At 71.5% G+C, this 57,671-nt stretch carries 11 protein-coding genes (2 of these 11 running past the window's edge); 6 read left to right on the top strand and 5 right to left on the bottom strand.

Going from position 1 to position 57,671, the window contains the following annotated elements; translation table 11 throughout:
* Both A4R43_RS44330 and A4R43_RS44325 read right to left on the bottom strand, forming a co-directional pair.
* Positions 1–19,890 carry the 5' portion of a type I polyketide synthase gene (locus tag A4R43_RS44330; RefSeq protein ID WP_236808528.1) on the bottom strand. Its footprint begins 12,957 nt before the window's first position, so only the first 19,890 of its 32,847 coding nucleotides appear in the window; its start codon is at positions 19,888–19,890; its stop codon lies off the left edge, out of view.
* 36 nt (positions 19,891–19,926) lie between these two features.
* The gene (locus A4R43_RS44325; protein ID WP_113696685.1) at positions 19,927–27,675 is read right to left on the bottom strand and encodes a type I polyketide synthase; all 7,749 of its coding nucleotides are present in this window, start codon (positions 27,673–27,675) and stop codon (positions 19,927–19,929) included.
* 264 nt (positions 27,676–27,939) lie between these two features.
* Here A4R43_RS44325 and A4R43_RS39020 point away from each other — a divergent pair, with 264 nt between their 5' ends.
* The gene (locus tag A4R43_RS39020) at positions 27,940–29,094 is read left to right on the top strand and encodes a 3-deoxy-7-phosphoheptulonate synthase (RefSeq protein WP_205215159.1); all 1,155 of its coding nucleotides are present in this window, start codon (positions 27,940–27,942) and stop codon (positions 29,092–29,094) included.
* Between the two features lie 19 nt (positions 29,095–29,113).
* Complete coding sequence (mhpA, locus tag A4R43_RS39015; RefSeq protein ID WP_113696683.1) at positions 29,114–30,736, top strand: bifunctional 3-(3-hydroxy-phenyl)propionate/3-hydroxycinnamic acid hydroxylase MhpA; 1,623 nt, start codon at positions 29,114–29,116, stop codon at positions 30,734–30,736.
* Between the two features lie 210 nt (positions 30,737–30,946).
* On the opposite strand, the gene A4R43_RS39010 is transcribed toward mhpA, so the two are convergent.
* Positions 30,947–33,682 carry a helix-turn-helix transcriptional regulator gene (locus A4R43_RS39010; RefSeq protein ID WP_113696682.1) on the bottom strand — a complete coding sequence of 912 codons (2,736 nt, stop codon included), beginning with the start codon at positions 33,680–33,682 and terminating at the stop codon, positions 30,947–30,949.
* Between the two features lie 140 nt (positions 33,683–33,822).
* On the opposite strand from A4R43_RS39010, the gene A4R43_RS39005 reads away from it, so the two are divergent.
* Genes A4R43_RS39005 through A4R43_RS38990 form a run of 4 tightly spaced genes read left to right on the top strand, consistent with a single transcriptional unit; the run spans position 33,823 to position 38,666 of the window.
* On the top strand, positions 33,823–35,217 hold the full coding sequence (locus tag A4R43_RS39005; protein WP_113698175.1) for a glycosyltransferase: 1,395 nt from the start codon (positions 33,823–33,825) through the stop codon (positions 35,215–35,217).
* A 7-nt stretch (positions 35,218–35,224) separates the two neighbouring features.
* On the top strand, positions 35,225–36,283 hold the full coding sequence (locus A4R43_RS39000; protein WP_113696681.1) for a DegT/DnrJ/EryC1/StrS family aminotransferase: 1,059 nt from the start codon (positions 35,225–35,227) through the stop codon (positions 36,281–36,283).
* Between the two features lie 2 nt (positions 36,284–36,285).
* Positions 36,286–37,461 carry a cytochrome P450 gene (locus tag A4R43_RS38995; protein ID WP_113696680.1) on the top strand — a complete coding sequence of 392 codons (1,176 nt, stop codon included), beginning with the start codon at positions 36,286–36,288 and terminating at the stop codon, positions 37,459–37,461.
* Positions 37,462–37,472: 11 nt separating this feature from the next.
* Positions 37,473–38,666 (top strand): cytochrome P450, encoded by a 1,194-nt coding sequence (locus tag A4R43_RS38990; RefSeq protein ID WP_113696679.1) that lies wholly within the window; start codon positions 37,473–37,475, stop codon positions 38,664–38,666.
* 188 nt (positions 38,667–38,854) lie between these two features.
* Here A4R43_RS38990 and A4R43_RS38985 read toward each other — a convergent pair whose 3' ends face one another.
* Both A4R43_RS38985 and A4R43_RS44320 read right to left on the bottom strand, forming a co-directional pair.
* Entirely contained in the window at positions 38,855–44,029 is a 5,175-nt protein-coding gene (locus A4R43_RS38985) for an SDR family NAD(P)-dependent oxidoreductase (protein WP_113696678.1), read from the bottom strand.
* 19 nt (positions 44,030–44,048) lie between these two features.
* On the bottom strand, positions 44,049–57,671 hold the 3' portion of the coding sequence (locus tag A4R43_RS44320) for a type I polyketide synthase (RefSeq protein ID WP_113696677.1). Its footprint extends 8,151 nt past the window's final position; the window shows 13,623 of its 21,774 coding nt (coding positions 8,152–21,774); its start codon lies off the right edge, out of view — the gene reads right to left on this strand; its stop codon occupies positions 44,049–44,051.

Below are 57,671 nucleotides of genomic sequence, written 5' to 3'. Positions count from 1 at the left end.
GGACGAGCAGGCCGTGTCGACGGTGACCGCGGGGCCCTCGAAGCCGAAGGTGTAGGACACGCGCCCGGAAGCGACGCTCAGCGAACCGCCGGTCGCCTGGAAGCCTTCGGAGGTCTCGGCGTCCAGGATCGTCGCGTAGTCGCTGTACATCACGCCCGCGAACACGCCGGTCTGACTGCCGCGCAAGGACGCCGGGTCGATACCGGCGCGCTCCAGCGCCTCCCACGAACCCTCCAGCAGCAGGCGCTGCTGGGCGTCCGTGGCCAGCGCCTCACGCGGGCTCATGCCGAAGAACACCGGGTCGAACTCGCCGGCGTCGTGCAGGAACCCGCCGACGCGCGTGTACGAGGTGCCGGAGACTTCGGGGTTCGGGTTGTACAGCGCGTCGAGGTCCCAGCCGCGGTTGCCCGGGAAGCCGGTGATCGCGTCGCCGCCCTCGGACACCAGGCGCCACAGGTCCTCCGGCGAGCCGACGCCACCGGGGAAGCGGCAGGACATCCCCACGATCACAATCGGGTCGTCGGCCACCGCCCGGTTGATCTGCTGCGGGACGACAGTGTCGGCGTCGAACAGCTCGTCCCGCAGGTACGCAGCCAGCACCGCCGGGGTCGGGTAGTCGAAGACCAGGGTCGCGGGCAGCTTCAGCCCGGTCGCCGTGGTCAGGCGGTTGCGCAGCTGCACGGCGGTCAGCGAGTCGAAGCCCATGCTCTGGAAGGCCAGCATCGGGTCGACCGCCTCGGCACCGGAGTACCCCAGCACTACCGCGACCTGCGCGCGCACCAGGTCGGCGAGCGCGTCGGTGCGGGGGGCCTCGCTCAGCGACGCGAGCCGCTGCACCAGGGTCGTCGCGGTTTCCGCCCCGGCGACCGTGCGCCGCGAGCGGCTGCGGACGAGCCCGCGCAGCAGTGGCCGCACCTCGCCCTGCGCACGCAACCCGGGCAGGTCCAGCCGGATCGGCACCAGCGTGGGTTCGGCGGCGGCCATGGCGTCGTCGAACAACGCCAGGCCCTGCTCGACGGTCATCGGCGGCATTCCGGCCCGGCCGAGGCGGTCCGCCGCGTCCGAATCGGCCAGCATGCCGGTCTGGTCCCAGGCACCCCACGCGAGCGAGACCGCGGGCAGGCCCGCCGCGCGGCGGTGCTCGGCGAGCGCGTTCAGGAAGGCGTTCGCCGCGGCGTAGTTGCCCTGCCCGGCGGTGCCGAACACCCCGGCGGCCGAGGAGAACAGCACGAACGCGTCCAGGTCGCCGGTCAGCTCGTGCAGGTTCCACGCGGCATCGACCTTCGGCCGGAACACCGTGCCGAGCCGGTCCGCGTCGAGGGAACCGATCACGCCGTCGTCGAGCACCCCGGCGGTGTGGATGACGGCCTTGACGTCGTGCCGGGCCAGCAGCTCGGCCAGCGCCTCGCGGTCGGTCACATCGCAGGCCTCGACCTGCACGTTCGCGTCGATGTCCGACACATCGGCCTGGCCACTTCGGCTGACCAGCAGCAGATCCCGCACCCCGTGCTCAGCCACCAGATGCCGGGCGACCGCGAGACCGAGCCCGCCGGTGCCGCCGGTGATCAGCACCTGACCGGACCAGGTGAACTCGCCTTCCGGCTGCGTACGCGCCAGGCGCGGCACCAGCAGCTGACCGTCCTGGACCCTCACGTGTGGCTCGTCCACCGCGAAGGCCTCCGGCGGCACGTCACCGTCGGCCTCGATCAGCCCGAACCGCCCGGGGTTCTCCGCCTGCGCAACCCGGACCAGGCCGCCGACCGCAGCGGCGGCGAGCCCGCCGCGGGTCACGATCACCAGGCGCGCGTAGCGTTCCTCGGCCAGCCACCGCTGGAGCACCCCGAGCACCTCGGCCGCGGCCGCGTGGGTGGCCTCGACCACGTCACCACTGGTCTCGACCTCGTACACCTCGTACTCGTCCACAGTGGACTCGGCGGTGGCGGGCACCCAGTCGAGGCGGAACAGCGGCTCGCGCCGCGCCACCGGTTCGGCCACCACCCGCGTGACCAGCGACCGCACCGAGGCGACCGGCGCACCGACCGGATCGGCCACCGCGATGGCAAAGCCCTCACCGGTGGGGGTGAACCGGACACGCACCGCGGAAGCGGCCGTCGCGTGCAGCGACACGCCCTCCCACGAGAACGGCAACCCGCCGCCCCCGCCGTCGGCGATCCCGGCCAGCAGTGGCGCGTGCAGGCTCGCGTCGAGCAGTGCCGGGTGCAGGCCGAAGCCGTCCGGCGAAACGCCTTCGGGCAACGCGGCTTCGGCGAAGATCTCGTCACCGAGCCGCCAAGCCGCACGCAGGCCCTGGAACACCGAGCCGTATTCGAAACCGAGTTCGGCGAAGCGCTGGTAACAACCGTCCACTTCGATCGGTTCCGCGCCGGCGGGCGGCCAGGCCGTGTCGAACTCCGCGGTGTGCTCACCGACGGCGAGCACACCGGTGGCGTGCTCGGTCCACGGTTCGTCCACAGCATCCTCAGGGCGGCTGTGGATGGTGATGGTGCGCTGCTCGTTTTCGTCGGCCGCGCCGACGCGGACCTGGACGCGCACCGCGCGCTCGGTCAGCACCAGCGGAGCCGCGAGGGTCAGTTCCTCGACCCGGTCGCAGCCGACCTCATCACCCGCGCGCACGGCCAGCTCGACAAACGCGGTGCCCGGCAGCAAGGCCTGTCCGTTGACCGCGTGCTCCGCCAGCCACGGGTGCGAGCGCAGCGAAAGGCGGCTGGTGAGCACACCTTCGCCCTCGGCGAGTTCCACGGCCGCGCCGAGCAGCGGGTGCTCGACCGCACCCAGCCCGGCGGCACGCACATCACCCGCGCCGCCGGTGGCACTGGGCCAGTAGCGCTCGTGCTGGAAGGCGTAGGTGGGCAGGTCGACCCGCCGGGCGCCCTCGGGGAAGAACGCGGTCCAGTCCACCGGAACGCCCTGCACGTGGGCCTCGGCCACGGAGGTGGTGAACCGCAGCCAGTCACCGTCGTCACGCCGGAGCGTGCCGAGCACGATCCCGGCGACACCCGCGGCTTCCAGCGTCTGCTCCACGCCGACGGTCAGCACCGGGTGCGCGCTCGGCTCGACAAACACGCGGTAGCCGTCGTCGAGCAGCTTGCGGGTGGCGCGTTCGAACTCGACTGTCTGGCGCAGGTTGGTCACCCAGTACCCGGCGTCGAGGCGCGCGGTGTCGATCGGCTCACCGGAAACCGTGGAGTAGAACGGGATCTCGCCGGTGTGCGGGCTGATCGGCGCCAGGTCGGCGAGCACGCGCTCGCGAATGGTCTCCACCTGCGGGGTGTGCGAGGCGTAGTCCACCGAGATGCGGCGGGCGCGGATGCCGTCGGCTTCGCAGGCGGCCTTGAGTTCGTCGAGCGCGGCCGCCTCACCGGCGACCACGGTCGCGCCCGGCCCGTTGACCGCGGCGACCGAGATGCGCTGGCCCCACAGCTTCAGCCGCGGGCGCAGTTCGTCCACCGGCTGGGCCACCGACATCATGCCGCCGTGCCCGGCCAGCGACTCCGCCACGGCCTGGCTGCGCAGCGCGACCACGCGGGCCGCGTCCTCCAGGCTGAGCGCGCCGGCGACCACGGCCGCCGCGATCTCCCCCTGCGAGTGGCCGACCACCGCGTCGGCGGTGACCCCGGCCGAACGCCACAGCTCGGCCAGCGAAACCATCACGGCCCACAGCACCGGCTGCACCACATCGACTCGTTCGAGATCGACGTCACCACGCAGCGCGTCGAGCAGGTTCCAGTCGACAAAGGGATCCAGCGCCGCGGCGCATTCGGTGATCCGCTCGGCGAACACCGGTGAAGTCGCCAGCAGGTCCTGCCCCATGCCGAGCCACTGCGAACCCTGACCGGGGAACACAAAAACGGTCTTGCCGACCGGCCCGGCGACCCCGGTGATCACACCACCGTCGGGTTCGTCCAGGGAACGCAGCAGTTCCCGGTGGTTGTCACCGAGCACAACCGCGCGGTGTTCGAAGGCGGTTCGGGTGGTCGCCAGCGAGTAGCCCACGTCCACCGCGCCCTCGTCCACTTCGGACAGACGAATGGCCTGGTCCCGCAGCGCCGCCGCCGACTTGCCCGACAGCACCCAGGGCACCACCCCGGCCACCGGCTCGGCAGGCGCGGCCGGTGGCGGTTCGGGCGCCTGCTCCAGGATCAGGTGGGCGTTCGTGCCGCTGACGCCGAACGACGAGACCGCGGCCCGGCGAGTCCGCTCGACCTCTGGCCACGCGGTCGGCTCGGTCAGCAGCTCGACGGCACCGGCTTCCCAGTCCACATGCGACGATGGCGTCGAAGCGTGCAGGGTGCGCGGCAGCATGCCGTGCCGCAGCGCGAGCACCATCTTGATCACCCCGGCCACACCGGCGGCGGCCTGGGTGTGGCCCAGGTTCGACTTGACCGAGCCCAGCAGCAACGGCCGTTCGCGGTCCTGGCCGTAGGTGGCGAGCAGGGCCTGCGCCTCGATCGGGTCGCCCAGCGTGGTGCCGGTGCCGTGGCCTTCCACCGCGTCCACGTCCTCTGTGGACAGTCCGGCGCTCGCCAGCGCGGCCCGGATGACCCGCTGCTGTGCCGGGCCGTTGGGTGCGGTCAGCCCGTTCGACGCGCCGTCCTGGTTGACCGCGCTGCCCCGGACCACGGCGAGGATCTGGTGCCCGTTGCGCTTGGCGTCCGAAAGGCGTTCCAGCACCACCAGGCCGACACCCTCGGACCAGCCGACACCGTCCGCGCTGTCGGAGTAGGCCTTGCACCGGCCGTCCTCGGCGAGCCCTCGTTGGCGCGAGAAGGCGATGAAGGTGTTCGGAGTGGACATCACCGTGACACCACCGGCCAGCGCCAGCGAGCATTCACCGTTGCGCAGCGCCTGCATCGCCCAGTGCATCGCCACCAGCGACGAGGAGCACGCGGTGTCCACCGTGACCGCCGGGCCTTCGAGCCCGAGCGTGTAGGCGACCCGGCCGGAGGCGACGCTCGGTGAGGTGCTTGTCGCCTGGTAGTTCTCGAAGTCGTCGCCGTTCAGCAGGGACGCGTAGTCGCTGTACATGACGCCGGTGAACACGCCGGTCTGGCTGCCCTTGAGCGAAGCCGGGTCGATGCCCGCGCGCTCCAGCGCCTCCCAGGAACTCTCCAGCAGCAGGCGTTGCTGCGAGTCGGTGGCGAGGGCTTCACGCGGGCTCATGCCGAAGAAGGCCGGGTCGAACTGGGCGGCGTCCTGCAGGAAGCCGCCCTCGCGCGTGTAGGAGGTGCCGGGCCGCTCGGGGTCCGGATCGTAGAGCGAGTCCAGGTCCCAGCCGCGGTCGGCGGGGAACTCGGTGATCGCGTCGCCGCCCTCGGACACCAGGCGCCACAGGTCCTCGGGTGAGGCGACGCCACCGGGGAAGCGGCAGGACATCCCGACGATCACGATCGGGTCGTCAGCGCTATGAATGTGGCTTTCATTGCGGCCGGCACCGCTAAGAATGTGGCTTTCATTGCGGCCGAACAGCTCGTCGGCCAGGTGCGCGGCCAGCACCGCCGGGGTCGGATGGTCGAAGACCAGGGTCGCGGGCAGCTTCAGCCCGGTCGCCGTGGTCAGCCGGTTGCGCAGCTCGACCGCGGTCAGCGAGTCGAAGCCGAGGTCGGAGAACTGCCTGCCCGGGTCGATCTCGGCGGCGTCGGTGTGCCCGAGCACCCCGGCCACCTGCGTGCGCACCAGGTCGAGCAGCGCGCCGAGCCGGTCGGCCTCGGTGCGGCCGCTCAGCCGCTGGACCAGGCCCGCCGCGGTTTCCGACCCGGCGATGGAGCGACGGGTCCGCGTCCGGACCAGGCCGCGCAGCAGCGACGGAAGCTCGTCCCGCGTCCGCAGCACGGGCAGGTCGAGGCGCACGGGCACCACCAGCGGGCCGCCCGCCAGCGCGGCGTCGAACAGGCGAAGGCCCTGCTCGGTGGGCAGCGGCGGCATACCAGCGCGTTCCAGCCGCCGCGTGTCCGCTTCGGACAGTGTTCCGGCCATGCCGGTTTCCCAGGCACCCCAGGCCATCGACACCGCGGGAAGGCCCTGTGCCCACCGGTGGGCGGCCAGCGCGTCGGCGAAGGAGTTGGCGGCGGCGTAGTTGCCCTGTCCCGCGCCGCCGAGCACCCCGGCGATGGACGAGAACACCACGAACGTGTCCACATCGGCCAGTTCGTGCAGGTTCCAGAGCGCGTCCACCTTCGGCCGCAGGACGGCGTCGATGCGCTCGGGGGTCAGCGAGCCGATCACGCCGTCGTCGAGCACACCCGCCGCGTGGATGACGGCCTTGACGTTGTGCCGGGCCAGCAACTCGGCCAATGCCTCACGGTCGGCGACGTCGCAGGCTTCTACCTGCACATTCGCGTCGATGTCCGACACGTCCGCGCGGCCACTGCGGCTGACCAGCAGCAGATCCCGCACCCCGTGCTCGCGCACCAGATGCCGGGCGATCTCCAGGCCCAGACCACCGGTGCCACCGGTGATCAGCACCTGCCCAGTCCAGGTGATCGGCTCCTGCGGGATGGCGCGCACCAGGCGCGGCACCAGCAGCTGACCGTCCTGGACCCTCACGTGCGGCTCGTCCACCGCGAAGGCCTCCGGCGGCACCTCACCATCGGCCTCGATCAGGCCGAACCGGCCCGGGTGCTCGGCCTGCGCCGACCGCACCAGCCCGCCGACCGCGGCACCGACGAGGTCGGTACCGGTGACCACGACCAGTCGCGCCGACTGTTCGCTGGTCAGCCAGTCCTGCAACGCCGCCAGCACCTGGGCGGTCGCCGTGTGCACGGCAGGCACCACGTCACCGCTGGTGTCCACCCGGAACACCACGGGTTCGTCGCCGGAAGCCGCGGGAGCGGTGACCGCACGCCATTCCAGCTCGAACAGATCGGCCGCCTCGGTGGTCCGCCCGGCCGTGACCGGGCGCGTGACCAGCGATTCAACCGAGGCGACCGGTTCGCCGGCGGGGTCGGCCAGCGCGATCGACACCGTGTCGCCGTCCTGGACCAGCCGGGCGCGCACGGTCTTCGCGCCGACCGCGTGCAGGGACACGCCGGTCCACGAGAACGGCATGCCGGGGGTGCCTTCCCCGGCGGCCAGCAGCGCGTGCAGGCTCGCGTCCAGCAGCGCGGGATGGATGCCGAAACCGTCGGGCGAGACGTCTTCGGGCAGCGCGACCTCGGCGTAGATCGCGTCGTCGGTCCGCCAGGCAGCGCGCAGGCCCTGGAACGCGGGGCCGTAGGTGAAGCCGTGGTCGGCGAACCGGTCGTAGTCCACTTCGGCCGGTCGCGCGCCCGCGGGCGGCCACGCGGTGGCGTCGAAGTCGGCACGGAATTCGCCGGTGGTCAGCGTGCCGGTGGCGTGCTGGGTCCACGGCAGGTCGTCCGCGTTTTCGGGCCGCGAGTACACCGCGAACGAACCCGCCTCATCGACGGTGACCTGCACCTGAACCGCGCGGTCCAGCACGAGCGGCTCGGCGAGGGTGAGTTCGCTGACCTGGTTGTGGCCGAGTTCGTCCCCGGCACGCAGGGCCAGTTCGGCGAAGGCGGCGCCGGGCAGGATGACCCGGCCGCCGACCGCGTGGTCGGCGAGCCAGGGCTGCGTGCTGGTGGACAGGCGGCTGGTGAACAACGCGCCGGTGCGCTCGGCGAGGTCCACCGAGGCGCCGAGGAGCGGGTGTTCGACCGCGGTCAGCCCGAGCCCGGAGGCGTCGCCGGTGCGGTGCCTGGTCGGCCAGAACCGGCGCCGCTGGAAGGCATAGGTCGGGAGATCGACGCGGTGGGCGCCCGCGTAGAAGGGTGACCAGTCGACGGACACGCCATTCACGTGGAGCCGCGCGAGAGCGGTCAGGGCGGAGGCCTCTTCTGGCTGGTCCTTGCGCAACATCGGGACCGCGAGCGCGTCCTCGGCCACCATCGCCGCCAGTACGCCACCGGGCCCAATCTCCAGGAAGTGCGCATCCCCGATCGCCGTCACGTTGTCGGCAAACCGCACGGTATCCCGCACGTGCCGCACCCAATAGTCCACAGTGGTCACATCACCAGTCGTGGACAACGGGATGCGCGGCTCGTGGAAGGTCAAGCCCTCGATCGCCGCACGGAAGTCGTCAAGCATCGGCTCCATCAGCGGCGAATGGAACGCGTGGCTCACCTTGAGGCGCGAAGTCTTGGCGAATCCGGCCGCGATCTCCAGGACGGTGGCTTCCTCACCAGCGATCACCACCGAATCCGGCCCATTGATCGCCGCGATCGAAACACCCTCACGCAGGGGAATCTCAGCCTCGGTGGCCTGAATCGCCACCATCGCCCCACCGGACGGCAACGCCTGCATCAACCGCGCACGCGCACCAATCAACACACACGCATCTTCCAGACTGAACACTCCAGCGACGTGCGCAGCCGCCACCTCACCAATCGAATGACCAGCCAGCACATCCGGCTTCAGACCCCACGACTCAGCCAGACGGAACAACGCCACCTCAATGGCGAACAAAGCGGGCTGAGCATTCCCCGTCTGATTCAGCGCCTCGGCATCCTCACCCCACATCACCTCACGCACATCAAGGTGAACCAACACCTCATCCAGAGCTTCCGCGAACACCGGGAAACGGGCATACAGCTCGCGGCCCATACCGATCCGCTGAGAACCCTGACCGGAGAACAACATCGCCAACGGCCGGGAAACGGCCGTACCGCGCGCGACCTCGACACCATCCAGCAACACCGCACGCTGCTCGAACAGCGACCGTGAGGTCAGCAGCGAATGCCCGACGTCCACCGGGGACGCGTCCAGCGCCCGGAGGCGGTCGATCTGCTCGTCCAACGCGGCCTCGGTCCGCGCGGACACCACCCACGGCACCATTCCGTCCGCCTCGGCGGGCGGCGTCACGACCTCCTGCGCCTGCTCCAGAATGAGGTGCGCGTTCGTGCCGCTGACGCCGAACGACGACACGCCAGCCCGGCGCATCCGGTCCACCGACGGCCACTCGACCGACGAAGTCAGCAGCTCGACCGAACCCGACTCCCAGTCCACATGCGACGAAGGCGTCTCGGCGTGCAGCGTGCGCGGCAGCACCCCGTGCCGCAGCGCCATCACCATCTTCATCACCCCGGCGACGCCCGCCGCCGCCTGGGTGTGGCCCAGGTTCGACTTGATCGAACCCAGCAGCAACGGCCGCTCACGATCCTGCCCATACGTCGCCAGTAGCGCCTGCGCCTCGATCGGGTCACCCAGCGTCGTCCCGGTGCCGTGGCCTTCCACCACATCCACGTCCTGAGTGGACAGTCCAGCCGAAGCCAGCGCCTGCCGGATCACGCGCTGCTGCGATGGACCATTCGGCGCGGTCAACCCATTCGAAGCACCATCCTGGTTCACCGCACTACCACGAACCACCGCCAGCACCTGGTGCCCATTGCGCTGCGCATCCGAGAGCCGTTCCAACACCACCAAGCCGACGCCTTCGGACCAGCCCACGCCGTCCGCGTCATCGGAGTACGCCTTGCACCGGCCGTCCTCCGAAAGCCCGCGCTGCCGTGAGAACGAGACGAACGTGCTCGGCGTGGACATCACCGTCACACCACCGGCCAACGCCAGCGAGCACTCGCCACTCCGCAGCGCCTGCATCGCCCAATGCATCGCCACCAGCGACGACGAACACGCGGTGTCCACGGTGACCGCCGGGCCCTCGAGCCCGAGCGTGTAGGCAACCCGGCCGGACGCCACGCTGGGTGACGTGCTGGTGCCCTCGTAACCCTCGTCGCCTTCGACGAGCGAGCCGTAGTCGTTGTACATCACCCCGGCAAAGACGCCGGTTTGACTGCCACGCAAGGAAACCGGGTCGATACCGGCCCGTTCGATCGCCTCCCACGAGGTCTCCAGCAGGAGGCGCTGCTGCGTGTCGGTGGCGAGGGCTTCCCGCGGGCTCATCCCGAAGAACGCCGGGTCGAACTCGGCCGCGTTGTGCAGGAAACCGCCGTGCCGGGTGTACGAGGTGCCGGGGTGGTCGGGGTCCGGGTGGTACAGCCGCTCCAGGTCCCAGCCTCGGTCGGCCGGGAAGCCGGACACCGCGTCGGTCCCGTCCATCGCCAGGCGCCACAGGTCCTCCGGCGATTCGACGCCACCGGGGAAGCGGCACGCCATGCCGACGATCACGATCGGGTCGTCGGCGCTATGAATGTGGCTTTCATTGCGTCCGGCACCGCTAAGAATGTGGCTTTCATTGCGGCCGAACAACTCGTCACCCAGGTACGCGGCCAGGACGGCTGGCGTCGGATAGTCGAAGATCAGCGTCGCGGGCAGCCGCAGGCCGCTGGCCTCACCCAGCCGGTTGCGCAGCTCGATCGCGGTCAGCGAATCGAAGCCGAGGTCCTTGAACGGCCGCGTCGGCTCCACGCGGCTGGTGGTGCCGTGCCCGAGCACCGCCGCGACCTGCCCGCGCACCAGGTCGACCAGCACCTCGCGGCGCTCGTCCTCCCCCAGCGCGCTCAGGCGGCGGACCAGCGAGTCGGCGGCTTCGGCGCCGACCGCGGACCGGCGCGTCCGCGTCCGGATCAGGCCACGCAGCAGCGGACGCACGTCGCCGCTCGCCCGCAGCGCGGCCAGGTCCAGGTGGACGGGGAGCACGAGCGGTTCCCCGGCCAGCGCGGCGTCGAACAGCCGGACGCCCTCCTCCGGCGACACCGCACGCATGCCCGCGCGGGCCATGCGTTCGGCGTCCGAACCCGCCATCATGCCGGTGTCCGCCCAAGCACCCCACGCCAGCGAAACGCCGGGCAGGCCCTGGGCCCGCCGGTGGGCGGCGAGCGCGTCGAGGAACGAGTTGGCGGCGGCGTAGTTGCCCTGCCCGGCGGTGCCGAACACCCCGGCGACCGAGGAGAACACCACAAACGCGTCCAGGTCGCCGGTCAGCTCGTGCAGGTTCCAAGCGCCGTCGACCTTGGGGCGCAGCACCTGGTCCAGGCTCTCCTCGGAGAGCGAGTCGAGCAGGCCGTCGTCGAGCACGCCGGCCGTGTGGATGACGGCCTTGACGTTGTGCCGGGCCAGCAGCTCGGCCAGCGCCTCGCGGTCGGCGACGTCGCAGGCCTCGACCTGCACATTCGCGTCGATGTCCGACACGTCGGCCTCACCGCTGCGGCTGACCAGCAGCAGGTCCCGCACCCCGTGCTCGCGCACCAGATGCCGGGCGATCTCCAGGCCGAGCCCGCCGGTGCCACCGGTGATCAGCACCTGGCCAGTCCAGGTGATCGGCTCCTGCGGGGTCGTGCGCACCAGGCGCGGCACGAGGATCTCGCCATCGCGAATGGCGATGTGCGGCTCGTCCACCGCGAAGGCCTCCGGCGGCACGTCGCCGTCGGTCTCGATCAGGCCGAACCGGCCGGGGTGCTCGGCCTGCGCCGACCGCACCAGCCCGCCGACCGCTGCGGCCGCCGGGTCGTTGCCGGTGACAACAACCAGCCGCGCCGACCGCTCGCTGGTCAGCCAGTCCTGCATTGCTTCCAGCACGCATGCGGTCGCCGTGTGGGCAGCCGACACCACGTCACCGCTGGTGTCCACCCGGAACACTTCGGGCTCGGCGCCGGACTGCTCGGGGGCGGTGACCGGCACCCAGTCCAGGCCGAACAGGGCGTCGGCCCGGACCGCCGAGGCGCGCTCCAGCGGGCGGGTGGCGAGCGCGCCGACGGTGGCTACCAGCTGCCCGGACGGATCCGCGACGGCCACCTCACCGGAGGCGGACAGCCGCACCCGCACCGAGGTCGCGCCCGTCGCGTGCAGGGAAACGCCCTGCCAGGAGAACGGCACCCGCGTCTCACCGTCGGCAAAGGCCGCGGCGTGCAGGCACGCGTCCAGCAACGCCGGGTGCAGGCCGAAGGCGCCGACTTCGGTGCCTTCGGGCAGGGAGACCTCGGCGAACAGGTCGTCACCGCGACGCCAGGCCGCACGCAGCCCTTGGAACAGGGGCCCGTATTCGATGCCGAGTTCGGCGAAGCGCTCGTAGCAACCGTCCACATCGAACGGTTCGGCGTCGGCGGGTGGCCAGGTCGCGGTGTCGAAAGTGGACCGTTCTACGCCGGTGGCGAGCAGGCCGGTGGCGTGCTCCACCCACGGCGTGCCGTCCTCGGTGCGGCTGCGGATGGTGACGGCTTGGCCGGTGACGCGGACCTGGAGCTGCACGGCTCCCTGTTCGGGCAGGACCAAGGGCGCGGCGAGGGTCAGTTCCTCGATGCTGTCGTAGCCGACCTCGTCGGCGGCACGCAGGGCGAGTTCGACAAACGCGGTGCCGGGAAGCAGGAGCTGGCCGTCGACACGGTGGTCGGCGAGCCACGAGTGGGTCCAGCGGGACAGCCTGCTGGTGAACAGGAACTCGTTCTCGTCGAGTTCGACGGAGTCACCCAGGAGCGGGTGGTCGGCCGTCGGCCAGAAGCGCTGGTGCTGGAACGCGTAGGTCGGCAGGTCGACGCGGTGGGCGCCCGCGTAGAAAGGCGACCAGTCGACGGACACCCCGTTCACGTGCAGCCGCGCGAGAGCGGTCAGGACGGAGGCCTCTTCTGGCTGGTCCTTGCGCAGCATCGGGACCGCGAGCGCGTCCTCGGCCACCATCGCCGCCAGTACGCCACCGGGCCCGATCTCCAGGAAGTGCGCGTCGCCGATGGCAGCCACGTTGTCGGCAAACCGGACGGTATCCCGCACATGACGCACCCAATAGTCCACAGTGGTCACATCACCAGTCGTGGACAACGGAATGTGCGGCTCATGGAAGGTCAAGCCCTCGATCGCCGCGCGGAAGTCGTCGAGCATCGGGTCCATCAGCGGCGAGTGGAAGGCGTGGCTGACCTTGAGGCGGGAGGTCTTGGCGAAGCCCGCCGCAATCTCCAGAACGGCGGCTTCCTCACCGGCGATCACCACCGAATCCGGCCCATTGATCGCCGCAATCGAGACACCCTCGGTGAGGGAGATCTCGTCCTCGGTGGCCTGAATCGCCACCATCGCCCCACCGGACGGCAACGCCTGCATCAACCGCGCACGCGCACCAATCAACGCACACGCATCTTCCAGACTGAACACCCCAGCGACGTGCGCCGCCGCCACCTCACCAATCGAATGACCCGCCAGCACATCAGGCTTCAGACCCCACGACTCAGCCAGACGGTAGAGAGCTACCTCGATGGCGAACAGAGCGGGCTGAGCATTCCCCGTCTGATTCAGCGCCTCGGCGTCCTCGCCCCACATCACCTCGCGCACATCGAGGTGAGCCAGCACCTCATCCAGAGCTTCCGCGAACACCGGGAACCGCTCGTACAGTTCGCGGCCCATGCCGATCCGCTGACTGCCCTGACCGGAGAACAACATCGCCAACGGCCGGGAAACGGCCGTACCGCGCGCGACCTCCGCGCCATCCAGCAGCACCGCACGGTGCTCGAAAGTCGAGCGCAACGAGAGGGAATAACCGATGTCCGCGGGCGAATCAGTGAGCGACCGGATGCGTTCGATCTGGTCATCCAGCGCGGCTTCGCTCTTTGCCGACACCACCAGCGGCACCGCGTGCTCAACAGCAGTCGGTTCGGCCGGGGCCGTGGTCGCCTGCTCCAGGATCACGTGTGCGTTCGTGCCGCTGACCCCGAAAGACGACACGCCAGCCCGGCGCATCCGATCCACCGACGGCCACTCGACCGACGAAGTCAGCAGCTCGACCGAACCCGACTCCCAGTCCACATGCGACGAAGGCGCGTCCACGTGCAGCGTCTCCGGCAGCACCCCGTGCTGCATGGCCATGACCATCTTGATCACGCCGGCGACGCCCGCCGCCGCCTGGGTGTGGCCGAGGTTCGACTTGATCGAACCCAGCAGCAACGGCCGCTCACGGTCCTGGCCGTAGGTGGCGAGCAGTGCCTGCGCCTCGATCGGGTCACCCAGCGTCGTCCCGGTCCCGTGCGCCTCCACCGCGTCCACATCCGAAGTGGACAGTTCGGCCGAAGCCAGCGCCTGCCGGATCACCCGCTGCTGCGAAGGACCATTCGGCGCAGTCAACCCATTCGAAGCACCATCCTGGTTCACCGCACTGCCACGCACCACCGCCAGCACCTGATGCCCGTTACGCTGCGCATCCGAAAGCCGCTCCAGCACCAGGAGGCCGACGCCCTCGGAGAACCCGGCACCATCGGCCGCGTCGGCGAACGCCTTGCACCGGCCGTCTTCCGACAGACCCCGCTGCCGCGAAAACGTCACATACGTGCTCGGGGTGGACATCACCGTCACACCACCGGCCAGCGCCAGCGAGCATTCACCCGACCGCAGCGCCTGCGCCGCCAGGTGCAGTGCGACCAGCGAAGACGAGCACGCGGTGTCCACGGTGACCGCCGGGCCTTCGAAGCCGAAGGTGTACGACAGGCGTCCGGAAGCGACGCTCAGCTGCGCGCCCGTGCCCTGGTACCCCTCGTCGTCCTCGATCAGGGAGCCGTAGTCGTTGTACATCACCCCGGCGAACACGCCGGTTTGACTGCCCCGCAAGGAAACCGGGTCGATACCGGCGCGCTCGAGCGCCTCCCACGAGGTCTCCAGGAGCAGGCGCTGCTGCGAGTCGGTGGCCAGCGCTTCCCGCGGGCTCATCCCGAAGAAGTCCGGATCGAAGTCGGCCGCGTTGTGCAGGAAACCGCCGGTGCGCGCGTACGACGTGCCCGGGTGGTCGGGGTCCGGGTGGTAGAGCGCGTCGAGGTCCCAGCCGCGGTCAGCCGGGAAGCCGGTGATCGCGTCGGTGCCGTTGAGCACCAGGTCCCACAGTTCCTCCGGCGAGTTCACGCCACCGGGGAAGCGGCAGGACATCCCCACGATCACGATCGGGTCGTCGGCGCTATGAATGTGGCTTTCATTGCGTCCAGCGCTAAGAATGTGGCTTTCATTGCGCCCGAACAGCTCGTCCCGCAGGTACGCAGCCAGCACGGCCGGCGTCGGGTAGTCGAAGACCATGGTCGCGGGCAGGCGCAGCCCGGTCGCCGCGCTCAGGCGGTTGCGCAGTTCGACCGCGGTCAGCGAGTCGAACCCGAGGTGCTGGAAGGTCCGCGCCGGGTCGACCGCCGCCGGGCCCGCGTACCCGAGCACCACGGCGACCAGCCCGCGGATCGCCTCCACCAGCGACTCCACGCGCTCGGCGTCGCTCTGCCCGGCGAGCCGCCGCGCCAGCGTGCCCGCGGTTTCCTCACCGGCCGCCGCGCGCCGGGCGCGGGTGCGCACCAGGCCACGCAGCAGGGGCGGGACGTCGTCGCGACCACGCAGCGCCGCCAGGTCCACGTTCATCGGCAGGATCACCGGCTCACCGGTGGCCAGCGCGGCGTCGAACAACGCGACGCCCTGCTCCGCCGACAGCGGCGGCATCCCGTCCTGGGCCAGTCGCCGCAGGTCGGCGTCGGTGACGCTGCCGGTGAGGCCGATCGTCCGGTCCCACGCGCCCCACACCAGCGAAACCCCGGGCAGCCCGGCGGCGTGGCGCTCCCGGATCAGCGCGTCGAGCGCGGCGTTCGCGGCCGCGTAGTTGCCCTGACCAGCACCGCCGAACACCCCGGCACCAGCCGAATAGACCACGAACGCCGACAGGTCGCCGGTGAGTTCGTGCAGGTTGCGGGCCGCGTCGAGCTTCGGCCGGAGCACGCTGTCCAGCCGCTCCGGGGTCAGCGAGCCGATCACACCGTCGTCGAGCACACCCGCCGCGTGGACCACGGCCTTGACGTCGTACCGCGCCAGCAACGCCGAGAGCGCGTCACGGTCGGCCACATCACAAGCTGCGACCTGCACGTTCGCGTCGATGTCCGACACGTCGGCGGCACCACTGCGGCTGACCAGCAGCAGGTTCCGCACACCGTGCTCGCGCACCAGGTGCCGGGCGAGGACCCCGCCCAGACCACCGGTGCCGCCGGTGATCAACACCAGTTCGTCGGGATTCCAGGTGAACCGCTCGGCAGGCGCGGGCACCCGCGCGAGGCGCGGCACCAGGATCTCACCGCCGCGAATGGCGAGCTGGGGCTCGCCGGTGGCGACGGCCGCCGGGACCAGGGCCAGATCCTCGGCCTCCACCAGGACAAACCGGCCCGGGTTCTCCGACTGCGCCGAGCGGACCAGCCCCCACACGGCCGCGGTCGCGGGCGTGTCGCCCCGGGTGACCAGCACCAGCCGCGAGTCGGCGAACCGGTCGTCGGCCAGCCAGCGTTGCAGCAGGTCGAGGGCGTGCGCGGTGAGCTCACGCACCGAGCCGGTCTCCGGCAGCGGCAGCACCACCACCTCCGGAACGTCCTCAATGGACTCCAACGTCTCGTGCACGGCGAACACCGGCTCGGCCGCAGCGGCGGGCGCGGGCACCCAGTCGACGCGGAACAGGCCGTCGCGGGCGGGGTCGCCGACCTGGTCGGCCGCCACCTCGCGGAGCACCAGCGAGTCGATCGAGGCGACCGGTCCCCCGGCCGCGTCCGCGACCTCGACCGAAAGCCCGCTGCCCTCGGCACGCAGGCGAACCCGCGCGGTGGCCGCGCCGACCGCGTGCAGGGAAACGCCTTCCCACGAGAACGGCAGCGCACCCCCGCTCAACACGCCCAGCTCCGCCAGTCCGGCGGCGTGCAGGGCGGCGTCCAGCAACGCCGGGTGCAGGCCGAATCCGTCCGGCGAAACCCCTTCGGGCAGAGCGACCTCGGCAAAGACCTCGTCACCGTGCTGCCAGGCCGCCCGCAGCCCTTGGAACACCGGGCCGTAGGCAAAACCGTCGTCGGCGAAGCGCTGGTAGCAGCCGTCCACGCCGATCGGCTCGGCGCCGGACGGCGGCCAGGTCACGCTGTCGAAAGTGGACGGACGGGTACCGGTGCCCAGGAACCCGCTGGCGTGCTCGGTCCACGGCAGATCGACCGCGTCCTCCGGGCGGCTGTGCACCACGATCGCGCGCCGCCCCTGGTCGTCGGGCAGCCCGACGCGCAACTGGAGCTGGACCGCGCCCTGTTCGGGCAGGACCAGCGGGGCCGCGAGCGTGAGTTCGTCCACCCGGTCGCAGCCGAGTTCGTCCCCGGCCCGCACGGCCAGTTCGACAAACGCCGTACCGGGCAGCAGCGCCTTGCCGTGCACCACGTGATCGGCCAGCCACGGGTGCGACCGCAGCGAAAGGCGGCTGGTGAAAACGTGCTCGCCCTCGGCCAGTTCGACCGCCGCGCCGAGCAGCGGGTGTCCGACCGAGCCCAGCCCGGCCGCCCGCACGTCACCGGCACCATTGGCGGCCGACGGCCAGTAACGCTGCCGCTGGAAGGCGTAGGTGGGCAGGTCGACGCGCTGGGCGTCGCCGAAGAACACCGGCCAGTCCACCGCGACCCCGGCCACGTGCGCCTCGGCGACCGAGGTCAGGAACCGCAGCGCACCACCGTCGTCCCGGCGCAGGGACCCGAGCACGACGCCCGGCACCCCGGCCGACTCCAGCGTCTGCTCGACGCCGACGGTGAGCACCGGGTGCGCGCTCGGCTCGATGAACACGTCGAATCCGTCGTCGAGCAGGCGGCGTGTGGTGCGCTCGAATTCGACGGTCTGGCGCAGGTTCATGTACCAGTACTCGGCGTCCAGGCCCGCGGTGTCGATGGGCTCGCCGGTGACCGTGGAGTAGAAGGGAATTTCGCTGGTGCGCGGGCTGATCGAAGCGAGACCGGCGAGCACGCGCTCGCGGATTTCCTCCACCTGAACCGAATGCGACGCGTAGTCCACAGTGATGCGACGCGCCCGAATGCCATCGGCTTCACAGGTGGCCAGCAGCTCGTTGAGCGCGGCCACTTCGCCGGACACCACGGTCGCACCGGGCCCGTTGATCGCGGCGACGGACAGCCGGTCACCCCAGCGGCCGAGGTCCAGTTCGGCGGCCGGGAGCGCGACCGACACCATGCCGCCGTGCCCAGCCAGCACTTCGGCCACCGCGATGCTGCGCAGCGCGACCACCCGTGCCGCGTCGTCCAGGCTCAGCGCGCCCGAGACGGCAGCCGCCGCGATCTCGCCCTGCGAATGCCCGATGACGGCTTCCGGCTCGACACCCACCGAACGCCACAGCTCGGCGAGCGAAACCATGACCGCCCAGAGCGCCGGCTGCACCACGTCGACCCGATCGAGGTTGCCGTCACCACGCAGCACGTCCACAAGGGACCAGTCGACAAACGGTTCCAGCGCGGCAGCGCATTCATCGATCCGGCGGGCGAACACCGGCGACGCGTCCAGCAGCTCCCGGCCCATGCCGACCCACTGCGAACCCTGACCCGGAAACACAAAGGCGGCTCGGCCGACGGCGTTCGCCACGCCCGAGACCACCCCGGCGGTGGCTTCTCCGGCGGTGAACGCACCCAAGGCGTCACGATCGAGCACCACCGCGCGGTGGTCGAGTGCCGCGCGGGTGGTGGCCAGCGAGAAGCCGATGTCCTCAATGGACCCTTCGGCTTCCTGGATCCTGGCAGCCTGAGCGGTCAGCGCGGCCTCGGTCCTGGCCGAAAGCAACCACGGCACCACACCGGTCAGCGGCGACTCGCGAACGGCCTCCGGTTCGACCGGCTCCGGTTCCGGCGCCCGCTCGAGCACAACGTGCGCGTTGGTACCGCTCACCCCGAACGAGGACACCCCGGCCCGGCGCTCCGGCCGCGGCCACGGCACCGGCTCGGTCAGCAGCTCGACCGCTCCCGACGACCAGTCGATGTGCGACGACGGCCGGTCGGCGTGCAGGGTTTTCGGCAGCGTGCCGTGCCGCATCGCCAGCACCATCTTGATCACGCCCGCCACGCCGGCCGCGGCCTGCGCGTGGCCCAGGTTCGACTTGATCGAGCCCAGTTTCAGCGGGTGCTCACGGTCCTGGCCGTACGCGGCCATCAACGCGTGTGCCTCGATCGGGTCGCCCAGGGCGGTGCCGGTGCCGTGTGCCTCCACAGCGTCCACATCGGACGGCTGCAGTCCGGCGTTCGCCAGCGCTGCCCGGATCACCCGCTGCTGCGACGGCCCGTTCGGCGCGGTCAGCCCGTTCGAAGCACCGTCCTGGTTGACGGCCGTGCCGCGGATGACGGCGAGAATGGTGCGCCCGTTGCGCTGCGCGTCGGACAGCCGCTCCAGCACCAGTTGCCCGGCGCCCTCGGACCAGCCCATGCCGTCCGCGCGATCAGAAAAGGCCTTGCTCCGGCCGTCCGCGGCGAGCGCGCCCTGCTTGGTGAACTCGGTGAACGCGCCGGGGGTGGACATCACCGCGACACCACCGGCCAGCGCGAGCGAGCATTCCCCCGCCCGCAGCGCCTGGACCGCGAGGTGCAGCGCGACCAGCGAAGACGAGCAAGCCGTGTCGACCGACACCGCCGGGCCTTCGAAGCCGAAGGTGTAGGAAACCCGGCCGGAGATGACGCTGGCGATGACCCCGGTGGTGGCCTCCCCGGCGAGCAGGTTGGCGTAGTCCTGGCCGTTCGTGCCGGTGAACACGCCGGTCTGGCTGCCGCGCAGCGAATCCGGGTCGATGCCCGCGCGCTCCAGTGCCTCCCACGAGGTCTCCAGCAGGAGCCGCTGCTGCGGGTCCATGCCCAGCGCCTCACGCGGGGAGATGCCGAAGAAGCCCGCGTCGAAGTCGGCCGCGTCGTGCACGAAACCGCCCTCGGTGGCGCGGCTGGCGCCGGTGCGGAACAGCGTGTCGAGGTCCCAGCCGCGGTCACCGGGGAACTCGCCGATCACGTCGCGGCCGTCGGCGAGCAGCTCCCACAGCTGCTCCGGCGAGCGCACCCCGCCGGGGTAGCGGCAGGCCATGCCGACGATGGCGATCGGCTCGGTGTGCTTGCGCTCCAGCTCGTGCACCCGCTCGCGGGCCCGGCGCAGGTCGACAGTGACTCGCCTCAGGTATTCGACAACCTTGTCCTGCTGCTCATCCTGCTGCACTGGTCCATCCTCTTTCTGCTGACTAGCCAGGAGGCATCACGAGAGGTCGGAGAGTTCCCCGTCGATGATGTCGAGTAGCCGGTCCACCGGGACCGAGTTGATGTCCTCTTCGGACGGACGTGCCGCGGCGCTCCCGCGCAGCCGCTGGAGGATCGCCTCCAGCCGCTCGCCGATGACCTGGGTGTCGGTGTCCTCCGCCGACAACGCCGCTTCGAACCGGTCCAGCTCGCTGAGCGCCGAACCGCGGGGCCGCGCGGGCGCCAGGTTCTCGCCGAGGTAGGCGGCCACCGCGCGTGGTGTCGGGTAGTCGAACACCAGCGCGGCGGGCAGCGCGATGCCGGACTTGGCACGCAGCCGCTCCCGCATCTCGACCGCGGTCACCGAGTCGAATCCCTGCTCGCGGAACACCTTGTCGGCGGGGATCGCTTGTGGACGGTCGTGCCCGAGCACCGCCGCCGCTTCCGCCCGCACCACGTCGAGCAGCACGCGCGCGCGGTCGGCTTCGGGCAGGTCCGCGAGCCGCTGCCGCAGTTCGGGTTCGCCGCCGGTGTCCGGTTCGCCGGCCAGTGCCGCGGTGACCTCGGGCAGGTCGGACAGCAGCGGGCTCGGCCGGGTCGCGGTGAAGCTGGGCGCGAACCGCTTCCAGTCGGTGTTGGTCACCGTGAGCAGGGTTTCGCCGTCCTCCAGGGCCTGCTGCAACGCGGTGATGGCCAGCTTCGGCTCCATCGGCAGCACGCCGACGCGGCGCATGTGCTCGGACAGTTCCGGGTTGTCGGCGCCGAGCCCGGCGTCGGCCCACGAGCCCCAGGCGATCGAGGTCGCGGGCAGGCCCAGCCCACGGCGGTGCAGGGCCAGCGCGTCCAGGTAGGCGTTGCCCGCGGCGTACCCGGGCTGGCCGCCGCTGCCCCAGCTGCCCGCGCCCGAGGAGAACAACACAAACGCGTCCAGGTCGCCGGTCAGCTCGTGCAGGTTCCAGGCCGCGGTCAGCTTCGAGCGCAGGAGCCCGTCGAGTTGCCCGGCGGTCACCGACCCGATCGGCGCGTCCCCGACCCCGACTCCGGCGGCGTGCACCACGGAAGTCACGTCGAGCCCGGCCAGGACCTCGCGCAGGGCTTCGCGGTCGGCCGCGTCGCAGGCCACCACGGTCACCCGCGTGCCATCGGCCTCGAGTTCGGCTTTCAGTTCGGCGGCTCCCGGTGCGTCCGGACCGCGACGGCTGGTCAGCACCACGTGCTCGGCTCCGCTGGCGACCGCCCACCGCGCGACCTGGCCGCCGAGCCCGCCGGTGCCGCCGGTGATCAGGACCGTGCCACGCAGGCTCCAGTGCTCGGGCCGTGCCCCGGACGCCGGAGCGTGCACCAGCCGACGGCCGAACACGCCGTCGGACCGCACGGCGACCTGGTCTTCTCCGCTGGTCAGCACGGCGGCGAACCGCTGCGCGGCCCGGTCGTCGAAGTGCTCGGGCAGGTCGGCGAGGCCACCCCAGCGGCGGGGCAGCTCCAGCGCGGCCGACCGGCCGAGGCCCCACAACGCGCCCAGCTCGGGCCGCGTCACCTCGGTGGGTTCCGCGACCGCCACCGCACCACGGGTGACCAGCCAGAGCGGCGCCTCGATCCCGGCGTCACCCAGCGCCTGCACCACCTCGACGGAGTAGAGCAACCCGGCGGGTACCGCGCCGTGCGGCGGGGCGTCGCTCAGCCCGGCCAGCGAAACGACCCCGGCGAACTCCTGTCCCGCGAGGTCCTCGAACTTCGCGGTCATGGCCTTGCGGTCGGAGACCTCGACGCGGACGACGTCGGTGCCGAGCGCGGCGAGCACGGCGGTGGTCCACTCGTCCTCGCGGTCCAGCACCGCCAGCCACGGCCGACCGGCCGCGGCGGCCTGCTCGGGCAGCCGCGCCCACGATTCGCGGTACCGCCAGGAGTCCACAACGGACTGCGCGCGCCGCCGGTTCCGCCAGGTCGCCAGCGCGGGCACCACGGTGGCGGCGGTGTCGGGGTCCACCTCCAGCGCGGCGGCCACGGTGTCCAGGTCACCGTCGTCGACCAGGTTCCAGAACGCGGCGTCCACCGGGTCGGCAGCGGCCGGCGCGGCCGGTTCCGCCCAGAACCGCTGCCGCTGGAAGGCGTAGGTCGGCAGGTCCACCCGCTGCGCGCCGGTGCCGTCGAAGATCGCGCGCCAGTTCACCGGCACGCCGCTGACGTGCAGTTTTGCCAGTGCGGTGAGCGCGCTGGTTTCTTCGGGCCGGTTCTTGCGCAGGAGCGGCACGAGCGTCGCGCCGGGCGCCGAGTCGGCGGCCATGCCGGACAGCACACCGTCGGGGCCCAGTTCCAGGAAAACATCCGCCCCCGCTTCGGCCAGCGCGCGCACGCCGTCGGCGAAGCGCACGGTGTCGCGCACGTGCCGGACCCAGTAGTCCGGCGCGCACAGCTCGGCGCCGGTGGCGACTCCCCCGGTCAGGTTCGACACCACCGGCACCCGCGGCGCGGTGAACGACAGCCCCGACACCACCGCCCGGAAGTCATCCAGCATCGAGTTCATCAAGGGTGAGTGGAACGCATGGCTGACCGGCAAACGCCTAGACTTCCGCCCGCGCTCGGCAAAACCCGCCGCGATCTCCGTCGCGACCTGGGCGTTTCCGGAGATCACCAGTGAGCCGGGGCCGTTGATCGCGGCGATCGACACGTCCTCGGTGAGCAGCGGCGCGACCTCGTCCTCGGTGGCCTCGATCGCCACCATCGCGCCGTCCGCGGGCAGCGCCTGCATCAGCTTCGCGCGGGCGGTGACCAGCGTGCACGCGTCTTCGAGGTTCAGGACCCCGGCGACATGGGCGGCGACGATCTCGCCGATGGAATGCCCGGCCAGGAAGTCGGGCCTGATGCCCCACGACTCGATCAGCCGGTACAGCGCGACTTCGACCGCGAACAAGGCGGGTTGCGTGGCGCCAGTCTCGTTCAAGGCGGCTTCGTCCGTGCCCCACATGACGTCGCGAACGTCCAGGTGGTCGAGCACGGTGTCCAGGGCGGCCGCGAAGACGGGGAAGCGCGCGTACAGCTCGCGGCCCATGCCGAGTCGCTGGCTGCCCTGGCCGGAGAACAACACCGCCAGCGTCCGGTCGCCCGCCTCACCGCGTGCCAGCTCGGTGAGCCCGTCGTCCGAGGACAGCAGCACCGCGCGGTGCTCGAACACCGACCGCGAGATCACCGTGGAGTAGCCGATGTCCAGCGGGTCGCCGCCGAGCGCGCGCAGCCGGTCGGCCTGGGCGTCGAGCGCGGCCGCCGAGCGGCCGGACACCAGCCACGGCACCACCGACGGCGTGACCTCGGCGGGTGCCACCACCGGCGCCACCGCGGGTGCCTGCTCGATGATCACGTGGGCGTTGGTGCCGCTGATGCCGAAGGACGACACCCCGGCCCGTGCCGGTCGGTCCCGCACCGGCCACTCCGCCGGTTCGGTCAGCAGCTCGACCGACCCCGTCGTCCAGTCCACATAGGACGACGGCTGGTCCACGTGCAGGGTCTTCGGCAGCACGCCGTGCCGCAGGGCCTGCACCATCTTGATCACCCCGGCGACGCCCGCCGCCGCCTGCGTGTGGCCCAGGTTCGACTTCACCGAGCCGAGCAGCAGCGGCCGTTCGCGTTCTTGGCCGTACGTGGCCAGCAAAGCCTGTGCCTCGATCGGATCACCCAGCGTGGTACCGGTGCCGTGTGCCTCCATGGCGTCCACATCGGACGGTTTCAGCCCGGCGTTCGCCAGTGCCTGGAGGATCACCCGCTGCTGCGACGGTCCGTTCGGTGCGGTCAGCCCGTTCGACGCGCCGTCCTGGTTGACCGCACTGCCGCGCAGCACGGCGAGAATGGTGTGCCCGTTGCGCTTGGCGTCGGAAAGCCGTTCCAGCACCACAAAACCGACGCCCTCGGACCAGCCGGTGCCGTCGGCCGCGTCGGCGAAGGACTTGCACCGGCCGTCCGGGGCGAGCCCGCCCTGGAGCGAGAATTCCACGAAGGTCTGCGGTGTCGACATCACCGCGACCCCGCCCGCCAGCGCCAGGTCGCATTCGCCGTCACGCAGCGACTGCCCGGCCCAGTGCATCGCGACCAGCGAAGACGAGCACGCCGTGTCCACGGTGACCGCCGGGCCTTCGAGTCCCAGCGCGTAGGCGACCCGGCCGGAGACCACGCTGCCCGCGTTGCCGATGCCCCAGTACGCCTCCGAGCCCTCCGGTGGATCGGGCAGCCCCCAGCCGTAGTCGTGGTACATCACCCCGGCGAACATGCCGGTTTTGCTGCCACGCAGGGAAAGCGGATCGATCCCGGAGCGTTCCACCGCCTCCCAGGAGGTTTCCAGCACCAGCCGCTGCTGCGGGTCCATCGCCAGCGCCTCACGCGGTGAGATGCCGAAGAACCCAGCGTCGAACTCCGGTGCGTCGTAGAGGAAACCGCCCTGCTGGCAGTAGGTGGCCCCGGCTTCGGAGCCGAACAACCGGGCCAGGTCCCAGCCACGGTCGGCGGGGAAGTCCGAGACCACCTCGGCGCCCTCGGTGACCAGGCGCCACAGGTCCTCCGGCGACCGCACGCCACCGGGGTAGCGGCAGGCCATGCCGACGATGGCGATCGGCTCGTCCGGCCCGGTGACCGGCTCGTCCACCTTGATGGGCGCGGGCTTTTCCCCGAGCAGCACGGCCCGCAGGTGCCGGGCCAGCGCCACCGGGGTCGGGTAGTCGAAGGCGACCGTCGCGGTCAGGTCCAGTCCGGTCGCCGCGGCGAGGCGGTTGCGCAGTTCGACCGCGCTGACCGAGGTGAAGCCCAGTTCGCGGAAGGTCTTGCCCGCGCCCGCTCGTTCGCCACCGCTGATGCCGGGAATGGCGGCCACCTCGGTGCGGATCAGACCGACCAGGAACGGCTCCCGCTCGTCGGCAGGCATCGCGGCGACCCGCTCGGCCAGCGAAGCCGAATCCGTGGCCGGTGCCGCGTCGACCAGGCCGCGCAGCAACGCGGGCACGGCCCGCGAACCGGTCTGCTCGCCGACCCGCATCACCACCGCGTGCGGCAGGTCCATCGCGGTGACCGCGTCGAACATGGCCAGGCATTCCTGAGTGGACAGTTCACCCGACGGCGCGGCGGTGCCGAGTGCCACGCACACCGCGGGCAGTCCCCGCGCACGGCGGTGTTGCGCGAGCGCGGTCAGGAAGGCGTTGGCCGCGGCCTGGTCACCGCGCCCGGCCGCGCCGAGCGCCCCGGCGACCGAGCCCAGCAGCACAAACGCGGTCAGCTCGGCGCCGGCGGTCAGCTCGTGCAGGTTGACCGCACCGTCCACAATGGCGCGGAAGGCCAGGCGGCGGTCACCCGGCGGCGCGGCCGGGCTCTCCACCTCACCGTCGCAGTGCAGCACGGCGGTGACCGGTCGCTTCAGCCCGCCGAGCACCCGTGCCAACGCCTCGCGGTCGCCGAGGTCGCAGGTGGCCGTGCTGACCCGTGCGCCGAGCTTGGTCAGCTCGTTCTCCAGCTCACCGTCGGCCGGGTTGAGCAGCAGCAGGTTCCTGGCGCCGTGCGCGGCCACCAGGTGCCGGGTCAGCGCGACGCCCATCGGGCCGGTGGCACCGGTGACCACCACCGTCCTCTTCGGATCGAGGTGCATCGGCTGGCCGTCGGTGCTCGCGGTGACCCGCATCAGCCGCGGGCGGAACGCGATGCCACCGCGGATCGCCAGCTGCGGCTCGTCCGAGCCCACCGCGAACGGGAGCACCGGCGACGCGTCCTCGTCCACGTCCACCAGGATGAACCGGTTCGGGTACTCGGCCTGGAGCGAGCGCAGCAGACCCCACAGCGAGGCGTGCACCAGGTCGCCGACGTCCTCGCCCGCGCCGGTCGCCAGCGCACCCCTGGTCACCACCACCAGGCGGCAGCTCGCCAGCCAGTCGTCGTGCGCCCACGACCACAGCAGGTCGGACAGCTCGCGCAGCACCTCGTGCGCGGCGTCGGTGCCGGTGCGGCCGGGAGCACAGCACAGCACGGCGACCTCCGGCACCGGCTCGCCCAGCGACGCGGCCACGTGCAACGCGGCGGTGTCCTCATGCGACTCCACCGACATCCCGGCCGTCACCAGGCCCGCGGCCAGTCCGAAGTGGTCGGTGCCGAGCACGGCCCAGTTCCTCGGCAGCGGCGCGGTGCTGGTGCGGACCGAGGGCAGCGGCACCCAGTCGGTCCGCAGCAGAGACTCGTGCCTGCCGCCGCTGGCCGCGCGCAGCCGCGCGGGCCGGTTGAGCAGCACGTGACGGGTGATCTTGCCCGACGGCGTCCGCGGCACCTCGTCGATCTCGTACAGTTCCTCGGGCACCTTGAAGTTGGACAGCTGCTCGCGGCAGGTGTCGAACAGCAGCTCGGGATCGAGGCCGGGCCCGGGCACCACGAAGGCGATCGGCACCTCACCGAGCACGTCGTGCGGTCGCCCGACCACCGCCGCGTCGGCCACGCCGGGCACCTTGCGGAGCACTTCCTCCACCTCACCGGGGTGGATGTTCTCGCCGTTGCGGATGATGAGTTCCTTGATCCGCCCGGTGATGGTCAGGTAACCGGCTTCGTCGGCGCGGGCGAGGTCACCGGTGCGGTACCAGCCGTTGACCATCGCCTCGGCGGTCGCCTCCGGCTGGTTGTGGTAGCCCACCATGACGTTCGGGCCGCGGACCCACAGCTCACCCTCGTCGCCGGACGGCACGTCGAGGCCGGTGTCCGGATCGACCAGGCGCACCGACACCCCGGGGATCGGCAGCCCGCACGAACCGTCCACCCTGGTCCCGTGGATGCCGTTGACCACAAAGGACCCGCAGCCCTCGGTGCTGCCGTAGCAGTCGAGCAGCGGCACGCCGAAGGTCCGTTCGAACGAGTGCCGCAGCGCGGCCGGGCACACCGTGCCGCCGGTCAGGCAGGCCCGCAGGTGAGGCGCGCGGACCTCGGTGTCCTTCGCCGCTTCGAGCAGGTAGTGGTAGAGCGCGGGCACCCCGGCGAGAAAGGTGTAGGCGTCTTCGGCGAGGGTGCGCAGCACGTCCTCGGCGGCGAAGCCGTCCATCAGGTGCGCGGTGGCGCCGACCGCGGTCACACCCAGCACGGTGAAGATGTGCGCGAGGCTGTGGTGCAGCGGCAGCGGCCACAGCACCAGGTCCTCTTCGGACAGTCCGATGACCGGCGCGTAGCAGGCCGCCACCGACCACAGGCAGCTGCGCTGGGTGGACAGCACGCCCTTGGGCTTGCCGGTGGTGCCGGAGGTGTAGAGCATCCAGGCGACGTCGTCGAGTTCCTGGTCGTCCCGCGCGGGCAGGTCCGGCGGCGTGGTCATCAGGTCTACATAGGACACCACGGCGGCGTGCTCGGGTACCGGCTCGTCGCCGGTGACCACCACGCGCAGGTACGGCCGCCCCGCCAGCAACGCGAGCACCTGCGGCAGGTGCGCGGGATCGGTGATCACCACGCTGGCACCGCTGTCGTCGACCACGTGCGCCAGCTCGGCCGCCGCGGAATGCGGGTTGAACGGCACGCCGACACCGCTGGCCCTGGCGATGGACAGGTAGCTCTCGATCACCTCGACCGAATTGCCCAGGTAGATCAGCGCCCGGTCACCCGGCTGCAGGCGCAGCCCGGCCAGGTGCCCCGCCAGCCTGCCGGTGCGCCGGTACAGCTCCTCGTAGGTGACCGCACGCCGGTGGTCGCGGAAGGCCACCTTGGCCGGTCGCCGCTCAGCGTGCGCGGCCAGCAGTTCGGGCAGGGGCCGGATCAGCTCGGTACGCAACATCGGCGGAACTCCCGGGGTCGGCGGTGCAGTTCACCCGGCCGATGTTGCGCGCCGCACAACGGTTATTTCCCTGCATCACCCCCCTGTGACCCCCCTATCTTCACCCTCGGTGCAGTCATTTCCCTAGTGTGTGCGCGAGTGCGGCGGTCCGCGGTCGCGGTGCTGGTAGCGTCCGGTTTTGTGCACATTTTCCACCGTTGACAGTTTTCTCGTGCCAGAGCAGGTCACCGCCAACGCAGGAGATGTCGCCGAATGCAGCCCACCATGCGCCGGAGCGGAAGCGACTGGGACCTGCTCCCCGCCGCCGAGCAGCCGAACTGGCGGAACCACCCCCACTACGAGCGCACGCAGGAGCGGCTTTCGGCGGCCGCACCGCTGGTCACCGAGCCGGAACTGACCGAGGTGCGTGGCGCGCTGGCGGCGGTCGCCGAAGGATCGGCGCGCGTGCTGCAAGCGGGCGACTGCGCCGAAAGCTTCGGTGACGCCACGCTTTCCCGCACGGCCGCGAAGGTCACCGTCCTCAACGAACTCGGCGACCTGCTGGCCAAGAAGGTTTCCCGGCCGGTGGTCCGCTTCGGGCGGATGGCCGGGCAGTACGCGAAACCGCGGTCGAACGCGTTCGAGGTGGTCAACGGGGTCGAGGTGCCGGTGTTCCGCGGGCACCTGGTCAATTCGTTCGAACCGGACCACGCCGGCAGGCAGCACGATCCGCGCCGCATGCTGTGGGCCTACCAGGCCAGCGCCGACGTGCTCGGCGCGCTGCGCACGCACTGGGAATCCGGCCGCAGCGGCCCGTGGACCAGCCACGAGGCACTGGTGCTCGACTACGAACGCCCACTGGTCCGCGCCGGGATCGACGGCGACTACCTCGGCTCCACGCACTTCCCGTGGGTCGGCGAGCGCACGCGGCAGCTCGACCACGCACACGTCCGCCTGCTCGCGTCGGTGACCAATCCGGTCGGCTGCAAGGTCGGCCCGAGCACCGACCCGGAAACCGCGGTACGGCTGTGCGAGCTGCTCGACCCCGGCCGCACGCCCGGCAGGCTGACGCTGATCGTGCGCATGGGCCGGGCGATCGAAACGGCGCTGCCGCCGGTGGTGCGGGCGGTGCGCCGCGCCGGGCATCCCGTGGTGTGGCTGAGCGACCCGATGCACGGCAACACCGTGCGTGCCGAAACTGGGCAGAAGACCAGGTACCTGGCGGACATCATCAACGAGGCCACCGCCTTCGCGCGGATCCTCGATGCGGCCGGCGCGCACCCCGGCGGGCTGCACCTGGAGGTGGCGGCCGAGGACGTGACCGAGTGCGTCGGCGGGCCGGTGGCCGGGGAACGGCAGCTGACCACGCGGTACGAGTCGCTGTGCGACCCCCGGCTGAACCCGGAACAGGCTTTCGAACTGATCGACACCGTTTTCTAGAGCGCGAGCGGGATGGAACATGTCAGAGGAGATCGAACGCGCGGGCACCGACGCCGACGTGGTGATCGTCGGCAACGGCCCGGCAGGCCAGACCCTGTCCATGCTGCTCGCCCAGCGCGGGTGGCGGGTGATCGTGCTGGAGCGGTGGCCGGAGCCGTACCCGTTCCCGCGGGTCAAGGGCTTCGACGGCGAGACCGCGCGCAACTTCGCCGCCGCGGGCATCGGCGACGCACTGCCGGAGATCTACGAGCGGCTCGGCGAGTACGAGTTCCTCAACGCCGACGGGCAGCGGCTGATGCGCTTCGACGTGCCGTTCGAGACCGGGCGTGACGGCTGGCCACCTGCGGTGGTCATCCACCACCCGACGCTGGAGGCGGCGCTGTCCGAGCAGGCCGCGAAGCTGCCCACGCTGAAGGTGCTCACCGGGCACACGGCGATCGGGCTCGCCGACCACGGCGACCACGTGGAGGTCGAGGCGCCGGGCCCGCACGAGGGTTACGACCGGATCACCGCGTCCTGGGTGGTCGGCTGCGACGGGGCGAACAGCTTCGTGCGCGAGCACATCGGGTCGACGAACACCGATCTCGGCTTCAAGCAGGACTGGCTGCTGTGCGACGTGCTGTTCCACGAGCCGCGCGAATTCCACCCGAACGACCGGCAGATCTGCGACCCGCTGCGGCCGACCACCATGGTGGCCAGCGGGCGCGGGCACCGGCGGTGGGAGTTCCGGCGGCTGCCGGGTGAGACGGTGGAGCGGATGAACCGGCCGGAGAACGTGTGGCGGCTGCTCAAGCGGTTCGACGCGACGCCGGAGAACGCGACGCTGTGCCGGCACACCATGTACACCTTCCAGGCGCGGATCGCGGACAAGTGGCGGGAGGGCCGGGTGCTGATCGCCGGGGACGCGGCACACCTGATGCCGCCGTTCGCCGGGCAGGGCATGTGCTCCGGGGTGCGGGACGCGGCGAACCTGGCCTGGAAGCTGGACCTGGTGCTGCGCGGCGTGGCCGGGGACGCGCTGCTCGACGAGTACCCGGCGGAGCGCGATCCCCAGGTGCGGCACGCGATCAACGTGTCGGTGGAGATGGGCAAGATCATCTCGGAACTGGACACGGTCGCCGCGGCGGCGCGGGACGCGCATCTGCTCGGCATGCAGGCGGCGCCTTCGGCGGACGGCTCGTCCTCTGAGGACTCGTCTTCGTTCTACTCGCTGGAGACGGGCGTGGTGCGCCGGAACTCGGCTGGGGAGCCGCTTTCGCCCGCCGGTGAGCTGAGCCCGCAGGGCCGGGTGGCGCGGGGTTCGGCCGCGGGCCTGTTCGACGACGTGGTGGGGCGGGGTTTTGTGCTGATCTCCACGTTCGACCCGTTCTCCGTGCTGGACAGCGACGACCTGGAGTTCCTGGACGACATCGGCGCCCATTTGGTGCGTGTCCTGCCGTCGGACACCTCGCCCTCGGAGGTGAAGCCGCACGAGGTGGTGGACACGGACGACGTGTACCTGCCATGGCTGGCCGGTTCGAAGCAGGTCGGCGCCTTGGTACGGCCGGACTTCTACCTGTTCGGCGGCGCGGTGGACCGGGCGGACCTGTCGGCACTGGTGCGGGAGCTGCGGGCCCACCTGACCGCCCGAGTCCCCGCCTGACCCGTCGAGTCGCCGGCGGCCGCAGCCGCGCTATGAATGTGGCTTTCATTGCGCCAGACGCTATGAAAGCCACATTCATAGCGTCCGGCGACCCCGAGCCGGGCGGTCCGGGGCGGCGGCTCGCTCGTGTCACGAATGTGGCTTTCGGGACGCCAAACGTCTCGAAAGCCACATTCGTGACATCGGCGGGTGCTCGGGAGGCGCCGAGGGTCAGGCGGTGCCGGCGAGGTCCGTGAGCAGGTCGGCTGGTAGGTCCTTCCGGTACTTCACGTTCAGTTTCCGGTACACCCGCGTCAGGTGCTGCTCGATCGTGCTCGGCGTGATGAACAGCTTGCTCGCGATCTCCCGGTTCGTGTACCCCACCGCCGCCAGGGCGGCGACCCGGCGTTCGGCGTCGGTCAGGGCGTCGATGCCCTTGGCCGCCGGGGTCCGCCGCCGCGCGACCTCGGGCTTCGACCGGCTCGGCAGCAGTTCCTCACACAGCTCCACCGCGTCGCAAGCGTTTGCGACGTGCCACGCCCGCCGCGCGACGGTCCACGCGCGACGGTGTTCCCGCAGCGCCTGGTGCGTCCGGCTCAGGTCGGCCAGCGCGAGCGCCAGCTCGTACTGGTCCCCGTGTTCCTCCAAAATGGACACCGCGTCGGCGAGCAGCTGCGGCCGCGTGTGCGGCTGGCTCGTCGCGGCCAGCAGCCGCAGCGCGGTGCCGCGGGTCCGCGAGCCGCCGGGGCCCAGTTTCGCCAGCTGCTCGTTGACCAGCCGACGCGCCTCGTCGCGGTTGCCGTGCCGCAGCCACGCCTCGGCCGCGCTCGTCCGCCACGGCACCAGGCCCGGCACGTCCAGCCCCCAGCTGGTCATCAGCTCCCCGCACGCCAGGAAATCGGCGAGCGCCGCGTAGTGCCGCGAGGTCGCCAGGTAGTGGGTCCCGCGCGCGGCCAGGTAGTGCAGTCCGTGCCGGCTCTGGAACATCGCCTCCGGCACCGGCTGCTCCAGCCGCTTCGCCGCGTCCGCGTGCCTGCCCATCCGGGTCAGCGCGGTGACCAGCGCACCGAGCGGCAGGCCCGCGCCGACGCCCCACCCCGTCGGCGGCAGCAGGTCCAGCGCGGCCTGCGCCTGCTCGACCGCCACCGGCAGCTCACCACGCCGCACCGCGATCTCCGCGCGCGCCGCCGCGTACAACGCCCGGCTGACCGGCGTCCTGGCCTCCGGCAGCAACCGTTCGCAGGCCGTCTGCGCGACCTCCAGCCGGTCCGCGTACACCAGCGCCAGCAACGCGGACATCGCCGTCTCCGGCCCCCACGACACGCTGTCGCTCGGCCGCGCGCCCTCCAGCACCTGCTCCGCGTCGGTGACCGCCTGCTCCCCGGGCCCGGACGCCAGCACCCCGGCCAGCGCCGCGGTCGCCTTCAGCGCGGGCCCGGTGGTCAGGTCGAGCGAGCGCCTGGCCGTGTCGACCGGCACCGGCCCCCGCGACGCCAGCGCCGGGTGCGAGCAGGCCAGCCACAGTTCCATCGCCCGAGCGTCCTCGCCGGCCCGCGAGACCGGGCGATCCGCCTTCTCCACGGCTTCCAGCGCCCGCTTGGCCTCGGTGAACTGGCCGTCCCACAGCAACTGCCGCACCAGCGCCAGCGCGTCCGGCTCGGCGAGCCGGTCTGCCGACGCGGCCAGCGGCGGCAGGCGCCGCGCCGCCGCCGACGGGTTGACCCGCCATTCGGCTCGGGCGAGGCGCGCGGCGATGGCCGCGCGTTCACCGCGCCCCGGGCAGACGCGGTGAGCGAGGTCGAGCAGGCGGACGGCCTCCTCGATCCGCTCGTCCCGCAGCGCGTGGTCGGCTGCCTCGACCAGCACGGGCACGGTCCACGGGCTGTGCGCGTCCTCGGCGTCGAGCAGGTAGGGAGCGACCTCGCCGGCGGACGCACCCTGGTCGTGCCGCAGGCGCGCGGCCGCGAGGCTGCGGGCCCGGCGGTCGTCGGCGGACATGTCGGCCAGCACCGCCGCCCGCGCTTCCGGATGCCGGAACTGACCGTGTTCGAGCAGTTCGGCGGCGTTGAGCAGGTCGATCGCCGAGTCCACCGCCGACACCGGCAACCCGCCCAGCTCAGCGATCATCAGCGTCGTCGACGGCGTCGCGGTGTCCCCCAGCACGGCCAGTGACCGGGCGACGGCCAGCACCTCCGGCTCACACCGGTGCAGGCTGCTCAGCAGGCCCTCGCGGTAACACGGCCCCGGCACCACCTCACCCGGCTGCTCGGGCAGGTCGGCCAGCACCGCGCGGACCAGCAGCGGACTGCCGCCGGTGACCGGGTACAGCTTCGGCGCGAGCCGCCGCGCCCGCCGCCCGCCGAGCTGCTCCGCGGCGAGCGCGGCCACCCCGTCCTCGGTCAGCGGCGGCAGCTCGAGGTGCACGCAACCCTGGCGTGCCAGTTCGTCGTGCAGCGGGGAATGCCCGGACCGCGGACTGTCCACTTCGGTCAGCACCAGCAGGACGTCGGCGGTGTTCAGCCGTCGCAGCAGGTAACCCAGCCAGTGCAGCGATTCGGCGTCGGCGTGCTGCACGTCGTCGACGGTGACCAGGACCGGCGCCCGGTCGAGCAGGATCCGGCACAGCGTATGCCGCACCCTGGCCAGTTCCCGCGCACTGACCTCACCCGCCCCGATTTCCAGGACGCGGCGGAGGCGGTCGGCGGTGTCCGGCGGCAGGTCCAGGCCGCGGAACAACTGGTGCACCACACCGAACGGCAGCGCGCTTTCCTCGCGCGTGCACGACGCCCCGCAGTGCGGCCGCCCGGCCGCGGCGGCCAGCGCGGTCAGCAGCTCCGTCTTGCCGGTGGCGACCGGCCCGGTGAGCCGCACCACGTGCCCGCCCGCGCCGAGCAGTCCGGTCAGGCGCGCCCACTGGGCTTCGCGCTCGACCAGCCCAGCGGGGAGTCCGGCGCCGCAGTCGGCCATACCGCGCACTCCTCGTGTCAGTACTCCGCCAACTGCACTGAATCATGTATTCTCCCTGCACACCCCCGGTACTAGGGGTTTTCCTCGAGTTGCCGTGAGCCCCAGGACAACGGCTCCGGCGGTGCGTCATGCTCCCGGTCATGGCGTCCGAGAAGCCAAGTCAGCGCCCCATCCTGTTTGTCAGCTACTCCGAAAGCGGACTGCTGAACCCGATGCTCGTGCTGGCCGAGGAGCTTTCCCGGCGCGGCGTCCCGAACCTCTGGTTCGCCACCGACGAGAACCGCCGGTCGGCCGTCGAGGGCCTGAACGCGGGCTCTCCGGTCGAATTCTTCTCGCTCGGCGACCCGATCCCCGAACTGTCCTCGACCACCTGGGACGACGAGACCTACCGCCTGGTCACCCAGAAGTCGAAGTTCAAGGCGCGCCGCGCGGTCATCGAGCAGACCGACAAGCCGCGGCTGCGCGTGCCGAAGTACCGCAAGCTCGAAGAGGCCGTGGAGAAGATCGACCCGGCGCTGCTGGTGGTCGAGAGCATGTGCCGCTTCGGCATCGAACTGGCCATCACCAAGCGGATCCCGTACGTGCTGAGCGTGCCGTTCGTGCCGAGCAACGTGCTCACCTCGTACGTGCCGATCGGGAAGTCCTACACCCCCAAGGGCTTCCCGATCCCGCATTCCGGCCTGCCGTTCAACGGCACGTTCGCGCAGCGCGTGCGGAACAAGCTGTTCGGCTGGCGCACGCTGACCATGGCGATGTCGAAAGACATGAAGGCACGCCAAGCCGAAGACGCCAAGGTCCGCGAAGAACTCGGCATCGCGCCGGAGGCGTTCGGCCAGTTCGCCCGCGTGGAGAAGTCGGAACTGGTGCTGTGCAACACCATTCCCGAACTGGACTACCCGTTCGAGCTGCCGGAGAAGGTGCGCGCGGTCGGCGCGATGGTGCCACCGCTGCCGGAATCCGACGACACCGAGCTGGCGGACTGGTTGTCGGCCCAGGATTCGGTGATCTACATGGGCTTCGGCACCATCACCCGGCTCACCGCCGAGCAGGTCGGTGCCCTGGTCGAGGTGGCGAGACGGCTCGACGGCCGGCACCAGGTGCTCTGGAAACTACCCGCGGAGCAGCAGAAGTGGCTGCCGCCCGCCGACCAGTTGCCCGGCAACCTGCGGATCGAGAACTGGGTACCGTCGCAGCTCGACGTGCTCGCGCACCCGAACGTGAAGCTGTTCTTCTCACACGGCGGCGGCAACGCCTACAACGAAGGTGTCTACTTCGGAAAGCCGCAGGTGATGCGGCCGCTGTGGGTGGACTGCTACGACCAGGCCGTGCGCGGCGAGTCCTTCGGCATCAGCCTGACCCTGGACCGGCCGCGGGACATGGACGTCGGCGACGTGGTGGACAAGCTGACGAGGGTGCTGGGCGACAGCTCCTTCCGCACGCGCGCCGAGCGGCTTTCCCGGTTGCAGCGCGAAGCGGGCGGCCGCGAGAAGGCCGCCGACCTGATCCTCGGCCTCCCGGCGATGGCGAAGGACTGAACCGACGATGGGCTACAAGTACCCGGTTTCCCAGCCCTGGCTGGAAGGTCGTGAGCTGGAGTACGTGACCAAGGCGGTCACCGGCAACTGGATCTCCTCGCAGGGCCCGTACGTCCGGCAGTTCGAAGAGGCGTTCGCCGCCTACAACGGGGTCGCCCGCGGGGTGGCCTGCTCGTCCGGCACCACCGCGCTGACGCTCGCGCTGCGCGCGCTCGGGGTCGGCCCCGGCGACGAGGTGCTGGTGCCGGAGTTCACCATGATCGCCAGCGCGTGGGCGGTCACCTATCTGGGCGCCACCCCGGTTTTTGTCGACTGCGGTGACGACCTGAACATGGACCCGGCGCTGATCGAAGCCAAGGTCACCCCGCGCACCAAGGTGATCATGCCGGTGCACGTCTACGGCAGGCGCTGCGACATGGACGCGATCATGGCCATCGCGTTCGAGTACGGCCTGCGGGTGGTCGAGGACTCCGCCGAGGCACACGGCGTGAAGCCGGTCGGTGACATCGCCTGCTACTCGCTGTTCGCGAACAAGATCATCACCTCCGGTGAGGGCGGCATCTGCCTGACCGGTGACCACCGGCTGGCCGACCAGATCGCGCACCTGCGCGGCATGGCGTTCAGCAAGGAGCACAACTTCCTGCACAAGAAGCTGGCCTACAACTTCCGCCTCACCAATCTCCAGGCCGCCGTCGCGCTGGCGCAGGTGGAGCGGCTGGACGAGATCCTCGAACGGCGCGCCGCGATCGACAAGCACTACACCGCCGGGCTGGAGGGCATCAGCGGCATCACGCTGATGCCGCCGCGTGACGTGCTGTGGATGTACGACCTGCTGGCGGACCGGCGCGACGAGCTGATGGCGTACCTCGCCGAAGAGGGCATCGAGACGCGGTACTTCTTCAAGCCGATGAGCCGCCAGCCGGGTTATCTCGCCGACGGCTGGGAGAAGCTGAACGCCAACCGCTTCGCCGAGACCGGCCTGTACCTGCCGACCTACACCCAACTGACCGAGCCGGACCAGGACTTCATCATCGGGAAGATCCGCGGGTTCTACGGGGAAGAGTGACCATGTCGAGTGTCGAACAGCCGCTGGTCCCGTTCATGCTGCGGCGGCCGGGGCAGCCGTTCCCGCCCAACGAGTACGCGCAGTTCCGGAAGCTGGACGGGCTGGTCAAGGCCTCGCTGCCGACCGGTGGCTCGGTCTGGCTGGTGACCAGGCACGAGGACGTGCGCAAGGTCCTGACCGAGCCGAAGATCAGCTCCAACCCGTCGCGCGAGGGCTTTCCCCGGCCCGGCCGGACCGGCGGCGCGCCGTCGGCGCACGAAGTGCCCGGCTGGTTCGTCTCGCTCGACCCGCCGGAGCACACCCGGTTCCGCAAGGCGCTGATCCCGGAGTTCACCGTGCGCCGCATCAAGGAGATGCGCGAGGCGGTTGAGTCCATTGTCGACGGTGTGCTGGACCGCATGCTGGCCAAGGGGAACTCGGCCGACCTGGTGGCCGACTTCGCGCTGCCGGTGCCGTCGCTGGTGATCTCGTCGCTGCTCGGGGTGCCCAAAGTGGACCGCGACTTCTTCGAGTCGAAGACGCAGATCCTGGTCACCATCAGCTCCAGCGACGAAGAGCGCGACGACGCCAGCCAGCAGATCCTGCGTTACCTCAACCGGCTCATTTCGCTGCGGACGAAGCGCCCCGGCGACGACCTGATCAGCAGGCTGGTCTCGGCGGGCACGCTCGACCCGGCGGAGATCTCCGGGGTCGCGATGCTGCTGCTGATCGCCGGGCACGAAACCACCGCGAACAACATCGCGCTCGGCGCGATGACGCTGATCGACAATCCACAGTGGATCGGCGACGAGCGGGTGGTCGAGGAACTGCTGCGCTACTACTCGGTGGCCGACATGGTGGCGCTGCGCGTGGCGGTGGAGGACGTGGAGATCGGTGGTCAGCTGATCAGGGCCGGTGAGGGCATCGTGCCGCTGGTCGCCGGGGCCAACCACGACGAGACGATGTTCGAGCGGCCGGGCGAGTTCGACCCCGGCCGGTCGGCGCAGCACCACGTGGCCTTCGGTTACGGGGTGCACCAGTGCCTTGGCCAGAACCTGGTCCGGGTGGAGATGGACGTGGCCTACCGCAAGCTGTTCGAGCGCGTGCCGGCGCTCAAGGTGGCCGAGGCTCCCGAAGGCCTGCCCTACAAATACGACGGTGTGCTGTTCGGGCTGCATGCCCTGCCCGTTTGCTGGTAGGAGACTGGGGAATGACAACTTCGCAGGACGAGCTGCCGTCGCTGGCGACGGAGCGGGAAGGCCTGCTGCGGCTGCGGCCGAGCACCCTGCTTCAGGAATTGCAGGAGCAGGCGCCGATCTGCCGCGTGCGCACGCCCGCCGGGGACGAGGCGTGGCTGGTGACGCGTTACGCCGAGGTCAAGCAGCTGCTGATGGACGAGCGCATCGGGCGTTCGCACCTGGACCCGGCGTCGGCGCCGCGGTACGTGGACAACCCGTTGCTGGACATGCTGATCATCCCGGACCACGAAGCGGCGCGTGACGCGCACAAGCAGGCGCGGGCGTGGCTGGCACCCAACTTCACCGCCCGCCGCGTGCTCAACCTGAAGCCGCGGGTCGAAGAGATCGCGGCGTCCACATTGGATTCTTTTGTCGAGTCGGGCCCACCGGCGGACCTGCACGGGGGATTTTCCTTCCCGTTCGCGCTGCTGGTGCTGTGCGAGCTGATCGGCGTGCCGCTGGAGGAACGCGACCGGATCCTGGAGCCGCTGCAGCAGATGGGCGGCGTGGACGACCGGGACGGCGCCGAGGGCGGGATGGGCGCGATCTTCGCCTATGCCGCGGAACTCGGCGCGCGCAAGCGGGAGAATCCCGGTGAGGACGTCATTTCGCGGATGGTGCAGAACGGCGCCACCGACGAGCAGGTGGGCCCGATCGCGGCGAACCTTTTGTTCGCCGGGCTGGAGAGCGTCGCGTCGCACATCGACCTCGGGGTCGCGCTGCTGTCGGCGAACCCGGACCAGCGCGACGCGGCGCTGTCCGACCAGGGCAAGCTGGCCACCGCCGTCGAAGAGGTCCTGCGCGCGGCGAAGGCCGGTGGCTCGGCGCTGCCGCGGTATGCCAGCGAGGACATCGAGGTCGGCGGGGTCACCATCCGCGCCGGCGACCTGGTGCTGATCGACTTCACCCTGGCGAACTTCGACAGCCAGGCCTTCGACGACCCGTCACGCTTCGACGTGACACGCACGCCGAACGCGCACCTGACCTTCGCGCACGGCATCTGGCACTGCATCGGCGCGCCGCTGGCGCGGGTGCAGCTGCAGGTGGCCTACTCGGCGCTGTTCACGCGCCTGCCCGGACTGCGGCTGGCGGTCCCGGTCGAAGAACTGCAAATGCGCGGGGGCGGCCTGGCGGACGGCCTCGGCGGCCTCCCCGTCACCTGGTAATCGCCGCACCAGGCAAGTGTCACGAATGTGGCTTTCGAGACGTTTGGCTTCTCGAAAGCCACATTCGTGACATCGGGGCCGCCGCGGCCGGGGGTGGCGCAAGTCGGTTCGGTGCGACCCACCACCGAGAACACGAATGTGGCTTTCGGGGCGAAATCCGCTCCGAAAGCCACATTCGTGTCCAGACCCTACAAGGTCGCCAGCCAGTCTTCGATGACGTCGGCGGTCAGGTGGGACGACTCCTTCACCATGGCCATGTGGTCCGCCTCGATCATGCGGACCTCGGTCGTCGGGATCGGCACCTCCGTCATCGCCGTCTCCAGTTCGGTGCCGTCGACCTCCACCGCGCATCGGATGAGCAGTTTCGGCGCCTCCGGGTGCAGCCCGATGTCGGTCATCTTCATGAACCAGTGCGCCATCGCCGACAGCCGGGCGCTGTTCATCTTCACCGCCGGCGAATCCATGGTGTTGAAGTAGTTGTTCGACACCGCGTCGAAGTTGATGCCCTCGTTGCTGTCGTAGCGCAGGCTGAGCGTGTCCAGCAGGATCACCGACTCCGGGCTCACGCCCCAGGTCTGCTCCAGCACCGCCGCCGCGAAGTAGGCCAGCGTGCCCCCGGTCGAGTGCCCGACCAGCACGAACGGTTCACCGTCGCTGGCCTCCAGCACGCTCTCCGCGACCACGCGCGCCGCGGCTTCGGTGGTCGCGGGCAGGCTCTCCCCCGGCGCGAAACCGACCAGCGGCAGCGCCGAGACGTGCCGCTTGCCCCGCAGGTGCGCGGCGATCCGCGCGTACATGTGCACCCCGGCGCTCGCGCCCGGCGCGCTGATGCAGATCAGCCGCGGGTTCGACGAGCCTTCCGCCAGCGTCACCGCGGCAGGCAGTTCCTCCAGCTCGGCCGGGGTGTCGAAGGTCGGCCGCAGCTGCGCCACGTACTTCAGCATCCGCAGCCCTTCGACCGCCTTGCCCTCGTTCACCGCCTTCATGAACAGGCCCTGCACGGTGTCGTTCGGGTCCACCAGCTGCTGCGCGCCACCCGAAACCGCCGAGGAACGCTCGGCGGGCAGCTCGGTTTGCAGCCACTCCGCCAGTTTCGACGGCGTCTTGTTGTCGAACACCACCGAACTCGGCAGCTTCATGCCCAGCAGCTCGGACAGCTGGTTCCGCAGTTCCACCGCGATCAGCGAGTCGAAGCCCAGCTCGAGGAAGTCGCGTTCCGGGTCGACCTCACCGGCGTCGCTGTGCCCCAGCAGCACCGCCGAGGTCTGCACCACCAGCTCCTGCAGCGCGTCCCGCTGCCCGGCCGGGTCCATGCCGCGCAACCGGTCGAGCACGGTGACCGACGCCTTCTCCGCCGCCGCGGGCACCGGGTCCCCGAGCAGGCCGCGGAACAGCGGGGCCGCGCCGCCCTGCGAGCGCTGGCCTTCCTCGTTGAAGTGCATCGGCACGACAAACGCGTCGTCACGCGCGATCGCCGCCTCGAACAGTGCCATGCCCTGGTCCGGCGTCAGCGGCGGCATGCCGGAGCGCATGATCCGCTCCATCGCGGCCTGGCTCAGCCCGCTGGTCATCCCGCTTTCCTGCGCCCACGGACCCCACGCGAGCGAGGTCGCGGCCAGGCCGAGGCCGCGCCGGTGCTCGGCCAGCGCGTCCAGGAAGGCGTTCGCGGCGGCGTAGTTGCCCTGCCCGACCGCGCCGGTCACCGACGAGACCGACGAATACAGCGCGAACACCGGCAGGTCCATCGAGCGCGTTGCCTCGTGCAGGTTCCAGGCGGCGTCCACCTTCGGCCGCAGCACGGCGTCGAGCCGCTCCTGGGTGAGCGAGCCGACCAGGCCGTCGTCGAGCACACCGGCCGCGTGGATCACCGCGGTCAGCGGGTGCTCGGCCGGGATCGACTCCAGCGTTTCCGCCAAGGCCGCCGCATCCGCGACATCGCAGGCGGCCACCGTCACCGACGCGCCCAGCTCGGACAGCTCCGCCTTCAGCTCGGCCGCACCCGGCGACTGCGGGCCGCCCCGCGAAGCCAGCACCAGGTGCCGCACCCCGCGCTCGGCGACCAGGTGCCGCGCGAGCACCTTGCCCAGTCCGCCGGTGCCACCGGTCAGCAGCACCGTGCCCTCGGGGTCGAGTGCACGCGGCGCCGGGCTCTCCTCCGCCAGCCTGGCCAGCCGCGCCACGCGGATGCTTCCCTTGCGCAGCACCACCTGCGGCTCGTCCCAGGACAGCAGCGCGGGCAGCACCGCCGGTGAGGTTTCGGTGTCGTCGAGGTCGACCAGCAGGAAGCGCCCGGGGTTTTCCGACTGCGCCGACCGCACCAGCCCGCAGGCCGCGGCCGCGCCGACGTCGGTCACCTGCTCACCGGGCAGCGCGACCGCGCCACTGGTGACAAACACCAGCTTCGAGTTCGCGAACCGCTGGTCCGCCAGGCTTTCCTGGATCAGGTTCAGCACGCGCCCGGTCAGCTCGTGCACCGACGCCGGTCCGTCCGCCTCCAGCCGCCCGGCCACCGACACCAGGAACACGTCCGGCACCAGACCGCCGTCGACCAGCGTGCCGGTCAGCGTCTCCCCGTAGGCGGTGATCGTCTCGCCCGCGCCGTACATCTTGTGCGCCATGTCGAACTCGTCCGCGCCGATCACCGCCCACCGCGCACCACCGGCCGGGGTCAGCTCGGCCGAGGCCGGGGTCCAGTCCAGGTGGAACAGTTCCGGGCGGCCGCTGGGCAGCTGCGCCGGGCCGGTCTCCGGGCGGGCGCCGCCGGTCGGCCAGAAGCGCTGGTGTTGGAAGGCGTACGTCGGCAGGTCGATCCGCTTCGCGCCCATGCCGGTGAAATAGGCGGGCCAGTCGAGCCGGACCCCGCTCACGTGCAGGCGGGCCAGCGCGGTCAGCAGCGACTTCTCCTCGGGCCGGTCCTTGCGCAGGGCCGGGACCACCGCCACCGGCCGGGGCGCGTCCTCCAGGCTTTCCTGCGCCAGCGCGGAAAGCACGCCGTCGGGACCGAGTTCGAGGAACGCGCCGACGCCGTTCGAGACCAGGGTGCCCACCGCGTCGGCGAAGCGCACGGCGTCACGGACGTGCTGCACCCAGTACTCCGGCGAGGCTACGTCACCGCTGGTCACCACCGGGATTTCCGGTTCGGCGAAGGAAAGCCCGGAGACCACCGCGCGGAAGTCGTCCAGCATCGGGTCCATCAGCGGTGAGTGGAAGGCGTGCGAGACGTGGAGCTTGCTCGTCTTGCGGCCCTCGCCTTCGAACTTCGACGCGATGGCGGCGAGGGCATCTTCGTCACCGGACACCACCACCGAGGACGGCCCATTCACCGCGGCGAGCGACACGGTGTCGGTCAGCAGCGGGGTGACTTCTTCCTCGGTGGCCTTGATCGCCACCATGGCACCGCCGGTCGGCAGAGCCTGCATCAGGCGGGCGCGGGCGCTGACCAGCGTGCACGCGTCCTCCAGGCTGAGCACCCCGGCCACGTGCGCGGCGGCGATCTCACCGATCGAATGCCCGGCCAGGTAGTCCGGCTTGACGCCCCACGACTCCACCAGCCGGAACAACGCCACCTCGACGGCGAACAACGCGGGCTGCGCGTTCCCCGTCTGGTTCAGCGCATCGGCATCCTCGCCCCACATGACCTCGCGGACATCGAGGTGCGCCAGCACTTCGTCCAAAGCAGACGCGAAGACCGGGAACCGGTCGTACAGCTCCCGGCCCATGCCCAGCCGTTGCGCGCCCTGGCCGGTGAACAACACGGCCAGCGAGCGGTGTGAAGCCGTGCCCCTGGCGAGTTCGGTGTCACCGACCAGCACCGCCCGGTGCTCGAACTGCGAGCGCGTGGTGGCCAGCGAGTAACCGACGTCAACCGCGGAGAAGTCCGAAAGTTCCCGGATGCGCGAGATCTGGGCGTCCAGCGCGGCCTCGGACTTGCCGGAGATCAGCAGTGGCACCAGGTCCGTGCGCACGGTCGCCGGTTCGGTGGTCACCTCGGCGGGCGGCGCCTGCTCCAGGATCACGTGGGCGTTCGTGCCGCTGACCCCGAACGACGACACCCCCGCACGCCGCACGCGACCAGCCTCCGGCCACGGCGTCGGCTCGTCGAGCAGCCGAACTTTCCCCGCCGACCAGTCCACATGGGACGAAGGCGCGGTGACGTGCAGGGTTTTCGGCAGCGTGTCGTGCCGCAGCGCCTGCACCATCTTGATCACGCCGGCGACACCCGCCGCCGCCTGCGTGTGGCCCAGGTTCGACTTCACCGCGCCCAGCAGCAGCGGGCGCTCGCGGTCCTGGCCGTAGGTGGCCAGCAGGGCCTGCGCCTCGATCGGGTCACCGAGCGTGGTCCCGGTGCCGTGCGCCTCGACAGCGTCCACATCGGACGAAGACAGCCCGGCGCTGGCGAGCGCGGCCCGGATCACCGCACGCTGGGACGGCCCGTTCGGCGCGGACAGCCCGTTGGAGGCGCCGTCCTGGTTCACCGCCGAACCGCGGACCACGGCCAGCACGGGATGCCCGTTGCGCTGCGCGTCGGACAGCTTTTCCAGCAGCAGCACGCCGATGCCCTCGGACCAGCCGGTCCCGTCGGCGCTGTCCGAAAAGGCCTTGCAGCGCCCGTCCGGCGCGAGCCCGCCCTGGCGGGTGAACCCGGCGAAGTTCGACGACGTGGTCATCACGGTGACGCCACCGGCCAGCGCCAGCGAGCATTCCCCGCTGCGCAGCGCGTGCCCGGCCAGGTGCATCGCCACCAGCGAGGACGAGCACGCGGTGTCCACGGTGACCGCCGGGCCCTCGAGCCCGAAGGTGTAGGACAGCCGCCCGGAGATCACGCTGGCCGAGGTGCCCATGCCGGCGTGGCCCTCGACGTCCTCCTGCGACGCGATCAGCACGTGCCCGTAGTCCTGGCCGTTCGTGCCGGCGAACACGCCGGTCCGGCTGCCGCGCAGCGAAACGGGGTCGATGCCCGCGCGCTCGATCGCCTCCCACGAGACCTCCAGCAGGAGCCGCTGCTGCGGGTCCATCGCCAGCGCCTCACGCGGTGAGATGCCGAAGAAGCCGGGATCGAACTCGGCGGCGTCGTAGAGGAAACCGCCCTGCAGCGTGGCGCTCTGGCCCTGGCCGTCCCCGGCGAGCACGCTGAGGTCCCAGCCGCGGTCGGTCGGGAAGCCGCCGATCGCGTCGGTGCCCTCGCTCAGCAGCGCCCACAGGTCCTCCGGCGAGGACACCCCGCCGGGGAAGCGGCAGGCCATGCCGATCACCGCGATCGGTTCGTGCCTGCCGGCCTCCGCCTCCTCGAGGCGCCGCCGGGTCTCGTGCAGATCGGCGGTGACCCACTTCAGGTATTCAACGAGCTTCTCTTCGTCGGGCATCGTCGGAAAACCTCTCCTATCAGCGGTCAGCCGAGCCGCGGCCTAGTTCGTTGTCGATGAAGGCCAGCACCTCGTCGGTGCTCGCCGCGTGGATCCGCTCCGCCACCGGGGCCGCCTCTTCGGCCTTGCCGGCGCCGCCGACCTGCGCGAGCAGGTTCCGCAGCCGCGCGGCCACCCCGGCCCTGGCCAGTTCGTCCGCGTCGCTGGCGGACAACGCGCTCTCCAGCCGGTCCAGTTCGGCGAGCAGCGACGGACCTTCGTCCGGCGCGGTGCCGAGCAGTTCGGCGACCAGGAATTCGGCGAGCGCGGTGGGTGTCGGGTAGTCGAAGACCAGCGTGGCGGGCAGTACCGCGCCGGTCGCCGCGGCGAGGCTGTTGCGCAGCTCCACCGCGGTCAGCGAGTCGAAGCCGAGCTGGCGGAACTCGCGGTCCGGTTCGATGGCGTCGGCCGACGCGTGCCCGAGCACCACCGCCGCGTGCGTGCGCACCAGGTCCATCACGAACCGGACGCGCTCGTTCTCCCGCATCCCGCTCAGGCGCTGGACCAGCCCGGCACCACCGGCCCGGCCACCGGCGGTCCGGCGGCCGGTGCGCACCAGGCCACGCAGGATCGGCGCGATCGGCGCGTCCGACCTGGCGTTGCCGGTCCGCACCCGCAGCGGCACCAGCACGGCGTCGTCGCGGGCGGTCGCCGCGTCGAACAGGGCCAGGCCCTGCGCCAGCGACAGCGGCGGGGTGATCGACCGTTCCATGCGCTCGACCGCGCCCGCGTCCAGGCCGCTGGTCATGCCGCCGTCCTGCGTCCACGGCCCCCACGCCAGCGAGGTGGCCGGCAGGCCGAGCGACCGGCGGTGGCGGGCCAGCGAGTCGAGGAACACGTTGGCGGCGGCGTAGTTGCCCTGGCCCGCGCTGCCGAGCACCCCGGAAACCGAGGAGTACAGCACAAAAGCGGCCAGCCCGAGGTCCTTGGTGGCCTCGTGCAGGTGCCAGGCGCCGTCCACCTTCGGCCGCATGACCGTGTCCAGCCGTTCCGGGTTGAGCGAGCCGACCACACCGTCGTCGAGCACACCGGCGGTGTGCACCACCGCGGTCAGCTCACCGGGAATGGCGGCGAGCAGTTCGTCCACCGCGGCCCGGTCGGCCACGTCGCAGGCGACCACGTCCACGTTCGCGCCGTGCGCGGTCAGCTCGGCCCGCAGTTCGAGCGCGCCGGGCGCGTCCGGGCCACGCCGCGAGGTGAGCACCAGGTGCTTCACGCCGCGGGTGCCGACCAGGTGCCGGGCCAGTTCCGCGCCGAGGCCGCCGGTGCCACCGGTGACCAGCACGGTGCCCTCGGGATCCCACTCGGGTGCCGGAGCACCTTCCGCGGCCCGCGCCAGCCTGCCGACCTTCGGCACGCCGTTGCGCACGACCACCTGCGACTCCCCGGAGGCCAGCAATGCGGGCAGCATGGGCAGCAGGTCCAGCGAGTGGTCCTCGCCGTCCACGTCCACCAGCAGGAAGCTGCCGGGGTTCTCCGACTGCGCGGTCCGGACCAGGCCCCAGCTCGGCGCGGCGGTCAGGTCACCACCACCGCGGGTCACGAAGAGCACACGGGACCGCGCGAACCGGCTGTCCGCCAGGTAGTCCTGGATGACGCCGAGCACCCGCCCGGTGGTTTCGCGGACCAGCTGCGGCACGTCACCTTCGGCACCACCGGTCACCGGCACGAGCACCAGGTCGGGCACGCCGTCCGACTCCGCGATGGTGTCCACAAGGGACTGCGCGGAGGCGGAGACGTCGAACCCGGCGGACTTGACCGCCGCGCCGACGCCGAGTTCGTCGGCACCGAGCACGGCCCAGCGGCTGCCTTCGGGCACCGGCCCCAGTTCGGCGGGCACCGGCACCCAGTCCACCGTCAGCAGCGCTTCCTGCCGGGTGCTTTCGGTGCTTGCCTCGGTGGTGACCAGCGTGCGCATGACCAGCGATTCGAGCGAGAACACCGGGGCGCCCTCACCGTCGGCCGCGGCCAGCGAGACCGAATCGCGGCCGGTCCGCTTGACCTTGACCCGCAGCACCGTGGCGCCCGACGCGTGCAGCGACAGCCCGGCCCACACCGCGGGTGACAACCCCGCGTCCAGACCGTCCACATCGGCCAGATCGACCGCCTGCACGGCGGTGGCCAGCAGGGCCGGGTGCAGCCCGAAGTAGGCCGCATCCGCCAGGTCCTCCGGCAGTTCGACTTCGGCGTACACCTCGTCGCCGGACAGCCACGCGGCGTGCAGGCCGCGGAAGGTCTCGCCGAACTCCGAGTCGGCGTACCAGTCGTCGAGCGCCACCGGTTCGGCACCGGCGGGCGGCCATTCGGCGGGGAACTCGGCGACCCGCTCGCCACTGCTCAGCACCCCGGTGGCGTGCGTGGTCCAGGTGTCGAGCGAGGTGCTGGGCCGCGAGTAGATCTCGATCGCCCGGTTGCCGTGCTCGTCGGCGGCCCTGACCCAGACCTGCAACGCGACCGCGTCGCGTTCGCCCAGCACCAGCGGCGTGGTCACGGTCAGCTCCTCGACCCGGTCGCAGCCGACCTGGTCGGCGGCGCGGATGGCAACCTCGGCGAACCCGGTTTCGGGGAAGGTGGCCGCCCCGTTCACCACGTGCTCGGAGATCCACGGCAGCGCCGCCGGCGCGATCCGGCTGGTGAACACCACCCCGTCGGACCCGGCCACCGGCATCGCCGCGCCGAGCAGCGGGTGCTCGGCGGCGACCAGCCCGATGTCCCCGACGTCACCGCGTCGTGCCCCGGCGGTGGTCGGCCAGTAGTCCTCGTGCTGGAAGGCGTACGAAGGCAGGTCGACCCGGCGCGCACCGGTGCCGGCGAACACCGGCCGCCAGTCCACGCCGACCCCGTTGACGTGCAGTTTCGCCAGCGCGCTCAGCGCGGCCACTTCCTCCGGCCGGTCCTTGCGGCACACCGGCACCAGCACCGCGCCGGGCGCGGATTCGGCGGCCATCGCGCTGAGCACCCCGTCCGGGCCCAGTTCCAGGAAGGCCGTGACGCCGGCTTCGGTCATCGCGCGGATGCCGTCGGCGAACCGCACGGTGTCCCGCACGTGCCGCACCCAGTACTCCGGCTCGGTGACGTCCCCACTGGTCACCACCGGCAGCCGCGGCTCGGCGAAGGTCAGCCCCGCCACCACGGCACGGAAGTCGTCCAGCATCGGGTTCATCAGAGGTGAGTGGAACGCATGGCTGACCGGCAAACGCCTAGACTTGGCGAACCTCGCGGCCACCGCCTCGGTGGCGGCCTCCTCCCCGGCGATCACCAGCGAACGCGGCCCGTTGATCGCCGCGATGGAGACACCTTCGGGGAGCGTGAGTTCGTCCTCGCTCGCCTGGATGGCGATCATCGCCCCGCCAGTCGGCAAGGCCTGCATCAGGCTGGCGCGGGCGTTGACCAGCTTGCACGCGTCTTCCAGCGAGAACACCCCGGCCACGTGGGCCGCGGCGACCTCACCGATGGAGTGCCCGGCGAGGTGGTCCGGCTTGAGGCCCCACGACTCGGCCAGCCGGTACAGCGCCACTTCGAGCGCGAACAACGCGGGCTGGGCGAAACCGGTCTGGTTCAGTGCCTCCTGCTCAGCACCCCACATCACGTCGCGCACCCGCGGGTCGAGCCCGGCGAGCACCGCGTCGAGTGCGTCGGCGAAGACCTCGAACCGGTCGTACAGCTCCCGGCCCATGCCGATGCGCTGGGAACCCTGGCCGGAGAACAACACCCCCAGCGAACGCCCGGTGGCCGAGCCACGGGCCACCTCGGTCAAACCGTCCTCAGTGGACAGAAGCACGGCACGGTGGTCGAGGTTCGCCCGCCCGGTCACCAGCGAGTAGCCGGTGTCCAGCGGAGCGGAGTCCAGCGCGCGGATGCGGTCGAGCTGCGCGTCCAGCGCGGCCCGGGTGCGGGCGGACACCGGCAGCGGCACCACCGACGGCTCGACCCGCGCGGGTTCGATCACCGGCGCCTGCGGTGGTGCCTGCTCCAGGATCACGTGGGCGTTCGTGCCGCTGATGCCGAAGGACGACACCCCGGCGCGGTACGGCCGATCGACCTCCGGCCATTCACGCGGCGCGGTCAGCAGGGACACCGCCCCCGACGTCCAGTCCACATGGGACGAAGGACGGGTGACGTGCATGGTGCGCGGCAGCACACCGTGGCGCATGGCCAGCACCATCTTGATCACCCCGGCGACACCGGCCGCCGCCTGGGTGTGGCCCAGGTTGGACTTCACCGAGCCGAGCCACAGCGGTTCGTCCCGGTTGCGGCCGTAGGTCGCCAGCAGCGCCTGCGCCTCGATCGGGTCACCCAGCGCGGTCCCGGTGCCGTGTGCTTCCACTGCGTCCACATCGGACGGACGCAGCCCGGCACTGCTCAGCGCCGCCCGGATCACGCGCTGCTGCGACGGTCCGTTCGGCGCGGTCAGCCCGTTCGAGGCACCGTCCTGGTTGATCGCGCTACCGCGGACCACGGCGAGGATCTGGTGCCCGTTGCGCTGCGCGTCGGACAACCGCTCCAGCACCAGCACACCCACGCCCTCGGACCAGCCCGTGCCGTCCGCGCCGTCGGCGAAGGCCTTCGACCGGCCGTCCTGCGCGAGCCCGCCCTGACGGTCGAAGCCGCCGAAGCTGGACGGCGTGGTCATCACCGTGACCCCGCTCGCCAACGCCAGCGAACACTCTCCACTTCGGAGCGCCTGCGCCGCGAAGTGCAGTGCCACCAGCGAAGACGAGCACGCGGTGTCCACGGTGACCGCCGGGCCCTCGAATCCGAAGGTGTAGGACAGGCGGCCGGAGATCACGCTGGCCGAGGTTCCGGTCCCGGCGTGGCCCTCCATGTCGTCCTGCGACCGCATCACCAGGTGCTGGTAGTCCTGCCCGTTCGTGCCGACGTACACGCCGGTTTTGCTGCCACGCAAGGAAGTCGGGTCGATGCCCGCGCGTTCGATGGCCTCCCAGGTGCTCTCCAGCAGGAGCCGCTGCTGCGGGTCCATCGCCACGGCTTCGCGCGGGGAGATCCCGAAGAACGCGGCGTCGAACCCGGCCACGCCGGGCAGGAAGCCACCACGGCCGGTGGCGCCGCTGGCCGGGCCGTCGCCGGTGAGCCAGTCGGTCTCCCAGCCGCGGTCGGCCGGGAACTCACTGATCGCGTCCCCGCCTTCCACCAGCAGCTGCCACAGGTCGTCGGGGGTGTGCACGCCACCGGGGAACTTGCAGCTCAGGCCCACGATGACCACCGGCTCATCGAGCACGTCGGCCACGTCGGCCGGCTCATCGAGCATCGTGCCCTCGCCGAGCAGTTCGGCAAGCAGGTATTCGGCGAGCGCCTGCGGCGTCGGGTAGTCGAAGACCAGGCTCGCGGGCAGCGTCAGCCCGGTCAGCGCGGAGATCTGGTTGCGCAGCTCAACCGCGGTGAGCGAGTCGAAGCCGAGGTCGCGGAACGCCTTGTCGACGCTGACCGCTTCCTTGCCCGCGTGCCCGAGCACCTCAGCGGCCCGCGTGCGCACCAGGTCCAGCACCGGCTCGACCCGCTGCTCCCCGCTCAGGCCGCGGATGGCGCGCTGCAGCTCGGACGCGGCGGAGGCGGCCTCGCGGCGCTCGTTCTCCACCTCGTCCAGCACCCGCCGCGCCTCAGGCAGCTCGGCCAGCAGCGGGCTCGGCCGCATGCTCAGCAGGCCGTGCAGCAGCTGCGGTTGCCGCAGGTCCGCGACCACCGTGGTGGCCGCACCACCGGCGGCGAGCTGCCACAACGCGGTGATCGCCAGCTCCGGGTCGAGCGTGGCGGCACCGGCCCTGGCCTGCTCGGCCATGCCGCCACCGGCCCAGGCGCCCCAGGCGATCGAGGTCGCGGGCAGGCCGCGGTCGCGGCGCTGCTGGGCGAGCGCGTCGAGCACCGCGTTGGCCGCGGCGTAGTTGCCCTGGCCGGGGTTGCCGACCGCGCCCGCGACCGAGGAGAACAGCACAAACGCGGCGAGGTCCCGTTCGCGGGTCAGCTCATCGAGCACCACGGCCGAGTCCACCTTGGCCGTGAACACCGCCTCGAACCGGTCCGGGGTCAGGCTCTCCAACACCCCGTCATCGAGCACACCGGCCGTGTGCACCACCGCGGTCAGGTCCGGGATGCCGTCGAGCACGGCGGCCACGGCGTCGCGGTCGGCCACGTCGCAGGCGGTGATGGTGACCTCGGCGCCGAGCCCGGTCAGCTCGTCCCGCAGTTCGGCGGCGCCCGGCGCCTCCGGCCCGCGACGGCTGAGGAGCACCAGCCGGTCCACCCCGCGACCAGCCAGGTCCCGCGCCACGCGGGCACCCAGCGCACCGGTACCGCCGGTGATCAGCGCGGTGCCGGTCGGCTGCCAGATCGCACGGTCGCCGGACGCGGGCACCAGCCGCCTGCCGAACACCCCGTGCGGGCGGACGGCCACCTGGTCCTCGGCACCGGTGAACACCGCGGGCAGGCGGCGCAGCACGCGGTCGTCCAGCTTCTCCGGCAGATCGATCAGACCACCCCAGCGCTGCGGCTGCTCCAGCGCGGCGACCCGGCCGAGCCCCCAGACGGCGGCTTGCGCGGGGTCGAGCACCGGGTCGGTGCGGCCGATCGACACGGCACCACGGGTGACCGCCCAGACCGGCGCGAGCACCCCGGCGTCACCGAGGGCCTGGAACAGGGTGGCGGCTTCGATGGCCCCGCCGAGCGAGAGCACACGGTCGGCGGTGACGCCGGACAGCTGCTCGGCCAGCGACGCGCGGTCGGTGATCTCAACGCGGGTGACTTCGGCGCCGAGCGAGCCAAGCAGCGCACCGATCCAAACTTCGTCGGCCTCGGCGGGCACCGCGACCAGCCAGCTGCCACCCGGGCCGGCCTCACCCGGTTCGAGCTGCTGCCATTCCTCGCCGAACAGCCAGGAATCCACAGTGGACTGCGCGTGCCTGCGCACGCGCCAAGCCGACAGCGCGGGCACCACGGCCGACACGGTGTCGCTGTCCAGTTCCAGCGTCTCGGCGAGGGTTTCCAGGTCTTCGCGTTCCACCGCGGCCCAGAACGCCTGGTCCACCGGGTCCTGACCGGCGCCGAACCGGCTGCCGAAGCCACCGCCCTCGACCCAGTAGTTCTCGTGCTGGAAGGCGTAGGTGGGCAGGTCGACCTGCTGTGCGCCGGTGCCCTCGAAGTAGGCGGCCCAGTCGATCCGCACACCGGTCACGTGCAGCCGGGCCAGCGCGGTGAGCAGCGCGGTCTCTTCCGGGCGGTCCTTGCGCAGCGCGGGAGCGGCGATCCCGGTGACCTCGGCGGCCATCGCCGACAGCGTGCTGTCGGGACCCAGTTCCAGGTAGGCCGCGTCCGGGGTGAGGTGGTCGGCGAAGCGGACGGTGTCGCGGACGTGCCGCACCCAGTACTCCGGCGAGGTCACCTCACCAGGCAGCGGAATGCTCGGCTCGTTGAAGGTCAGCCCTTCGATGGCCGCGCGGAAGTCTTCCAGCATCGGGTCCATCAGCGGCGAATGGAACGCGTGGCTGACCTTCAGGCGCGAAGTCTTCTCGAAGCCCTCCGCGATGGTCAGCACCGCGGCTTCCTCACCGGCGATGACCACCGACGACGGCCCGTTCACCGCCGCGATCGAGACGCCCTCGGTGAGCAGCGGGGATACGTCGTCCTCGGTGGCCTTGATCGCCACCATCGCGCCACCGGTCGGCAGAGCCTGCATCAGGCGAGCGCGAGCGCTGATCAGCGTGCACGCGTCCTCGAGGCTGAGCACCCCGGCGACGTGCGCGGCGGCGATCTCCCCGATCGAATGCCCGGCAAGCCGATCCGGCTTGACACCCCAGGACTCGACCAGCCGGTACAACGCCACTTCCAGGGCGAACAACGCGGGTTGCGCGTTCCCCGTCTGGTTCAGCGCGTCAGCGTCCTCGCCCCACATGACCTCGCGGACGTCCAGGTGCGCGAAGACCTCGTCCAAAGCGGACTTGAACACCGGGAACCGGTCGTACAGCTCCCGGCCCATGCCGAGCCGCTGCGAGCCCTGCCCGGCGAACAGGAAGGTCAGCTCACGCTTGCCCGCGGTCCCCCGCGCCGCCTCGACCATGCCGTCCTTTGTGGACAGCAGTACCGCGCGGTGCTCGAAGCGCGAACGCCCGGTCGCCAGCGAGTAGCCGACATCGACCGGCGAGCGGTCGGCAGCCGAGTCACGCAGGCTGGCCAGCTGGGCATCCAATGCAGCCTCGGTTTTGGCGGAGACCACCCACGGCACCACGGCCGGGGTGAACGTCGGCTCCGGTCGCGCGGGAGAGGCGTCCTCTGGTGCCTGCTCCAGGATGATGTGCGCGTTCGTGCCGCTGATGCCGAACGACGAGATGCCACCGCGCAGCGGCCGGCCGGTCTCCGGCCATTCACGCGGAGCGGTCAGCAGCGAGACCTTCCCGGCGTTCCAGTCCACATGCGACGAAGGCTGCTCGACGTGCAGCGTGCGCGGCAGCACCCGGTGCCGCAACGACAGCACCATCTTGATCACCCCGGCGACCCCCGCCGCGGCCTGCGTGTGCCCCAGGTTCGACTTGATCGAGCCGAGCCACAGCGGTTCCTCGCGGTTGCGGCCGTAGGTCGCCAGCAGCGCCTGCGCCTCGATCGGGTCACCCAGCGCGGTCCCGGTGCCGTGTGCCTCCACCGCGTCCACGTCCGAAGTGGACAGACCAGCGGAAGCCAGTGCCTGGCGGATCACGCGCTGCTGCGAAGGACCGTTCGGTGCGGTCAGCCCGTTCGAAGCACCATCCTGGTTGATCGCGCTGCCCCGGACCACGGCGAGGATCTGGTGCCCATTGCGCCGCGCGTCCGACAGCCGCTCCAGCACCAGCACACCGACGCCCTCGGACCAGCCCGTGCCATCGGCGGAGTCGGCGAACGCCTTGCACCGCCCGTCCCGCGCGAGCCCGCCCTGCCGCGAGAACTCCATGAACATGCCCGGCGTGGCCATCACCGTCACCCCACCGGCCAGCGCCAGCGAGCACTCTCCACTTCGGAGCGCCTGCGCCGCGAAGTGCAGTGCCACCAACGAAGACGAGCACGCCGTGTCCACCGTGACCGCCGGGCCCTCCAGGCCGAAGGTGTAGGACAACCGGCCGGAGATCACGCTCGCCGAAGTACCCGTTCCGGCGTGGCCCTCCATGCTTTCCTGCGCGCCCATGACCAGCTGCGAGTAGTCCTGGCCGCTCGTGCCGACGTACACGCCGGTCCGGCTGCCACGCAGGGAAACCGGGTCGATGCCCGCGCGTTCGATGGCCTCCCACGAGGTTTCCAGCAGCAGCCGCTGCTGCGGGTCCATCGCCACCGCCTCGCGCGGGGAGATCCCGAAGAAGCCCGGGTCGAAGCCCGCGACCCCGGGCAGGAAGCCGCCCTGTCCGGTGACGCTGCTGCCGGGCCCGCCGCCGGCGAGCCAGTCCAGGTCCCAGCCGCGGTCGTCCGGGAAGCCGCTGATCGCGTCCCGCCCGTCCACCAGCAGGTCCCACAGGTCCTCCGGCGAGTCGACCCCACCGGGGAAGCGGCAGCTCAGGCCGACGATCACCACTGGCTCGTCGGCCACCTTCGCCACCGACGGCAGGTCCTCCACCGGCTCGTCGTCACCGAACAGCTCGGTGTGCAGGAAGTCCGCCAGCGCCAGCGGCGTCGGGTAGTCGAAGACGAGCGTGGCGGGCAGGCTCATGCCGGTCGCCTGGCCGAGCCGGTTGCGCAGCTCGACCGCGGTCAGCGAGTCGAAGCCCAGCTGGCGGAAGTCGCGTTCGGTGTCCACCGCGGTGGTCGAGTCGTGGCCGAGCACGGCCGCCGCCTCGGTGCGCACCAGATCGACGAGCGCGGTCAGCCGGTCCTCGCGGTTCAAGCCCTCCAGCTTCCGCAGCGCGCCGCTGCCCCGGCCGCCGGTCGCGGCCCGGCGGCGCCCGGTGCTCAGCAGGCCACGCAGCATCGGCGGCACGGCCATCGGCGCCGCACCCGCGTTGGTCACGATGCTGGCGGGCACCACCAGCGGTTCGTCCACCGTGATCGCCGCGTCGAACAGCGACAGCCCGAGCTCCACGGACAGCGCCGGGGTACCGGCGCGGGCCATCCGCTCCAGCGCGGCCGCGTCCATGTCGCTCGCCATCCCGGCACCGGCCCAGGCACCCCAGGCCAGCGAGGACGCGGGCAGCCCGGCGGCCCGCCGCTGCGTGGCGAGCGCGTCGAGATAGCTGTTCGCGGCGGCGTAGTTGCCCTGCCCGGCCGCACCCATCACGCCGGAAATCGAGGAGTAGAGCACAAAATCGGCAAGGTCGAGGTCACGGGTGAGCTCGTGCAGGTGCCACGCGGCGTCCACCTTCGGCCGCAGCACCTTGCTGATCCGGTCCGGGGTGAGCGAGCCGACCACACCGTCATCGAGCACACCGGCGGTGTGCACCACGGCGGTCAGCGGGTGCTCGGCGGGCACGCCCGCGAGCAGCGCGGCGACCGATTCGCGGTCACTCGCGTCGCAGGCCACCACCTCGACGTCGGCGCCATGGGCGATCAGCTCGGCCTGCAGTTCGACCGCGCCCGGCGCCTCCGGGCCACGGCGGCTGGTCAGCAGCAGGTGCCGGACCCCGCGGGTGCCGACCAGGTGCCGGGCCAGCTCGGCGCCGAGGCCGCCGGTGCCACCGGTGATCAGCACCGTGCCCTCCGGGTCCCACTGCGCGGGCACAGTCAGCACGATCTTGCCGATGTGCTGGGCCCGGCTCATGAACCGGAACGCGTCCTTCGCGCGGCGCACGTCCCAGGTCCGCACGGGCAGCGGCTCGATCGCGCCGCTCGCGAACAGCTCCTTCAGCTCGTCGTGCATCTGCTGGATGCGGTCCAATTCCACCCAGCCCAGGTCGAAGGCCTGGTAGGTGATGCCGGGCAGGCTCGCCGGGTCGCGGATGTCGGTCTTGCCCATTTCGAGGAACCGGCCGCCCTCGCCGAGCAACCGCAGCGACGCGTCGATCAGCTCACCGGTCAGCGCGTTGAGCACCACGTCCACCTGGCCGAACTTCGCTTCGAAGTCGGCGTTGCGCGAGGACGCGATGTGGTCGTCGTCAAGGCCGAGGCCACGCAGGGTGTCCCACTTGCCCTCGCTGGCGGTGGCGAACACCTCCGCGCCGAGATGCTGGGCGAGCTGCACCGCGGCCATGCCGACCCCACCGGCACCGGCGTGCACCAGCACCTTCTCGCCCGGCTGGACGTTCCCGAGGTCGGTCAGCGCGTGGTAGGCGGTGAGGAAGACCAGCGGGTAGGAGGCACCGGTCTCGAACGACCAGTCCTCGGGCAGCTTGGTCAGGAAGCGCTCGTCGACCACACCCTCCGGGCCGAACCCGCCGAACAGCATGCCCATCACCCGGTCGCCCGGCCGCAGGTCCACCACGTCCGGACCGGTCTGGACCACCACACCGGCGGCTTCGGCGCCGAACACGCCCGCCTCGCCGGGATACATACCCAGCGCGTTGAGCACGTCGCGGAAGTTCAGCCCGGCCGCGCGGATCGCCACGCGCACCTGGCGCTCGGTCAGCGGTTCCAGCAGATCGGGGCAGGGCGCCAGGATCAGCTCGTCCAGGCTGCCCTTGTTCGCGGTGGCCAGCCGCCACGGCGTGCCCTCCGGCGGCACCAGCGCGGGGCTGGCGGAAAGCCGCGCCAGCCTGCCGAGGTGGGCCGTGCCCGCCCGCAGCGCGACCTGCGTCTCGCCGAGTTCCAGCAGTTCGGTGAGGTTGGTCAGCACGGCCGCGGATTCGGCCGTCTCGTCAAGATCGGCCAGCAGGAACCGGCCGGGGTTCTCCGCCTGCGCCGAGCGCACCAGGCCCCAGACCGCGGCGGCGGCGAGGTCGCGCACGGCTTCGTCACCGACGGCGGTCGCCCCGCGGGTGACCAGCACCAGCGGCTTCCCCGACTCGTCGGCCAGGGTGTCGCGGAGCAGTTCCTGCGCGCGGGCGGTCAGTTCGTGCACGGCTTCGGTACCTTCGGCACCCGCGAACTGGACCAGGATCGCGTCGGCTTCTTCGGCCGTGGCGGTCGGGGTGAGGCCGAAGAGGTCGTCGCCGTGGAGCGCCCACTTCGCGGCGGGCCGGTCGGCGGCGAGTTCGGCGGGCGACCAGTCCACCACAAAAAGCGAGTCGCTGATCCGGCCCTGCTGCTTCGGGGCGTCATCGACCGAGGAAGCCCGCAGCGAAAGGGATTCCACCGAAAGCACCGGCGCGCCTTCGACGTCGACCGCGGTCACCGACATCGAGTCGCCGCTGCCGCGGGCGAGCCGGACACGCAGCACGGAGGCGCCCACCGCGTGCAGGGACGCGCCGTGCCAGGCGAACGGCAGGCCGCGGCTTTCCTCGTCCAGGAACACGATCGCGTGCAGTGCCGCGTCCAGCAGCGCCGGGTGCAGCCCGAACGCGGCCGCGTCCTCGACCTGCTCCGGCAGCTCGACCTCGGCGTAGACCTCGGATTCGGCGCGCCAGACCGCCTTGAGGCCCTGGAACACCGGGCCGTAGCTCAGGCCGCTTTCCGCGGCGAGCCGGTCGTAGTGGCCGTCCAGCTCGACGGGCTCGGCCCCGGCGGGTGGCCACTCGCTGATGCCCTCCGGCACGGTTTCGCTGGTGCTCAGCGTGCCGCCGGCGTGGTGGGTCCATTCGCGACCGGTGCCGTCGGCGGGCTGCGCGTACACACCGACCTCGCGGCGGCCGTGGTCGTCGGGCTCGCCGACGCGGACCTGCACCGCGACCCCGGAGCGGTCGTCGAAGGCCAGCGGCACCATCAGCGCCAGCCCCTCGACGCGGTCGCAGCCGACCAGGTCGCCCGCGCGGATGACCAGGTCGAGGAAGCCGGTGCCGGGGAAGACCACCCGGCCGCCGACCCGGTGGTCGGCCAGCCACGGGTGGGTGGTCAGGGAGAGTCGCCCGGTCAGCACGATCTCGTCCGAACCGGCGACCGCCATCGCCGCGGTCAGCAGCGGGTGCTTGGTGGAGAACAGGCCGAGCCCGGACACGTCACCGGCCCGCGCCCCGGTGGCCATCGACGGCCAGCACTTTTCGTGCTGGAAGGCGTAGGTCGGCAGGTCGATCCGGCGGGCGCCGGGGAACAGGCTGGTCCAGTCCACCGGGACGCCGTTGACGTGCAGCTTCGCCAGCGCGGTCAGCGCGGTGGGCTCCTCGGGCCGGTCCTTGCGCAGCACCGGCACCACCACCGCGTCCGGCGCGGTTTCCGCGACCATCGCGGACAGCACGCCGTCGGGGCCCAGTTCCAGGAACACCCCGGCGCGCTCGCTGACCAAAGTGGACACGTTGTCGGCGAAGCGCACGGCGTCGCGGACGTGCCGCACCCAGTACTCCGGCGAGGTCACGTCGCCCGTGGTGACCACCGGGAGCTGGGGCTCGTGGAAGGTGAGTTCCCCGATGGCCGCGCGGAAGTCGTCCAGCATCGGGTCCATCAGCGGCGAGTGGAACGCGTGGGACACCCGGAGCCGGGAGGTCTTCTCGAAGCCTTCGGCGATGGCCAGCACCTCGGCCTCGTCACCCGCGACGACCACCGACGACGGCCCGTTGACCGCCGCGATGGACACGCCCTCGGTGAGCAGCGGGGACACCTGGTCCTCCGTGGC

Source organism: Amycolatopsis albispora (assembly GCF_003312875.1).
Classification (GTDB): Bacteria; Actinomycetota; Actinomycetes; order Mycobacteriales; family Pseudonocardiaceae; genus Amycolatopsis; species Amycolatopsis albispora.
The sequence above is the reverse complement of the archived record's forward strand: the minus strand, read 5'-3'. Positions and strand labels throughout refer to the sequence as shown.

Coding starts and splice junctions, on each gene's coding strand:
- A4R43_RS38990 (WP_113696679.1), top strand. CDS start 37,473: ATGACAACTTCGCAGGACGAGCTGCCGTCGCTGGCGACGGAGCGGGAA.
- A4R43_RS39010 (WP_113696682.1), bottom strand. CDS start 33,682: ATGGCCGACTGCGGCGCCGGACTCCCCGCTGGGCTGGTCGAGCGCGAA.
- A4R43_RS44325 (WP_113696685.1), bottom strand. CDS start 27,675: ATGTTGCGTACCGAGCTGATCCGGCCCCTGCCCGAACTGCTGGCCGCG.
- A4R43_RS39000 (WP_113696681.1), top strand. CDS start 35,225: ATGGGCTACAAGTACCCGGTTTCCCAGCCCTGGCTGGAAGGTCGTGAG.
- mhpA (WP_113696683.1), top strand. CDS start 29,114: ATGTCAGAGGAGATCGAACGCGCGGGCACCGACGCCGACGTGGTGATC.
- A4R43_RS39020 (WP_205215159.1), top strand. CDS start 27,940: ATGCGCCGGAGCGGAAGCGACTGGGACCTGCTCCCCGCCGCCGAGCAG.
- A4R43_RS39005 (WP_113698175.1), top strand. CDS start 33,823: ATGGCGTCCGAGAAGCCAAGTCAGCGCCCCATCCTGTTTGTCAGCTAC.
- A4R43_RS38985 (WP_113696678.1), bottom strand. CDS start 44,029: ATGCCCGACGAAGAGAAGCTCGTTGAATACCTGAAGTGGGTCACCGCC.
- A4R43_RS38995 (WP_113696680.1), top strand. CDS start 36,286: ATGTCGAGTGTCGAACAGCCGCTGGTCCCGTTCATGCTGCGGCGGCCG.